This is a genomic window from Citrobacter sp. MGH 55, assembly GCF_016906145.1.
Classification (GTDB): domain Bacteria; phylum Pseudomonadota; class Gammaproteobacteria; order Enterobacterales; family Enterobacteriaceae; genus Citrobacter_A; species Citrobacter_A amalonaticus.
On sequence record NZ_CP070239.1, the window covers coordinates 1,416,037 to 1,459,763 of the forward strand.

General features: G+C 52.6%; 42 protein-coding genes and 1 pseudogene. 20 read left to right on the forward strand and 23 right to left on the reverse strand.

What is annotated here, in order from left to right:
- From ompL to yihU, 8 genes are all read right to left on the reverse strand, one after another.
- A complete protein-coding gene (ompL, locus tag JTI98_RS05720; protein WP_042998849.1) occupies window positions 1-693 on the reverse strand; it encodes a porin OmpL in 693 nt (230 codons plus the stop codon).
- A gap of 67 nt (window positions 694-760) precedes the next feature.
- Window positions 761-2,182 (reverse strand): MFS transporter, encoded by a 1,422-nt coding sequence (locus tag JTI98_RS05725; RefSeq protein WP_044257152.1) that lies wholly within the window; start codon window positions 2,180-2,182, stop codon window positions 761-763.
- A 44-nt stretch (window positions 2,183-2,226) separates the two neighbouring features.
- Entirely contained in the window at window positions 2,227-3,609 is a 1,383-nt protein-coding gene (locus JTI98_RS05730; RefSeq protein WP_042998851.1) for an MFS transporter, read from the reverse strand.
- Between the two features lie 45 nt (window positions 3,610-3,654).
- On the reverse strand, window positions 3,655-5,691 hold the full coding sequence (locus JTI98_RS05735) for an alpha-glucosidase (RefSeq protein ID WP_216082227.1): 2,037 nt from the start codon (window positions 5,689-5,691) through the stop codon (window positions 3,655-3,657).
- A gap of 49 nt (window positions 5,692-5,740) precedes the next feature.
- Complete coding sequence (locus tag JTI98_RS05740; RefSeq protein ID WP_216082024.1) at window positions 5,741-6,583, reverse strand: aldose-1-epimerase; 843 nt, start codon at window positions 6,581-6,583, stop codon at window positions 5,741-5,743.
- Between the two features lie 18 nt (window positions 6,584-6,601).
- Window positions 6,602-7,843 carry a sulfoquinovose isomerase gene (gene yihS / locus JTI98_RS05745; protein WP_044326763.1) on the reverse strand — a complete coding sequence of 414 codons (1,242 nt, stop codon included), beginning with the start codon at window positions 7,841-7,843 and terminating at the stop codon, window positions 6,602-6,604.
- Between the two features lie 15 nt (window positions 7,844-7,858).
- Window positions 7,859-8,737 carry a sulfofructosephosphate aldolase gene (gene yihT / locus JTI98_RS05750; protein ID WP_216082025.1) on the reverse strand — a complete coding sequence of 293 codons (879 nt, stop codon included), beginning with the start codon at window positions 8,735-8,737 and terminating at the stop codon, window positions 7,859-7,861.
- Between the two features lie 20 nt (window positions 8,738-8,757).
- Window positions 8,758-9,648, reverse strand: a complete 891-nt coding sequence (yihU, locus tag JTI98_RS05755; RefSeq protein WP_044326765.1) for a sulfolactaldehyde 3-reductase — start codon at window positions 9,646-9,648, stop codon at window positions 8,758-8,760.
- A gap of 166 nt (window positions 9,649-9,814) precedes the next feature.
- On the opposite strand from yihU, the gene JTI98_RS05760 reads away from it, so the two are divergent.
- From JTI98_RS05760 to fabY, 7 genes are all read left to right on the forward strand, one after another.
- On the forward strand, window positions 9,815-10,711 hold the full coding sequence (locus JTI98_RS05760) for a sugar kinase (RefSeq protein WP_216082026.1): 897 nt from the start codon (window positions 9,815-9,817) through the stop codon (window positions 10,709-10,711).
- Window positions 10,712-10,743: 32 nt separating this feature from the next.
- On the forward strand, window positions 10,744-11,547 hold the full coding sequence (locus JTI98_RS05765) for a DeoR/GlpR family DNA-binding transcription regulator (protein WP_044257161.1): 804 nt from the start codon (window positions 10,744-10,746) through the stop codon (window positions 11,545-11,547).
- A gap of 433 nt (window positions 11,548-11,980) precedes the next feature.
- Complete coding sequence (locus JTI98_RS05770; RefSeq protein WP_216082027.1) at window positions 11,981-14,602, forward strand: autotransporter outer membrane beta-barrel domain-containing protein; 2,622 nt, start codon at window positions 11,981-11,983, stop codon at window positions 14,600-14,602.
- 143 nt (window positions 14,603-14,745) lie between these two features.
- Window positions 14,746-15,345 (forward strand): glucose-1-phosphatase, encoded by a 600-nt coding sequence (gene yihX / locus JTI98_RS05775; protein ID WP_216082028.1) that lies wholly within the window; start codon window positions 14,746-14,748, stop codon window positions 15,343-15,345.
- Complete coding sequence (locus JTI98_RS05780) at window positions 15,339-16,211, forward strand: virulence factor BrkB family protein (RefSeq protein ID WP_044257165.1); 873 nt, start codon at window positions 15,339-15,341, stop codon at window positions 16,209-16,211. Before yihX ends, JTI98_RS05780 begins: the two co-directional genes overlap by 7 nt.
- Window positions 16,208-16,645, forward strand: coding sequence for a D-aminoacyl-tRNA deacylase (dtd, locus tag JTI98_RS05785; RefSeq protein ID WP_216082029.1), 438 nt, complete (start codon window positions 16,208-16,210; stop codon window positions 16,643-16,645). The genes JTI98_RS05780 and dtd overlap by 4 nt, the downstream gene beginning before the upstream one ends.
- A 44-nt stretch (window positions 16,646-16,689) precedes the next feature.
- Window positions 16,690-17,631, forward strand: coding sequence for a fatty acid biosynthesis protein FabY (fabY, locus tag JTI98_RS05790; RefSeq protein ID WP_042998862.1), 942 nt, complete (start codon window positions 16,690-16,692; stop codon window positions 17,629-17,631).
- A gap of 14 nt (window positions 17,632-17,645) precedes the next feature.
- Here the strand turns inward: fabY and JTI98_RS05795 are convergent, their stop codons facing one another.
- Window positions 17,646-18,572: an alpha/beta hydrolase gene (locus JTI98_RS05795; RefSeq protein ID WP_046401638.1), complete on the reverse strand. Its 927-nt coding sequence runs from the start codon at window positions 18,570-18,572 to the stop codon at window positions 17,646-17,648.
- A 209-nt stretch (window positions 18,573-18,781) separates the two neighbouring features.
- Between JTI98_RS05795 and JTI98_RS05800 the strand changes: the two genes are divergently transcribed.
- Both JTI98_RS05800 and JTI98_RS05805 read left to right on the forward strand, forming a co-directional pair.
- The gene (locus JTI98_RS05800; protein WP_162300700.1) at window positions 18,782-19,021 is read left to right on the forward strand and encodes a CopG family transcriptional regulator; all 240 of its coding nucleotides are present in this window, start codon (window positions 18,782-18,784) and stop codon (window positions 19,019-19,021) included.
- Window positions 19,021-19,407: a type II toxin-antitoxin system VapC family toxin gene (locus JTI98_RS05805; RefSeq protein ID WP_042998865.1), complete on the forward strand. Its 387-nt coding sequence runs from the start codon at window positions 19,021-19,023 to the stop codon at window positions 19,405-19,407. Before JTI98_RS05800 ends, JTI98_RS05805 begins: the two co-directional genes overlap by 1 nt.
- 30 nt (window positions 19,408-19,437) lie before the next feature.
- Here JTI98_RS05805 and fdhE read toward each other — a convergent pair whose 3' ends face one another.
- The 8 genes from fdhE to fdnG form a co-directional block, all read right to left on the reverse strand.
- Window positions 19,438-20,367, reverse strand: a complete 930-nt coding sequence (fdhE, locus tag JTI98_RS05810; protein ID WP_042998866.1) for a formate dehydrogenase accessory protein FdhE — start codon at window positions 20,365-20,367, stop codon at window positions 19,438-19,440.
- Between the two features lie 144 nt (window positions 20,368-20,511).
- Entirely contained in the window at window positions 20,512-21,198 is a 687-nt protein-coding gene (locus JTI98_RS05815) for a response regulator transcription factor (RefSeq protein WP_042998867.1), read from the reverse strand.
- 4 nt (window positions 21,199-21,202) lie between these two features.
- Window positions 21,203-21,787 carry a sensor histidine kinase KdpD gene (locus tag JTI98_RS21135; protein WP_252869624.1) on the reverse strand — a complete coding sequence of 195 codons (585 nt, stop codon included), beginning with the start codon at window positions 21,785-21,787 and terminating at the stop codon, window positions 21,203-21,205.
- Complete coding sequence (locus tag JTI98_RS21140) at window positions 21,765-22,688, reverse strand: hypothetical protein (protein ID WP_252869625.1); 924 nt, start codon at window positions 22,686-22,688, stop codon at window positions 21,765-21,767. The genes JTI98_RS21135 and JTI98_RS21140 overlap by 23 nt, the downstream gene beginning before the upstream one ends.
- Before the next feature lie 17 nt (window positions 22,689-22,705).
- Complete coding sequence (locus JTI98_RS05825) at window positions 22,706-24,043, reverse strand: VWA domain-containing protein (RefSeq protein WP_216082030.1); 1,338 nt, start codon at window positions 24,041-24,043, stop codon at window positions 22,706-22,708.
- A 184-nt stretch (window positions 24,044-24,227) separates the two neighbouring features.
- Window positions 24,228-24,863 carry a formate dehydrogenase cytochrome b556 subunit gene (gene fdoI, locus JTI98_RS05830; protein ID WP_044257180.1) on the reverse strand — a complete coding sequence of 212 codons (636 nt, stop codon included), beginning with the start codon at window positions 24,861-24,863 and terminating at the stop codon, window positions 24,228-24,230.
- Entirely contained in the window at window positions 24,860-25,765 is a 906-nt protein-coding gene (fdoH, locus tag JTI98_RS05835; protein WP_042998870.1) for a formate dehydrogenase O subunit beta, read from the reverse strand. The genes fdoI and fdoH overlap by 4 nt, the downstream gene beginning before the upstream one ends.
- Before the next feature lie 12 nt (window positions 25,766-25,777).
- Complete coding sequence (fdnG, locus tag JTI98_RS05840) at window positions 25,778-28,828, reverse strand: formate dehydrogenase-N subunit alpha (protein WP_080721738.1); 3,051 nt, start codon at window positions 28,826-28,828, stop codon at window positions 25,778-25,780.
- Window positions 28,829-29,020: 192 nt separating this feature from the next.
- Here fdnG and fdhD point away from each other — a divergent pair, with 192 nt between their 5' ends.
- Window positions 29,021-29,857: a formate dehydrogenase accessory sulfurtransferase FdhD gene (gene fdhD / locus JTI98_RS05845; RefSeq protein ID WP_042998872.1), complete on the forward strand. Its 837-nt coding sequence runs from the start codon at window positions 29,021-29,023 to the stop codon at window positions 29,855-29,857.
- 128 nt (window positions 29,858-29,985) lie between these two features.
- Window positions 29,986-30,198 carry a DUF1471 domain-containing protein gene (locus JTI98_RS05850; RefSeq protein ID WP_042998873.1) on the forward strand — a complete coding sequence of 71 codons (213 nt, stop codon included), beginning with the start codon at window positions 29,986-29,988 and terminating at the stop codon, window positions 30,196-30,198.
- Between the two features lie 54 nt (window positions 30,199-30,252).
- Here JTI98_RS05850 and JTI98_RS05855 read toward each other — a convergent pair whose 3' ends face one another.
- The 4 genes from JTI98_RS05855 to JTI98_RS05870 are packed head-to-tail and all read right to left on the reverse strand — an operon-like array spanning window position 30,253 to window position 34,963.
- Window positions 30,253-32,001 (reverse strand): putative frv operon regulatory protein, encoded by a 1,749-nt coding sequence (locus JTI98_RS05855; protein ID WP_216082031.1) that lies wholly within the window; start codon window positions 31,999-32,001, stop codon window positions 30,253-30,255.
- Entirely contained in the window at window positions 32,001-33,071 is a 1,071-nt protein-coding gene (locus JTI98_RS05860) for an aminopeptidase (protein ID WP_216082032.1), read from the reverse strand. Before JTI98_RS05860 ends, JTI98_RS05855 begins: the two co-directional genes overlap by 1 nt.
- Entirely contained in the window at window positions 33,061-34,506 is a 1,446-nt protein-coding gene (locus JTI98_RS05865; protein WP_058587297.1) for a PTS fructose-like transporter subunit IIBC, read from the reverse strand. Before JTI98_RS05865 ends, JTI98_RS05860 begins: the two co-directional genes overlap by 11 nt.
- A gap of 10 nt (window positions 34,507-34,516) precedes the next feature.
- A complete protein-coding gene (locus tag JTI98_RS05870) occupies window positions 34,517-34,963 on the reverse strand; it encodes a PTS fructose transporter subunit IIA (protein ID WP_044257189.1) in 447 nt (148 codons plus the stop codon).
- Window positions 34,964-35,446: 483 nt separating this feature from the next.
- On the opposite strand from JTI98_RS05870, the gene JTI98_RS05875 reads away from it, so the two are divergent.
- The 7 genes from JTI98_RS05875 to JTI98_RS05905 are packed head-to-tail and all read left to right on the forward strand — an operon-like array spanning window position 35,447 to window position 40,298.
- Window positions 35,447-36,427, forward strand: a complete 981-nt coding sequence (locus JTI98_RS05875; protein ID WP_044327149.1) for a 6-phosphofructokinase — start codon at window positions 35,447-35,449, stop codon at window positions 36,425-36,427.
- A gap of 11 nt (window positions 36,428-36,438) precedes the next feature.
- The gene (locus JTI98_RS05880) at window positions 36,439-36,753 is read left to right on the forward strand and encodes a PTS sugar transporter subunit IIB (RefSeq protein WP_042325486.1); all 315 of its coding nucleotides are present in this window, start codon (window positions 36,439-36,441) and stop codon (window positions 36,751-36,753) included.
- Complete coding sequence (locus tag JTI98_RS05885) at window positions 36,746-38,113, forward strand: PTS sugar transporter subunit IIC (protein ID WP_058587296.1); 1,368 nt, start codon at window positions 36,746-36,748, stop codon at window positions 38,111-38,113. The genes JTI98_RS05880 and JTI98_RS05885 overlap by 8 nt, the downstream gene beginning before the upstream one ends.
- Window positions 38,100-38,942, forward strand: a complete 843-nt coding sequence (locus JTI98_RS05890) for a class II fructose-bisphosphate aldolase (protein ID WP_042998880.1) — start codon at window positions 38,100-38,102, stop codon at window positions 38,940-38,942. The genes JTI98_RS05885 and JTI98_RS05890 overlap by 14 nt, the downstream gene beginning before the upstream one ends.
- Before the next feature lie 59 nt (window positions 38,943-39,001).
- Complete coding sequence (locus JTI98_RS05895; RefSeq protein WP_042998881.1) at window positions 39,002-39,271, forward strand: hypothetical protein; 270 nt, start codon at window positions 39,002-39,004, stop codon at window positions 39,269-39,271.
- 32 nt (window positions 39,272-39,303) lie between these two features.
- Complete coding sequence (locus tag JTI98_RS05900; protein WP_044327151.1) at window positions 39,304-39,741, forward strand: PTS sugar transporter subunit IIA; 438 nt, start codon at window positions 39,304-39,306, stop codon at window positions 39,739-39,741.
- Window positions 39,738-40,298 (forward strand): ATPase AAA, encoded by a 561-nt coding sequence (locus JTI98_RS05905; protein ID WP_042998883.1) that lies wholly within the window; start codon window positions 39,738-39,740, stop codon window positions 40,296-40,298. The genes JTI98_RS05900 and JTI98_RS05905 overlap by 4 nt, the downstream gene beginning before the upstream one ends.
- 46 nt (window positions 40,299-40,344) lie before the next feature.
- On the opposite strand, the gene JTI98_RS05910 is transcribed toward JTI98_RS05905, so the two are convergent.
- Both JTI98_RS05910 and JTI98_RS05915 read right to left on the reverse strand, forming a co-directional pair.
- Window positions 40,345-40,668, reverse strand: coding sequence for an AzlD domain-containing protein (locus tag JTI98_RS05910; RefSeq protein ID WP_042998884.1), 324 nt, complete (start codon window positions 40,666-40,668; stop codon window positions 40,345-40,347).
- A complete protein-coding gene (locus JTI98_RS05915) occupies window positions 40,668-41,327 on the reverse strand; it encodes an AzlC family ABC transporter permease (RefSeq protein ID WP_042998885.1) in 660 nt (219 codons plus the stop codon). The genes JTI98_RS05910 and JTI98_RS05915 overlap by 1 nt, the downstream gene beginning before the upstream one ends.
- Before the next feature lie 98 nt (window positions 41,328-41,425).
- Here JTI98_RS05915 and JTI98_RS05920 point away from each other — a divergent pair.
- Window positions 41,426-41,971 (forward strand): annotated as a pseudogene (locus JTI98_RS05920) (helix-turn-helix domain-containing protein); the annotation flags it as partial.
- Window positions 41,972-42,310: 339 nt separating this feature from the next.
- Window positions 42,311-43,702: a carbohydrate porin gene (locus JTI98_RS05925; RefSeq protein ID WP_099433488.1), complete on the forward strand. Its 1,392-nt coding sequence runs from the start codon at window positions 42,311-42,313 to the stop codon at window positions 43,700-43,702.
- Window positions 43,703-43,727: the final 25 nt, after the last annotated feature.

The following is a 43,727-nucleotide window of genomic DNA, read 5'->3' on the forward strand; positions in this document are numbered from 1 at the left end:
TCAGAAGAAATATTTAACCCCAACGCGAATCTGATTTTGTTCGCGGTGATAGGGTTCTACGTTCCGGTCCAGCCAGCGCAGTTCGAAGTAGGGCAGCCAGTTCTGGTTGATCCGATAACGGAAGGTATTCGTAATTTCCCAGTGATGATCCTTGCCATTGCTGCTATTAAAATCATTCACCCGCATAAAATAGTGGGGTTCAAAGGTATACGAGAATTTATCGGTAATAATAAAGTTCCAGTAGTTGCCGATCTCATAGGTATCGTTATTATCCCGATCGCCATTTAAATCGACCGAGCTGTAATTATTATGGTTGTAGCGGTTACGCACCGTCAGATTAAACCACGGTGTAAATTTGTAATTCACGTCCAGATACACCGCGCCGCTGGAGCCAATACTCTTGTCGGTAATCAACCCGCCAGGTTGGATCGTTAATTTATCCGTGGGTTTGAAGAGCGGATACCAGCCCTCGATCTCGTTATAGCCGTGTTTTAACTCGTCTTCACGCTGGAGCGTATAGGTATTAGTGAGCATAATGCCCGCACCCATGTCAAAGTTATAGCCAACGCGCAGCATGATCTCTTGTTGATCGGATGCCAGATTATACGCCTCCCGGTTTTCGACATAAGCGCCAGCAACTACAGAGGTGGATATCACTGAAGATAACAGAATGAGAGTATGTAATGTTTTCATCATAAATCCATTTTTTAAGCGTAGGGAAGCCGCCATCCATCTGGATGGAAATAGCGGCAAGATTTGTTTAAAGATTTACAGTAGCGATGTTTTTATTGTTATTGGTTACGTCAGAACGAGTGTTGTTCTTTTTTCGTTGATTTATTTCCTCGATAATAAAAGCGAAACGCGCTTCGTTAAGCTTATAAAAGAAACCCATGGTCAGTGCAGCAATAATCGCCAGACCACAGGGCCAAAGAAAAATTAACTGGCGTAATCCCAGTAAGGTTGCGTCGCTTTGCGCGATGTTGGGGATATAACCAATCTGGGTCAACATCATTCCGGGCAGGAACCCCGCCAACGCAGCGGAAATCTTGCGCGAAAAGGTATATCCGGTATAGACGGAACCTTCTGCGCGAATCCCCGTTTTCCATTCGCCGTAATCCACGGTATCCGGCACCAACGCCCAGTTCAGGCTGTTCACGAAGGCGGTACCGAAGAAGGCTACACAGGAAAAGGTGACGAATAAAAATGAGGTTCCGCCCCAAAAGAAATTCAGGATATCCCCAACTGCCCAGAGCGTTAGCCCTCCGAGATAAACCTGTTTTTTACCGAAACGCCTTACGGTCATGGGTACTAACAGTACACCTGCCAGAATGCACCCCATGCTGAAGAAGCCCATCCATGAGAGCAAATGGATATCGTTCAGAACGTACTGTGTGTAATAGACCTGGATCGCCAGTTTGATGTTGAACGCTGCCAGCGTACACAGATTGGCAATACACAGCACTAACAGAGGTGGGTTGCGGAAAATCGCGCAGAACGACTTGAGAATGCCAGGCTTATGGTGATCTGGCACGATTTCGATGTAACGTTCCTTAACGCCACGGAAACACCACCACATACTGAACAGTCCGCACACGGAGAAAATCAGCGCGGCAATTAAATAGCCCAGCGACGGCGAACGGGTAAACAACGCCTGAATCGGCATAAAGCCGACGGTACACAGCAGCAGACCAATGGTTGCGCCGCCCTGACGCCAGGCGGCAAGCTGGGCGCGTTCGTGCGGGTTTTTGGTGATAGCAGGCACCATTGCACCATAAGAGCAGTTCATAAGGCTATAAAACAAACCAAACAGCATAAACAGGAGGGTGGCCAGCGTCGTCTTCACCGTTAAGGTAAAGTCCGTGGCAAAGAACTGCGCACTGGCAACCAGCGCCACGGGAAAAGAGGCATAAAGTATGAAGGGGCGGAATTTACCCATTACACCAATATTACGGCGTGAATCCAGCAATACACCGGTTAATATATCGGTAAAGGCAGTAAAGAACTTCGCCACCAGGAAGATTATGCCGCCGTAATACGCAGGCATCCCCAGCACATCGGTATAAAACTTAAGCAGATACAGCGTCCCGATACACAGCATCAGGTTTGAGCCAAAATCACCTATGCCGTAGGCGCACTTCTCACGCAGGCTCAGTTTTAGCGTTAGCGGATCATGGTCAGACATAATCGCCTCTCATAACGCCCCGTAGGGCGTTGGATATTATTGTTTTAAATCGTTTGTTTACGGGCTTCGATTTCGCCAACGATACGGATATACATTTTTTCGTTGAGATTGTAGAAACAGCCCATTGCAATGATGGTGACGACCGCCAGCGCACAGGGATAAATAAAGATCAGCTGCCGTAACCCCTCGACCGTTCCCGCCGATTGCACCACGTTAGGCACATAGCCGATTTGGGTCAGCATCCATCCCGGGAAGAAGCCGGCCAGCGCCTGTGAAACCTTACGGAAGAACGTAAAACCGGTGTAAACCGTCCCTTCAGAACGCACGCCAGTTCGCCATTCGCCGTATTCCACCGTGTCGGAAACCAGCGCCCAGTTCAGGCTGTTCACAAACGCAGAGCCGAAGAATGCCAGGCAGGAGAACGCGACAAAACTGACCGAACCTCCGCCGAAGAGGTAGTTGAGGAGATCGCCTGCAACCCAGATCAGCAGGCCACCGATATAGACCTTTTTCTTGCCAAAGCGACGCACCATCCCCGGCATTAAAAAGACGCCGATGAAGATACAGCCCATGCTGAAAAAGCCCATCCACGACAGCAAAATCGGATCGTTCAGCACGTACTGGGTGTAATAAACCTGGATCGCCAGCTTGACGTTAAATGCGCCGAGCGTGCAGAGATTGGCAATACACAGGATGAAAAGCGGACGGTTACCGGCGATGGCGCGAAAGGACTGCAATAATCCCGGTTTTTGCGCCGCGTCGACAGGTTTCACTTCGACATAGCGCTCTTTCACCCCGGCATAGCAGCACCACATAAAGAACAACCCGAACAACGAGAACAGCGTCGCGGCGAAGATATACCCCAGTTGCGAATTGCCTTCGATCAGGTTCATGACCGGCACAAAACCGACGGTGCACAGCAGCAGGCCAAGCGTCGCGCCACCCTGCCGCCAGGCAGCGAGCGAGGCGCGTTCGTCCGGGTTTTTGGTGATGGCGGGCACCATTGCGCCATAGGAACAGTTCATCATGCTGAAGAACAGTCCGTAGAGCATAAACAGGACGGTCGCCATGACCGTTTTTCCGGTGATTTCAAACGGTGTACCGACAAAGTTAGCGATAGCCAGCAGGGTCACCGGAAACGCAGCGTACATAACAAAAGGACGGAATTTACCTTTTGGACCGATTTTACGTCGTGAATCGAGCATAATACCGGTTCCCATATCGGTAAACGCGGTAAAAAACTTGGCAATAAGAAAAATGATACCGCCATAGGTGCCCGGTAAACCGAGAACATCGGTATAAAACTTCAGTAAATAGAGCGTACCGATATCCAGAAGAATATTGGAACCTAAATCACCCATCCCGTAGGCGAGTTTTTCCTTAAAGGGCAAGCGTAGGGTTGCCGGGTTGGTTATGTTTTGACTCATGATTATCCCTCATTTGCCCATGAGTTTTCCCATGGGCGAGCCTTATTAGATGTGGCGTAAAGATGCAAACAGCGACGCCCACTCACTTTTCGCGCGATAAAAGACTGGCGGTTTACCTAATGGCGCATCCACGGTTACCTCGCCGCCACTTTGCGTTTCACCTGTCCAGAGATTCACCCAATGATCCTCCGGCAGATACAGCGTCCAGTCGCTGCGGCCCTGCTCATGCACCGGAGCGACCAGCAGGTCTTGCCCCAGCAGGTACTGGTATTTCAGGGTGTAGGTACGCGCATCGTTTTCGTAATGCAGGAACAACGGACGCATAACTGGCAAGCCAGTTGCGGCGTTTTGCGCGACGGCTTGCTTAAGGTACGGCTTCAACGTCGTAAACACGGTCGTCATTCTGGCGAAATGGGCGATGGTTTCCTCATCGCTGTCAAACTGCCAGTTATCACCAGGACGGTTACCTTCGTGGGTGCGCATCATGGGCGTGAAAGCATTGAAATCACACCAGCGCAGCAGCAACTCTTTGCTGCGTTTCATCTCAAACAGGGTGGTATAGCCGCCAATATCGCTGTGGTGCAGGCCGTGACCGCTCATAGCCAGCGACAGGGCAGCGGGAATAACGGAGGCGAGTCCATCGTCCAGACTCCAGTCCACGTTCTGGTCACCCGCCCACATCATGGTCGAGTATTTCTGACTGCCGGTATAGCCTGCGCGCATAAAGAACAGGATCTCGCCGAGTTTGCCGGTTTCCTGTAATGCCTCGTAGTTACATTTTGCCCACAGCGCAGGCCAGGCGTTATGCATGATCTCCGCGCTGACGCCGTTATGCAGAACCGTGTCGGTCGGCAGGTATTCGCCAAAGTCCGCCATCCAGCCGCCGCAGCCGAGTGCGATCATGTTTTTCTTGATGACGTCTTTGAACCAGTCGTAGGCCGCCGGGTTGGTCAAATCAACCACGCCGCCGTAAAACTCACCAAATTCAACCAGATAATCATTACCGGAAGTATCTTTTGCCAGATAACCGTGCTTTGCCGCTTCGGCGCACAGGTCTTTATCGCTGGCGACATACGGGTTGATATATGAAAGGAACTGCACGCCTTCGGCGTTCCACTGTTTGATACGGCTGTCCAGTTGTGGATAGTTGTCGCTGTTCCACTTCCAGTTCCACATCACGCGCTTACCGAATGACGTCATGCGGATCCCGGACCAGTCCTGCGCCCAGATGCCGTTTACCTTCACGCCAGCGCGACGCATCGTATCCAGTTTCTTCTGGCACACTTCGGTGCCGCCCTGAATGCCCAGCGTGACGCCATCATAAATCCAGTCCGGTAATTCTGGTTGGCGACCTAACAGCGCGGTCAGTTTTTCCAGCAGCGCGATATAGGTGTCGGCGCATTCAATACGCAGGGTGGTTTTCTCCTCCCACAACGCCAGTTCGTGATAATCCGGCGCGCTGAAGTCAAAATTCATGTAGCAACTGTTATCAACGTGGCAGTAATACTTCTGCGTACTGACAAACGTGGGTTGTGGGAAGAAGGTCCAGTAGTAGTCGCCGCCTGCGTTCTCTTTGCAGTCGGCCTGCCAGGTGACGTAGCTATGCTTATTTCGGCCCACACCCTGTTCGCTGGTCCACAGTGGAAACGGCTTGCCACGCAGGTCGAAGTAAGAGAACTGCTCGCCGCAACCGTAGATATGGTCATCCGGGTTAGCCGCCAGTCTCAGCCAGATACGGTTATGGTCGGGATCGTCATTGTGCAGATCCAGTTGCAAACGACCCGCTTCATCGGTGGAGATATGCAGCGTCGCATTGACGGCATCACCACGACTAAAGCGTACTCGCCAGCCGTCGGCTGATTCACTGACCGTGGCATCGGTCAGGGCAATTTTCTCGTTAAGTTTGTCTTTAATGCTGAAGTTGCCACGAAACATGTCGATATCGGCGACGCCAGCACCAACCCACAGACAGGGGGCTGCTTCGCTGTGACGTAAAATTAATCGCTGGTGGTACGTTAGCGTAAATCCATTCTGTAACGTCGTCAGCTCTAAAGGGGTTGACCGTTGTTGTAACGAATTCATCATCGTCTCCGTAATAAATAGGGTAATTCGGTAATTTGTCGGAAATCTTTTATTCACTGCCGATGAGAAAATGCATCTGATGTATTTCTCCTGGCGCGAGATAAATCAGGCCTGTTCCGGAGTTAAAGGCATCGGGTGGGCAGGTCATCGGTTCCACTGCAAGACCACGCCTTGCTAATTTCTCGCCGGTATATACCTGCAGCCAGGGTTGATGGCTGCGTAAAAAAGTCGTTATGTTTTGTGAGGCACAGGTCATCCTGACTTCCCACTCAACCTCAGGTGTCAAGACCCTGAATGTATGATCGATAGAGGTTCCTGCAATGCGTCGCGGCGTTGTGAAATCCCGTTCACTACCTGTTTCTTCACTCGCAGGAAGCGTCAATTCACAACCATCAATGGGGTGCAGATTGCAGGTCAAATAGGGATGGGCTCCGGCACCATACGGTGCGATTTCGTCACTCAGATTCTGCGTACGAATAAAGACATGCAGCCCGTGTGTTTCCTCCAGTCGATAAATCACCTCTGAAACCAGCGCAAAGGGATAACCATAAGAAGGCGGCAGAAAAATCGTCAGTGACGCTTCCGTTTTTGACTGCTGATTAATCTGCCAGTCCCGCCAGGCCAGTAATCCATGAATAGCGCTATGCGTAACCGGATCGTTAATAGCAAGCTGGAAGCGCTTGCCGTTATGTTGATAGCAGCCTTTTGCCACGCGATTTGGCCAGGGTATTAGCACTTTTCCCAAATGCGCCAACGGTATCTCTTCCGGCTTATGGGGAATAACGACGTGACGCCCACGGTGCGTCAGTTCTGCTAATCCGGCGCCAACTGTGACTATTTTCGCGCAGTAGTGCCCGGCCTGAAGATGAAGTGTTTTTCCACCGCTATGCATGGCTGCTATCCTCGTTGCTTACCTGGCGTTGATATCCAGAAGACCGGCAGCAACCGCAGGAGCAAGGCCCGGTGCCAGCGGTAAACGTGGGATAACCAGACAGTGCAACAGGTGATAAATATCCTGTTTACCGTCCCATACCCGGGTTGTGACCTTGTTGTCCGCATCCAGCTCCTGCCACCAGGAACCATTTTCGTAATCCATCAGGTACTTAATGCAGTATTCCCACCATGTCTGATACCAGGTTTCGTACTGGCGATCGCCCGTGACCGTATATAGCGCATAGGCGGTACCCATTGCTTCTACAATCGGCCAGCGCACCCGTTCACGAACAATGGGTTTGCCATCCCAGTCAACGGTGTACACGATGCCGTCAGCGCCGTCGGGTGCCCAGGCATCACGAATGGTGGCGTGGAAAAGACCTTTTGCGTCTTCCAGTAACCAGGCGGGCGGTTGTTCGCTTCTCGCTTCTAACGCGGCGTGGATATGCAGCATCAGACGGCCCCACTCAATCCAGTGGCCTGGCGTGCCGCCATAGGCGCGGAAACGGTGGGCGGGATTGTCTTTGTTGTAGTCGCGGACCGGGTTCCAGTTCACGTCGAAATGCTCATTGACCCGGTATTCCCCTTTGCGGGCGACATCGTGAATGATGACCGAGGCGATGTGGATCGCACGATCCAGCCATTTTTTGTCATGGGTGACGTCGTAAACAATCAGGAAGGCTTCCACGGCGTGCATATTGGCATTGCCGCCGCGATAGTCTTCGGTTTTGCTAAACGCTTCATCCCAGGATTCCAGACACATTTGCTCTTCTTCACTCCAGAAGTATTTCTCAATGACTTCAATGGTGTAATCGAGCAGTTTCCTGGCCTCAGGGTGTCCGGTGGTGACCGCGCTGGCAGCGCCCAGCAGTGCAAAAAAGTGTTGGTATCCCTGTTTGGAGGCATCTACCACGCCTTCATCATTCACGCAGGCGTACCAGCCACCGTATTTTTTATCCCGCAGCGCGCCGTTCATGGCCTTAATACCGTGATCGACCAGGCTGTAAGCGCCCGGTCTGCCCATCGCTGCGGCGACGGAATAGACGTGCAGCATGCGGGCGGTGATCCACAGGTGCGTGCCCATCTCTTCTTTGATCTGTCCTTTATTACCCAGCCAGCCGAATCCGGTTGGCACCGCCGCGTTCTTACCAAAATTGAAGATGCGATCGGTTTCTTGCTCCAGCCAGCGGTTGTGGCTCATGGTGTTAAACCATTTCATGCTTTGATCCTCGTATTAACGGCGGCGGGCCATCATTTCATCGACAATTTCACCTAAGCGTTGCAATTTAGGTGCAGACACATCACGCAGCATCATCTCGCTGTCCGGCAGGCCAATCACCGATGACCAGACCGCACGACCGGCCAGGAAGCCAGAAGCGCCAGCACTCATCGCAACGCTGACCGCGCGTGGAAACAGCTTTTCATCAACGCCGGAAGAGAGAATGACCCACGGCATATTGATGTGTTCGTTCAGGTGTTGAGACGCGCGGAGCAGGGCTTGCTGCGTGCCTTTACCCTGCAGCGGCATTTCGACCTTATAGAGATCGGCGCCGCTGTCGCCCAGCTCTTTGGCGGCGTCGATAATTGCCTGTTCACGATCGAATTGATCGCCGCGACGCGGCGGACGGACCACCGGTTCGATGATGCTCAACAGACCCTGGCTATGGCACAACGTATTAAATTCTTTCACCATTTCAAGACGTTGCTGCGCGTCTTCATCACTGCGCCAGAGCACCAGCAGCTTTAAGGCTTTCGCGCCATCCTGCTTGACGGCTTGCGGATTGATGGTTTTATCAATCACTACGCTGTCGACGGGGATGCCATTACCCGGGATGAAGGCGTCGGCGGCGACAATCATGGCGCAGCTTTTGGCAACGGCGTTCTGCTCTACCGCCTGGCGGTAGCAAAACTGTTGGTCAAGCAGGATCGCGGAGGCATACGGCGAGAGAATTTTTGCAGCATTGACTTTAAAATCAGTAAGATGCTGATCGGTGACCGGCGTTGGCGTGCCTGCGGCGGCAAACATCAGGCGCATTGCTTCACGCTGGTCAACGGCCAGCATGGCGAAACCGCCGGAAGGTCTGGTGATATCTTTCAGGGTGTACGTGGTCATTCTTCAGTCCTTTTTACCTGTCAATGGTGGTTTTTCAGTCCGGCTGTCGTGCGAACCTGTTCAAGAATGGCGGTCCAGTCTTCCCGCCCGCGGCCAGCGGCTCGCGCCTGGTTATAAACTTCCCTGGACGCCGCGCCGAGCGGCATAGGAACGTGCAGCTGGTTGGCGACATCCAGCGCGATGCCGAGATCTTTGTGGGCCAGGTCGATCATAAAGGCCGGGGAAAGATCGCCTTTCAGCACTTTGTTCGGCCACGAGGTGGTGAAGTGACCTTTACCGGCGGGTGTCCCGCTCATGACCTGTAGCGCGACATCGAAGGAGAGACCCAGCGCTTCACACAGCACGGCGGCTTCGGCTGACAGGGCATTCAGCGCAATGCTCATGTAGTTGTTAATCAACTTCACGCGGATCCCCATCCCGGGACCTCCGGCGTTAATCAGTTCATTGCCCATTGCCATCAGTACCGGTGTGGCGCGCTCGACCTGGTCTGGTGTGCCGCCCGCCAGCAACAGCAATGTACCGGCAACGGCGTGATCCGAGGTTCTCCCGACCGGGACATCCATCATGGCGAAGCCTTTAACGCGAAGGTCGGCGATCAGCTTGTCAGTCTGCAAGGGATGGATGGTTGACATATCGATCACCAGCGCTTGTGGGGAGAGGCGTTCGCAAACGCCGTTTTCGCCCAATAAGACGCTGCGTACCAGATCGCCGTTGGGCAGCATCGTGATGACAAACTCAGCGCCTTCTGCGGCCTGTGCTGGAGAGCGGGCGGATTGTGCCCCTTTTTCGACCAGACATTGGACGGCATCGGGGTTAACGTCAAAAACGCTGAGTTGGTGACCCTGTTTGAGTAAGTTGCTCGCCATTGGGGCGCCCATCTGTCCTAATCCGATAAATGCGATGACTGCCATATCGTTCTCCTGAGACGGTGGTGTCATTTTTTGTCAATTATGACCGGTTGTTTCTGTCTGTTTTTGATCGTATTTGTAATTTATGGTCAAAAAATTGACAGCCGTCACTTTTTAAACATTTTGTGGAATTAAAATAATCTCATCCCGAAATGCTTAAGGAACGACCATGATTCGTATTGCTTGTGTAGGTATTACCGTGCTGGATCGCATCTATTACGTAGAAACGTTACCGGCTGTAGGCGGTAAATATGTGGCGCGTCGTTATACCGAGGTGGGCGGTGGACCAGCCGCCACTGCCGCAGTGGCAGCGGCGAAGTTAGGGGCACAGGTAGACTTTATTGGCCGTGTGGGCGATGACGACACCGGAAAACACCTGTTGGCGGAGCTGGAATCTCTGGGGGTCAATACCCGTTACACCCGGCGCTATGCGGGGGCAAAGTCGTCGCAATCGGCAATCATGGTTGATGCTCAAGGGGAGCGGATTATCGTCAATTTCCCGAGCCCCGATTTGCCGGCGGAGGCCGACTGGCTCAATGACATCGACTTTTCCCAGTGGGATATCGTACTGGCGGACGTTCGCTGGCATGAAGGGGCAAAGCAGGCCTTTACGCTGGCGCATCAGGCGGGCGTGAAGACACTGCTGGATGGTGATGTGACGCCGCAGGACATCAGCGAGCTAGTGGCCTTAAGCGATCATGCTGTGTTTTCGGCCCCGGGTCTGGCGCGCCTGACTGGCATCAATGAGACCGCTAATGCGTTGAAACAATCACAAACGCTCACAAATGGACATGTCTACGTCACGCAAGGTAGTGGAGGGTGTGACTGGATAGAAAATGGCACGCTGCAACACCAGGCCGGTTTTGCGGTGGATGTGGTGGATACAACCGGGGCAGGCGATGTTTTCCACGGTGCGCTGGCATTCAGCCTCGCATCAGGAAGCGAACTGAAAGACGCGGTCAGGTTCGCCAGTGGGGTGGCGGCGCTGAAATGTACCCGACCAGGTGGGCGTGCGGGAATTCCTGACTGTGATCAAACCCGATCTTTTCTGTCACTTTTTGTATAAAATGCAGGGCAATGGTTTTTCGAGGAATTTTCATGAGTTTTACCGAACTGACCGGTAACCCACGGCATGATCAATTGCTATCACTCGTTGGTGAGCGTGGGTATATGAACATTGACGAACTGGCGGGTTTACTGGATGTCTCTACGCAGACGGTGCGCCGTGATATCCGTAAATTAAGCGAACAGGGGCTGATTACCCGTCATCACGGTGGCGCAGGCCGTGCATCAAGCGTCGTGAATACCGCCTTTGAGCAACGTGAAGTCTCGTGGACGCAAGAGAAAAAAGCCATCGCGGAAGCGGTGGCGGACTACATTCCAGATGGTTCAACGGTGTTCATCACCATTGGCACTACCGTAGAGCAGGTGGCGCGGGCGTTGTTGAACCACAATCATCTGCGCATCATCACCAACAGCCTTCGGGTTGCGCATATTCTCTATAACAATCCCCGTTTCGAAGTGATGGTCCCCGGTGGAACGCTGCGTCCACATAACAGCGGGATTATTGGCCCTTCTGCGACTGCGTTTGTCGCTGATTTCCGGGCGGACTACCTCGTCACCAGCGTCGGGGCGATTGAAAGCGATGGCGCGATGCTGGAATTTGACGTCAATGAGGCCAGCGTGGTGAAGACGATGATGGCTCACTCCCGCCATATTCTGCTTGCTGCCGATCATACGAAATACCACGCCTCGGCGGCGGTAGAAATTGGCAATGTTTCTGCGGTAACCGCGTTGTTTACTGATGAACTCCCTGGCCCGGCTCTGCATACGCTTCTTCAGTCTCATCAGGTTGAAATCGTTCAGGTGAGCCCAGACCAGGATGATGGCGTTTCTTCGTAACAGACTCCTTTTAAATAAACCGTCTGTTCAGGCGGTTCTTATCACAAAAAATATAAATAGTTAAACGTCCTGGTATTATGTATAAAAATCCTAAAGCTCGCATGAAGTATCAAATTGTGCTTTTAATGCGCATTGATTCGTAAGCTTTTTTTACCCTCGTTACGCACTCTTTTTATTCATTAAAAAGACGCCCAGGAATAATATAAATAAATGGATGTTCTCTTATTATTTTTCCTTTTTCGTCAGTTCAACCTCCGTTGACATAACCTTTGAATAACTGTATTAATCGCGCAAAAGGAAAGATTTATAATTTTAAGGTAAGTGAATCTTTAAGGTTTTAAAGATGAACGGACCCGCTTTGCCTTTTAATTAATTTTTACTGCGTCTTTTATGCTCTTATCCGAAAAAAGAGTAGTACGGAAAAGGTATTCCTATGAAAACACAAAAAATGAAATGCAAACCACCCTCACCGGGGAAATTGGCACTCTGTATCGCCAGTGCGCTGGCGCTCGGAGGATTTAGCGGGCAAGTCGCTGCGGCATGCGGTTACACCACCACTGCTCAACTCTTTTGCGATAACACCACAATCTATCACTACGGCAATCCACTTGGCGGGTCGGCAAGGGATTACACTGGATTTGATGAAGTGCGTATTGATACAACTTCAGAAGGTACTACTGCTGGCCTAACAGGTTGGGGTGTCTATATTGATAATATTGGTTATAAATTCAAAAATCTGGTTATCAATACCACAGGCACTGCAGCAGATGGAATCCATTCTAAAAATGCTGGGGGCAAGCTGATTGCCGATAATATTTACATCACCGCAACAGGAAGTAGCGCTGATGGTATAAATATCGGTCGTGAACTCCAGGCGGATTATTCAATCGTTGAAGTCAATGGCGACGTGACCGTTGATGCTGAAAATGGAATGGGGTTACGTGCTAACGCATCGGCGAATAAAGACAATGCCCAGTCATCCATAATTATTCATGGGAATACGGATATTGTTACTCGTGGTCCCGGAAGCATGAATACAGGTTATGGTATTTATGCAGGTAGAGATCCTGCACAACTGACAGGAACGGCAAGAGGAAATGCGGATATTACGCTCAATGGCGCGACGTCAGTCACGACGTCAGGTCGAAATGCACATGCAGTGTATGTGGGGCGTAAAGGAACCATAAACCTAAATAACGTTGATTTAAAAACCTCTGGTGTCACTGCGCACGGCGTTTATGCGTCTTCATCTACTGAGTCCGCAACGGTGAACCTGGGTGGCGATACGAAAATTCAGGTGACTGACAGTGGCGCTTATGCCATTTACGCATATGGTTCGCAGGGCGTCATTCGTTCATGGGATTACGCTACCGATACGGCTGACTCAGGTGTGTACGACATTGAAGGCAATTTACGTGCTTATTATGGCGGCACCATGGATCTGCGTATGGAAGATGGAAGCCGCTTTGTAGGCAAAGCCGATTCTTCACAAGAGAATAGTAATGCAACCTACCACGGCTCGCTGGATTTGAGTATGAAGGGTGCCAGCAGCGAATGGACGATGACTGGAAATTCCGTGGTCTCTAATCTGACGCTGGATCAGGCGACGCTGCGCTACAGTCCTGACGGCGTGTCTCGCGATGATGCGGGAACCTTCAAGACATTGACTGTGGTCGGAAACTACATCGGGACCAACGCGCTGTTAGTGCTGAACACGGTACTGGAAGGGGACGGTTCATTAACTGACATGCTGATTGTTCAGGGCGATACCTCCGGTAATACCAAAGTGGGCATCAACAACATTGGTGGTGTGGGTGAACTGACCGTCGATGGGATTAAAATTGTTGAGGTTGCCGGAAACTCTGACGGTACCTTTACCAAATCAGGGCGTATCGTCGCCGGTGCGTACGACTATGACGTGGTGAAAAAAGCCAGTGACTGGTATCTGACCAGCGAGCTGTCACCGGTGGATCCGCCGCCAGTGGAGCCGCCTCCGCCACCACCGACTGAGCCGGATCCCGATCCCGCGCAGCCAGACCCAACTGATCCTCCAGGACCGCCAGTATATCCGGGTCCCGTCGAGCACCAGTATCGCCCTGAATTCGGGAGTTATCTGGCGAACAACTATGCGGCCAATACGATGTTTATCACCCGTCTGCATGACCGTCTGGGTGAGACTCAGTATACCGATATGCTGACTGGCGAAGAAAAAGTCACCACCATGTGGATGCGTAATGTAGGTGGCCATAATCGCTTTACTGACGGCAGCGGGCAGTTGAAAACCAACGCTAACCGTTATGTTCTGCAGTTAGGCGGCGACCTGGCACAGTGGAGTAGCGACGGCCTCGATCGCTGGCATCTGGGTGCCATGGCGGGTTATGCCAACCAGAAAAGTAAAACCCGTAACAGTTACACTGGCTATTCGTCTCGTGGACAGGTAGATGGTTACAGCGTCGGTCTGTATGCCACCTGGTATGCCAATGAAGCGGATAAGACCGGGACCTATCTGGATAGCTGGGTACTGTATAACTGGTTTGATAACACCGTTAGTGGCGAACATCTGGCCAGCGAAAACTACAAATCCGACGGTATCACGGCGTCTGTTGAAGGCGGTTATAGCTTCCTGGTCGGGGAAAGTGAAAATAAAACCTACTGGATCCAACCGAAAGCGCAGGTTATCTGGATGGACGTGCAGGCCGATTCACACCGTGAGCACAACGGGACGGTGGTTAAAGACAAAACTGACGGCAACCTGATGACTCGCCTCGGCGTCCGTGCTTACCTGAAAGGTCATGCGGAGAAAGATACCGATAAAGGCCGTGATTTCCAGCCGTTCATTGAAGCGAACTGGATCCACAACACCAATAACCAGACCGTACAGATGGGCTCCATCAAGGATGACATCAGCGGGACACGTAACATTGGTGAGCTGAAAGTGGGTATTGAAGGGCAAATCAACCCGCGTCTGCAGGTGTGGGGTAACGTGGCGCAGCAAATGGGCGACAACAGCTACAGCGATACCTCTGCGATGCTCGGGGTGAAATACAGCTTCTAAGAAACCGAGAAATATCACACCAGAACAAGGCGATGCTCTCAGGGCATCGCCTTTTTTTCCTTCATCTTTCCCTGACGGGTACATAGTCAAAACGCCCCTTTCCCGCTACAGTTATTCATCCACGGCAAGTAAGGAGAAGGGACATGCTCTATATCTTTGATTTAGGTAATGTGATTGTCGATATCGACTTCAACCGCGTATTAGGTACCTGGAGCGATCTGAGCCGTGTGCCGCTGGCGTCGTTAAAGCAGAGCTTTACGATGGGTGAGGCCTTCCATCAGCACGAACGGGGAGAAATCACCGATGAAGCATTTGCCAAGGCCCTTTGTCATGAGATGGATCTGTCGCTGAGCTACGAACAGTTTTCCCATGGCTGGCAGGCCGTTTTTGTCGCGCTACGGCCTGAGGTTATCGATATCATGCAGAAACTGCGTGAGCAGGGGCATCGCGTGGTCGTCCTGTCGAACACCAACCGGCTGCATACGACGTTCTGGCCAGAGGAATATCCAGAAATTCGCCAGGCGGCGGACCATATTTATTTGTCGCAGGATCTGGGGATGCGCAAGCCGGAGACACGGATTTATCAGCATGTGTTACAGCAAGAGGGTTTTTCAGCGAGCGACACGGTCTTTTTTGACGACAACATCGATAATATAGAAGGGGCCAACCAGTTGGGGATAACCAGCATTCTGGTGACCGATAAAACCGTCATTCCTGAGTATTTCGCGAAGTTGTTATGCTAAAAACCGTGCATCAAAAAGCCAGGCATCATACCCGACCGATCTGGGCCTGGCTGAAGCTCCTCTGGAAGCGCATTGATGAGGACAATATGACGACCCTGGCAGGGAATCTTGCCTACGTCTCGTTGCTCTCATTAGTGCCGCTGATCGCCGTTGTATTTGCGCTTTTCGCCGCTTTTCCGATGTTTTCCGATGTCAGCGTCCAGTTGCGACACTTTATTTTTGCCAACTTTATCCCGGCAACGGGCGATGTGATTCAACGTTACATTGAGCAGTTTGTCGCCAACTCCAACAAAATGACGGCGGTGGGGGCTTGCGGGTTAATCGTCACCGCGCTGCTGTTGATGTATGCCATTGATAGCGCGCTGAATACTATCTGGCGCAGCACGCGCACGCGGCCAAAAGTGTACTCCTTTGCCGTGTACTGGATGATTTTGACGCTGGGACCATTACTGGCAGGGGCCAGTCTGGCGATCAGTTCCTATCTTCTCTCATTACGCTGGGCCAGCGATCTCAATACCGTGATTGATGATGTGCTGCGTCTCTTCCCGCTGATCCTCTCCTGGCTCTCATTCTGGCTCCTCTACAGCGTGGTGCCGACCACGCGCGTACCGAATCGGGATGCGATTGTCGGCGCCTTTGTCGCTGCGGTCCTGTTCGAGGCCGGAAAGAAAGGTTTCGCGCTTTATATCACCATGTTCCCGTCATATCAGCTTATTTACGGCGTGTTAGCGGTGGTACCCATTTTGTTTGTCTGGGTGTACTGGACGTGGTGTATCGTCTTGCTTGGTGCGGAAATAACTGTCACTCTCGGGGAATACCGCAAACTCAAACAAGCCGCAGAACAAGAAGAAGCAGACCAACCATGATTGCATTAATTCAGCGCGTAACCCGTGCCAGCGTCACCGTGGAGGACGAAGTGACGGGTGAAATTGGCTCAGGACTTTTAGTGTTGTTGGGTGTCGAAAAGGATGACGACGAGCAGAAAGCGAATCGCCTGTGTGAACGTGTGCTCGGCTACCGTATTTTTAGCGATGCCGAAGGCAAAATGAACCTGAACGTGCAACAGGCGGGCGGGAGTGTGCTGGTGGTTTCACAATTTACGCTGGCGGCGGATACCGAACGCGGCATGCGTCCGGGGTTCTCGAAAGGGGCGACGCCGGAGCGGGCGAAGGCCCTGTACGATTATTTCGTCGAACGCTGCCGCCAGCAGGAAATGAACACGCAGACCGGTCGCTTCGCTGCGGATATGCAGGTTGCGCTGGTGAATGACGGCCCCGTGACGTTCTGGTTACAGGTATGAATCAGCTTCCGGCGTGGCCGCGGGTTACAAGAGAGAGTACCGCTATGTATCACCTTCGAGTACCGCAAACAGAAGAAGAATTAGAGCGTTACTATCAGTTTCGCTGGGAAATGCTGCGCAAGCCGCTGCATCAACCGAAGGGTTCCGAGCGTGATGCCTGGGACGCAATGGCGCACCACCAGATGGTGGTCGATGAAGAGGGCAATCTGGTTGCCGTCGGGCGGTTGTACATCAATGCCGATAATGAGGCTTCCATCCGTTTCATGGCTGTCGATCCCACCGTGCAGGAAAAGGGGCTGGGAACGCTGATGGCAATGACGCTGGAGTCCGTCGCGCGTCAGGAAGGGGTCAAACGAGTGACCTGTAGCGCACGGGAAGACGCTGTCGAATTCTTCGCCAAACTGGGTTTTGTCAATCAGGGCGAAATCACCACGCCGCAAACTACGCCAGTTCGCCACTTTTTGATGATCAAACCGATTGCCTCGCTCGATGACATTTTGCATCGCGGCGACTGGTGCGGACAGCTACAGCAGGCATGGTATGAGCACATCCCGCTGAGCGAGAAGATGGGTGTACGTATTCAGCAGTACACCGGGCAGAAATTTATTACCACCATGCCGGAGACGGGCAATCAAAATCCGCACCACACGCTGTTTGCCGGGAGCCTGTTTTCGCTGGCTACGCTGACCGGCTGGGGGCTTATCTGGCTGATGCTGCGTGAGCGCCATCTTGGGGGCACGATCATTCTCGCTGACGCCCATATCCGCTATAGCAAACCTATCAGCGGCAGACCCGCCGCGGTTGCCGATCTCGGCTCGTTGAGCGGCGATCTTGACCGTCTGGCGCGTGGGAAAAAGGCGCGGGTTCAACTGCAGGTAGAGCTGCTGGGCAATGACACACCGGGCGCTATTTTTGAAGGTATTTACATCGTCCTGCCCGCCAAACCGTTTGGTCCCTATGAAGAAGGCGGAAACGAGGAAGAGTAGGGGAACTCCCTTCTCTATTCTTCGCTAACGGACGGGATAGTCACGCGCCAGGCGATATCCTGCATTGCGCTGCGCGCCGCATGGCTGACGCCAGCTAGCTGGAAAAAACCATGAATCACCCCGAGGTAGCGCTGGCAGGTGCAGTCGACGTGTTGGGTCGTCAGTCGCTCATACAAAAGTTCGCCTTCGTCGCACAGCGGATCAAATTCAGCGGTGATGATGTGCGTAGGCGGTAAGCCGCTGAGATCATCTCGCCAGAGCGGGCTGGCTTCGGGATGCTGGCGATCGGTATGGGGCATATACATCTCATACCCGGTTAGCAACGTGTCACGGGTAATGAGGTAGTCCAGACCGTTTCGGGTATAGCTCTCACATTTTGCGGTCGCGTCGAGCATCGGGTAGATCAGCATCAATTGTGCGGGCAGCCATTGCTTTGCTGCCTTCAGGCGCAATGCTGTCACCAGCGCCAGGTGTCCGCCCGCACTGTCCCCGGCAAGCGTGATGTGCTGGCGTTCAACGCCAAGCTGTTCCGCATATTGCCAGATCAGGTTGGCCCCTTTTTCAGCATCGTCATGCGCCGCAGGAAACGTGTGTTCTGGTGCGAGGCGGTATTGTACGGCAATCACCCGGCAACCGCTGGTATACGCCAGTTGTCGCAACTGATTATCATGCGTGGCAAATCCGCCGCTCACGAAACAGCCGCCGTGGTAGTAAATAACGCAGGGCAGAGCACCCGAAGCATGGCGCGGTGATACGACGCGCAGCGTCATCCCCTCCAGTTCAACATCGCTGACTTCTACGCGCGTTTCGGTCTTTCCGGCCAGCGCGGTACTGGCGATATAGCCTGCTCTCCGGTCATCAATATGTTGCCGACGAACAGAAGGACGTCCCGCCGCGATAAATTCCTCGACCCGTTGTGCAATCCCGTTTTCAAGCGCCATTTTCTTAATCCCTAAAATCTGTATGAATATACAGTGTTATAACCTGGTTTTTCATGAAAGAGAATGGTGGATTTGGGACAGAGTAAAATTCTGGAAAGCGCCTCGCAAAAGGAAAAGTCACTACGGAGATCGCTTTTTTCCTGCTTGCTGACGGTGTATGTTGTTTGAAAATTATTCGCCAATGATATACTGGAGGTATATGTGTGCATATGGCTGGAATGGACATGGGCAGAATATTACTCGACTTATCCGATGAGATGATCAAGCGCCTTGACGATCTCAAGCAGCAGCGCAACCTGCCGCGTGCGGAGTTGTTGCGCGAAGCGGTTGAACAGTACCTTGAAAGGCAGGGACAGGCTGAAACCACGATTTCCAATGCGCTGGGGCTCTGGCAGGGCTGTGAGGAAGACGGCGTTGAGTATCAGAGGACGCTACGCGAGGAATGGTAATGCAAAAGGGTCCCGTGCTGTTCGATACCAATATCCTGATTGATTTATTCAGCGGGCGCCAGGAAGCACAGCAAGTACTGGAAGCGTATCCGCCGCAGAATGCCATCAGCCTGGTTACCTGGATGGAAGTAATGGTGGGGGCAAAAAAATACCATCAGGAATATCGTACACGTGTGGCGTTGAGTGCGTTCAACATCATCGGCGTTTCACAGGAAATTGCTGAGCGAAGCGTGAATCTCAGGCAGGAATATGGGATGAAACTTCCGGACGCGATCATTCTGGCTACCGCGCAGATTCATCGGTTTGCGCTTGTGACGCGCAACACCAGAGATTTCGCGGGGATCCCTGGCGTCATTACGCCTTATCAGTTGCAGGCCGGACGATAAGCACCGTCCGGCATCACCTGTTGAAGGCGTTTACTCCCCTTCTCCCGGGAACAGGAACGGGTTGATGGAACTGCGGGCGAAGCCTTCTTGCTCCATGCGCGCGTCCAGTACCAGCGACGCGAGGTCGTCGGCGACGGCTTCCACTTTCGGGTCTTTTTCCTGATAGAGGATCTTAAGGTAGGTTCCACAGTCACCGCAGCTTTCGGCTTTGATTGCCGCCTGCTCATTGTCCAGTGACCAGTAGTGCAGATCGCGGCTTTGCTCGCAGTTGCTGCATTTAACACGAACCACATGCCACTCGGTTTCACAAAGGTTGCAGTGCAGATAGCGCAGTCCCTGGGTGGTGCCAATTTGCACCATGCTGGAGACCGGCATCGAGCCGCACACCGGGCAGTACTGACGTTGTTCGCCGTATTCCGCGCGGGCTTTACCCGGGATAAGGCTGGCCATTTGCGCCCAGTACAGCGACAGCGCGGCCCAGATGAACGGGGCCTTATCGCTGCTGACCGCGGCGAAATCGGAGGCAAACAGAGCGCTGGCCATCTGTTCCAGTTCCTGTTCGGAGGCTTTTTCCAGATTTTCGATCACCGCCAGCGCCGGGCCGCTCATCTCCGGTTTCAGTTCGGCGATCAGCGAGTGCAGCAGTTTCTGCCAGTGCTTATCGCGTGGCAGAACGTGGATATCCAGCGGCGGCTTACCCTGATCGTTGGCTTCTTTGATGCGTGCAGTGAGATCCATCTGCAACGGATGGTCATACAGCACTACTTCCTGGGCATGGGCGATCAGCGCGGCAAAGCGCAGGTAATCTCCCAGCGGGTTATTCTCAGCCAGTTCGCGCAGACGCTCGGCGCGACGGTTATACAGATTTTTGAGCCGGGGGAATAATAACGGTGGAATCATATCCGTCGCGCGTTTCTCGCTCTTTTCCAGCTCATCTTGCGGGATGATACGAATGCTCATTCAGTCACTTCCTGGTTAGGCAGATTTAGCTAGGTGTAATCCGCTCTGTGAATTGGCGGGCATTTCGCGCCCGCGCTGGTGAATGTCATTAATGATAACCGCAATCGGCCTGCGGGTTATAGCGGTGACATCGCAATGTATGCGTTACGATACCTGATATCGATACCCCAGACCATGCACCGTTCGGATTAGCTGCGGCTGATTGGCATCCTGTTCGATGACTTTGCGGAGCCGGGAAATGTGCTGATCCAGCGTACGGCTATTGGGCAAATAGTCGTACCCCCACGCCGCATCGAACAACATATCACGCGTAACCACCTGATTTTTATGACGCTCAAGACAGCTTAAAATGCGAACTTCCCGCAGCGTCAGCTCCAGCTTTTGCTCGCCGCGCCAGGCGCACAGTTCATTCGGGAACACCGTCAGGTCGCCAAAAGCAAAACTGAGGTTAGGCTGCGTGGCGCTATGGTTTAAACAACGACGGGCGATGGTTTTTATCCGCGCCCGCAGTTCATGAATACCAAACGGTTTGCTGATGTAGTCATCTGCACCCAGTTCCAGCCCCACGACACGGTCGATCTCCTCATCTTTGGCGGAGAGAAACACGATGGGAATATGTTCGTTCTGGCGGCGAATTTCCCGGCAGACCGTATAGCCATCCATTTCGGGCATCATGATGTCTAACAGCACAAAGTCCGGTTTGTCGCGGTGATAACTCTCCAGCGCCGCGCGCCCGTCCGGTGCTGCTATGAGCGAATAACCCTCGCGCGACAGAGCATCCACCAGACCCTGGCGGATGTTTGCATCATCTTCGGCAATCAGTATCTTCATATTCTCATCCCTGCGGCAGCGTAAGGGTAAAGCGGACGCCGGGTTCTTGCGCCGTTACCTGAATCTTGCCGTGCAGGCGTTGCGCCAGTTGGCAAGCGATGGTGAGCCCAATACCAGTACCTGAAACACCCTCGGTAATGGAGGATTTGACCCGATAAAACGGGCGGAAGATCAAGGACATCTCATTTTCCGCAATACCGGGACCATAGTCGCGAACGGCGATCTCCACGTTTTCCGCAATGTGTTCAACGGTCAGATCCACGCGCTGGCCCTGCGAAGCGTATTTTTCGGCATTACTGAGAAAGTTGCTGACAATTTGCGTGATCACGTCGCGATCGCTATGCAATGTCAGATTCTCAGGGCAGGACATGTGAATCGTCATGCCTTTAGCCTGCAACGCAGGCGTAAAGATCTGCGTGATTTCTGTCATCAGACGGCGGAGATTGACTGGTTGAAGATGCAGTTTCGGTGCGCGCGTAAAGGTCAGGATATTCTGGATAAGCCGTGATAACCGCTGGCCTTCCTGAGTGATCACATCCACATAGCGTCGCTCATGCGTTTGTTCATCATCCAGCCCTTCGCGCAGCAAGCGTGATGTTGGTCAGCGGTGTTTTCAGTTCGTGTGACACCTGGCTGACAAAATCGACCTGCTGGCGCGCCTGACGCGCCGCGCGGGTATATTCCCGCCACAGCGAGACGCCCAACAGTGCGACGGCGAGAAGCAGCAGGACGATTAATGCGCCGCCCCACAGCCAGATATGCCAGAGCGGTGCGTTGACGCCGTAAGCGCTGACCTGCCACGTTGTGAGTGGATACGCCAGCGTGCGGGAGTCCAGTAAAGTGAGCCGCCGCAGATCCGCCTGCGCGTTCTGATAAAGCTGACGGCCGTTTTCCGTCACCCTGACAATCTGCTGCGGATCCTCCAGGTTCACCTGTATGCCGTTCGCCATATCCATCATCAGTTGTACCCAGGAGAGGCGAAAGCCGATGATCGCCCCGTCTTTTTGCCGCCAGTAGATCAACAGCGGTTCCGGAGTCTCAAAACTAATAAACCAGCCGGCCTGCGGCGTGTCCTGCTCGCTTTGCGTCATATGGCTGGCAAGTTGGCTGGGATCGTTGACCAGCGGGCTGAGCAGGCGTACCCACTCTTTATCCTTGTTGCTCAACGGCTGACGCTCATCGGGGTAAAGGAGATGATTTTTCCGCAGCATAAAGACGTCGGCAATGTCGCTGTCGTTCTCTTTAAGCGCGCTGAGGGTGGCGACCTCTGCGGGGTCGATAAAATCGCCAATCGCATGCAGGCGGGAGGCTTTTTGCTGCAGAATATTTTCGATCCCCCTGGCGACGCTGGCGGTTTGCGATTTCGCCAGGGTTTGGGTCTGGTACTGACGCAACAAGACTTCATGTTCCAGAGTGCGAACGCCCAGGTAAGCAAGCAGAATAAAAAACATCAATGTAATGACGAGATAAATCGGCTTGCGTCTGAACATCCAGCACTCCTTGTGGATCAGTTCGATTTCGAACTCTGGTTTTTGGTTTTATAACTCTGTTCTTTCAGCGACTTGCGCGACGCTTCTTTGCTTTCGCTTTCCATCCTGTTCAGCAACTTAAGATTTTCCTCTGCGCTCGCCTGTGCCTTCATTCTGGCGGCCGGTGCGCTAAGGGGTAACGCGCTGAGTGTACTGGAGTTTTCGCGCAGGATCGCTTTCGCCTCGTCCATTTTGCCTTCATCGATGAGCTGTAACGCCTGCTCATTCTGAATGGCGGATTTCTGAATGGCGGAATCGACGATCACATCCTCCACCTGCGCTTTCTGAACCTCGTTGGCTGAGGCGGTATAGCTGACGGCCATCTTGTCATCCCAACGCTCTTTCTGCCCGGTGGCGAGGTTGTTATAGCTGACGTTGACCTCAGCGAGCGGCTTGCTTTGTGCGGCCTGGCCTTTCGCCGGCAGCACTTCCAGCATGACATATTTCTCCTGATTGGCGTAAAGCTGGTTCAGTTTGACGGTCACCGTGTTGTCGCGGATTTCACCTTCACGCCCCAGCAGGCGAAGTGGCTTAACGTTGTCGGCGACGTTAATTTGCACCACCACATCCTGAGCGACGACGGACATGACATCGCCAAATTCATGGGCAAATGCCTTCTCCAGGGCATCGGTATTTTGTACAAACACGTGGTTGCCATCGCTGTACTGGGCAATCGCCGCCATCAGATCTTCATTGTAGCCTTCGCCAATACCCATCGTCGTGATGGCAATCCCTTTGCGGGCGGCAATCTTACCCAGTTCTGCCAGCTCGCTGGTGGAGGAAGGGCCGATGTTCGCCTGACCATCAGACAGCAGGATGATGCGGTTAACATGGGCCTTATCGAGGAATTTACTGGTTTCTTTGATACCGCGGCTGACCCCGGCAAACAGTGCAGTACCGCCGCGTGCGGTCAGTCGTTCACGGATTTGGCTGATAAGTTTCGCTTTATTGTCGACTTTGGCCGCCGGCACAATGACATCCACGACGTCATCGTAAATCACCACCGAGAGTGTGTCCTGGGCGCTTAAGGTGTTCACCGCCATTACGGCAGCTTCTGTGGCTTGTTCGATACGCTCGCCGCCCATCGAGCCGGAGCGGTCAATCACCAGCGCGAGGTTGATCGGGCTGCGTTTGGTTGCATTCAGCGGGAAACCCGTCAGTGATACTTTGAGGTAGTTTTTGTCCTGGCTGTTTTCCAGCACCAGAGGGGAAGCCAGTTCGGATTTAATCGTCACTTTCGGCGCGGGCGGTTGCGCCGCCGTTGTTGTCGCAAGCAGTCCCATTGCCAGGGCTGCGAAGAGGTGTTTGAGATTCACGGTACGTCTCCTTGTCTTAAGAATCGACTCCATTCTTATGCGACCGCAACGTCGGTTGGTCTGTAATCTGTATAAAGTTGTCAAAAAGTTGTCAAAACGGCCTGTCAGGCCAAAAATATCCCTTAAAAAAACGCCGGAAACTCAGTCTCCGGCGTTATCTTATCGGTTCACGAACAGCCTTTGCTTACGACTGGGTCTTATCCTGCTTTTCGCGAACTTCACGGTACCAGCGCGGGTGATGCTTCTTCGCCCAGGAGCGGGTTACCCAGCCCTCTACCATCGCGGTAATAGTACCTTTTACCCACAGCGCGGCGTAAATATGTACCATGATAACCACAATCAGCGCGACGGCGGCAAATGAATGCAGCATTAACGCGAAGCGGATCACCGGAATGGAGAACGCTGGCGCAAAGTACGGACGCCAGATGATCACACCGCTTACCAGCAGCAGCACCAGGAAGATAATCGCCGCCCAGAACACGCATTTCTGACCGAAGTTATACCGCCCGGTGTCACCCACCTCTTCGTTGACGACAATCTTGCGAATGTTCTTCGCCCAAAAAATGTCATCCCGGTTAATCAGGTTGTGGTGCCAGTAACGGAAGAACATGATGATGAACGAGGCAAACATGATGACGCCCACAAACGGGTGCAGAATACGCGCCAGTTGCGGTGTGCCCATGATTTGCATCAGCCAGTTGAAGGACGGGAAGAAAAAGCCCAGTCCGCTCACCGCCGCCAGCACGAAGCAGAAGGCGGTGACCCAGTGGTTGATGCGTTCCGGCGCGGTGTAGCGCACGATGGTGTCACGTCTTTTCATTTGCGCACCTCATCGTCTTTCTCTTCATGCAGGTTGTTCTCTTCCTCATCCGCACGGTTTGGACCGACACCGACGTAGTGGAAGATGCTGGCCGCAAAGGTCGCGGCAAAGCCGACCGCTGCAAGAGGCTTCCAGATCCCTTTCCAGAATTTCACGGTGGCGCTGATTTCCGGGTTCTCCGGCAGACCGTGGTACAGATTCGGTTTGTCGGCATGGTGCAACACATACATCACGTGCGTCCCACCTACGCCCGCCGGATCGTACAGGCCAGCATTGTCGTAACCACGGGTTTTCAGTTCTGCCACACGCTCGCCAGCCAACGTTTTCATGTCCTCTTTGGAACCAAAGTGGATAGCACCCGTTGGGCAGGTTTTCACGCAGGCCGGTTCCTGGCCGACGGTCACGCGGTCAACGCACAGCGTACATTTATAGACGCGGTTGTCTTCCGGGTTGAGCCGCGGCACGTCGAACGGGCAACCGGCGATGCAGTAACCACAGCCGATGCACTGCTCGGACTGGAAGTCGACAATCCCGTTGGCATACTGAATGATAGCGCCTTCTGCCGGACACGCCTTCAGGCAGCCCGGATCGGCGCAGTGCATACAGCCATCCTTACGGATCAGCCATTCCAGTTTGTCGTTCTGCTCCACTTCCGAGAAACGCATCACGGTCCAGGATTTAGCGGTTAAATCCGCCGGGTTATCATAGACCCCGACGTTGCTGCCGATCTCATCACGGATGTCGTTCCACTCTGAACAGGCCACCTGACAGGCTTTACAGCCGATGCAGGTGGTGACGTCAATGAGCTTCGCCACTTCTTCCTGGAAGTCCCGCGCCTGAGGCGCGGGGGTGAGACCGTTAGTCGCGGAACGACGGATAATGTCTTGCGATTGATAAGCCATAAGTCGTCTCCGTTACACCTTTTCCACGTTCACCAGGAAGGACTTAAATTCCGGCGTTTGTGAGTTGGCATCGCCCACCGATGGCGTCAGGGTGTTCGCAATAAACCCTTTCTTCGCCACACCTTCATAGCCCCAGTGAATCGGAATACCGATAGTATCGATATCCTTACCGTCTGCCTTCAGCGTGCGAATACGCTTAGTCACCACGGCTTTGGCTTTGATATAGCCGCGGTTAGAGGAGACTTTAACAGTGTCGCCATGGGCGATACCGAGCTTGTTCGCCAGCGTCTCGCCGATCTCCACAAACTGTTCCGGCTGCGCGATAGCGTTAAGCAGCGCATGCTTGGTCCAGTAGTGGAAGTGCTCGGTCAGACGGTAAGTGGTTCCGACGTACGGGAACTTATCGGCTTTACCCAGCGCTTCGGCGTCGCCCTTAAAGATACGGGCGGCAGGGTTGGAGATCACGTTCGGGTGCAGCGGGTTGGTACCCAGCGGCGTTTCAAACGGTTCGTAGTGTTCCGGGAATGGACCTTCTGCCATCTTGTCGAGAGCGAACAGACGTCCCATCCCTTCCGGTTGCATGATGAACGGCCCGACGTCGCTGCCTGGCGCGGCGGCGCTGTAGTCCGGAATGTCCATCCCGCTCCATTTTGCGCCGTCCCATTTCAGGATCTGGCGCTTCGGATCCCACGGATTACCCTGCGGGTCAGCGGATGCACGGTTGTACAGGATGCGGCGGTTCAACGGCCATGCCCATGCCCAGCCCAGCGTATTGCCCAGACCGGACGGATCGGCGTTATCGCGACGCGCCATCTGGTTGCCTTCCGGCGTCCAGCTACCGGCGAAAATCCAGCAGCCGCTGGAGGTGGTGCCGTCGTCACGCAACTGAGCAAACGAGCTGAGCTGTTGGCCTTTCTTGACGATCACTGCGCCCGTTGCCGGGTCGATGAGATCGGCCAGCGCTTTCCCGTTACTCTCCATCGCCACTTCTTCCGATGCCGGTTCATGTGGGGTGGAGTAGTTCCAGGTCATGCTCAGCACCTGTTCCGGGTTGGCACCGCTCTGCTCAGCATACATTTTGCGCAGGCGCAGGAAGATACCGGCCAGGATTTCGCCGTCGGTGACCGCGATCCCCGGGGCGTCCGCGCCTTTCCAGTGCCACTGCAGCCAGCGGCCGGAGTTCACGATCGAGCCGTTCTCTTCGGCGAAGCAGGTGGACGGCAGGCGGAACACTTCAGTCTGGATTTTCGACGGATCCACATCGTTCGACTCACCGTGGTTTTGCCAGAAGGTGGAGGTCTCGGTGTTGAGCGGATCGATTGTCACCAGGAACTTCAGTTTGGACAGAGATGCAATCGTCTTGTTTTTGTTCGGGAATGACGCAACCGGGTTGAAGCCCTGGCAGATATAGCCATTGACCTTACCCTCTTTCATCATCTCGAAGTACTGCAGCACGTCGTACCCTTTGTCCCACTTCGGCAGGAAGTCAAAGCCCCAGCTGTTTTCCGCTGTCGCTTTATCGCCGTAGAAGGCCTTCATCAACGAGACGAAGAATTTCGGGTAATTGCCCCAGTAGTTGACCTGGTCTTTCAACAACGGTTTTGGCGTGTTGGCGGCCAGGTATGTTTGCAGGTCAGGCTGTTTTTCATTGGGCAGCGTCAGGTAGCCCGGCAGGCTTTGTGACAGCAGGCCCAGGTCAGTCAGCCCCTGAATGTTGGAGTGACCGCGCAGGGCGTTAACGCCACCGCCCGCCATCCCCATGTTGCCGAGCAGCAACTGGATCATCGCCATGGTGCGAATGTTCTGCGAACCGATGGAGTGCTGTGTCCAGCCGAGGGCATACAGGAACGATGCGGTTTTGTCTTTCGCACTGGTTTCCGCGATGTACTCACAGACTTTCAGGAAGTCGGCTTTCGGCGTGCCGCAGATATTTTCCACCACGTCCGGCGTGTAGCGGGAAACGTGCTGTTTCAGCAGGTTCCAGACGCAGCGCGGGTGTTGCAGCGTGGTATCGCGTTTGGCAAAGCCCTCTTCGTCCAGCTCATAGTTCCAGCTGGTCTTGTCGTACTTGCGTTGATCCGCGTTATAGCCAGTGAACAGGCCATCTTCGAAGCCGAAATCTTCACGCACGATCAGGCTGGCGTTGGTGTAGGCCTCGGTGTATTCGCGGTTATATTTTTCGTTCGTCAGCAGGTACAGCATCACGCCTGACAGGAAGGCAATGTCAGTACCAGAACGGATTGGGGCATAGAAATCGGCCACCGACGCCGTACGCGTGAAACGCGGATCGATCACAATCAGCTTCGCGCCGTTGTGAATCTTCGCTTCCATCGCCCAGCGGAACCCGACCGGGTGTGCTTCAGCGGCGTTACCGCCCATCACCACGACGAGGTTGGCGTTCTTAATGTCGACCCAGTGGTTGGTCATCGCACCGCGACCAAATGTTGGAGCAAGACTTGCTACCGTTGGTCCGTGTCAGACACGCGCCTGGTTGTCGACCGCGAGCATACCGAGCGCGCGGGTGAATTTTTGCGTTAAAAAGCCGGTTTCGTTACTGGACGCGGAAGCACACAGCATCCCGGTAGACAGCCAGCGGTTAACGGTAACGCCTTCAGCGTTTTGCGCAATGTAGTTAGCATCGCGGTCTTCTTTCATCAGTTTCGCGATGCGGTCAAATGCCTCATCCCAACTGATTTGTTGCCATTTATCCGAGCCTGGCGCGCGGTATTCCGGGAATTTGAGGCGACTTTCGGAGTGGATGAAGTCCACCAGACCGGCCCCTTTCGGACAGAGCGCACCACGGTTGACCGGATGGTCCGGGTCACCTTCGATATGGAAGATTGACGCTTTGGCGTTTTTTGCACCGTCGCCGAGGCTGTACATCAACAGCCCACAACCAACGGAACAGTAAGTGCAGGTATTACGGGTTTCGCGGGTGCGCAGCAGTTTATATTGCCGGGTTTCCGCGAGCGCTACGCCGGGCGCGAAGCCCAGTGCTGCCGCCGTGGTGCCTGCCATACCGCCAGCGCAGATCTTAAAGAACTGCCTTCTGCTGACCTGCATGGTTTGCTCCTTTTTCGACATTGTCACATCCCTTTCACATTCATGTTGGTGAGCGCTCAGGGTGTGGTTGTTATTTTTCTTTGCGGACGGGACCGCAAAGGTCCAGAATTGGGTTAATTCCCCCCATCCAGGAGGGGCTTGCGACAGAATACCACAATGTTGGTACGTGTGTTCTTATACGGTTAAAAGAAAGTGAATAAGATACATCCAAAAGAAGTCGGAAATGTGATTAATGTCACGAGCTCTCGCCAGGTTAATCTTTGGAAGCGTGAGGATTTGCATCACCCTCAGCCGGATGAGGTCGCTGAAGAGGTGCCCGTGGCGCTGGTTTATAACGGCATTTCTCATGTTGTCATGATGGCCTCGCCGAAGGATCTGGAACATTTTGCAGTCGGTTTTTCCTTGTCTGAGGGGATCATTGACAGCCCGCGCGAGATCTATGGCATGGATGTGGTTCCCTCCTGTAATGGACTTGAAGTCCAGATCGAGCTTTCCAGTCGCCGTTTTATGGGGCTGAAAGAACGCCGTCGCGCGTTGGCCGGACGCACCGGCTGTGGCGTGTGCGGGGTTGAGCAGCTCAATGACATCGGTAAACCGGTGCAGCCGCTGCCGTTCACCCAGACTTTTAACCTCGCCAGACTTGATCACGCGTTAAGACATCTGAAAGATTTTCAGCCTGTGGGGCAGCTCACCGGGTGTACGCACGCTGCGGCGTGGGTGATGCCATCGGGTGAACTGGCTGGCGGACATGAAGATGTCGGTCGACATGTTGCGCTGGATAAACTGCTGGGGCGCCGTGCCGCCGAAGGTGAAAGCTGGATGCCGGGAGCGGCGCTGGTTTCCAGTCGCGCAAGCTATGAGATGGTGCAGAAGTCTGCGATGTGCGGCGTTGAGATTCTGTTTGCAGTTTCTGCCGCCACCACGCTGGCGGTGGAAGTCGCTGAGCGCTGCAATCTGACGCTGGTGGGGTTCTGTAAGCCAGGCAGGGCGACCATTTATACTCATCCGCAGCGTTTAATCGCTGAGTGACTTTGATTCAATTAATTTGAATGAGACGGGCAAATCCTTCCGCTTTTAGTTGTCTGAGTAACGGCCTATTATTTATCACATCAAGGCACGGTGCCTTACTTAAACAACTAAGTTAAAGGGTTTATATCATGAAAAGCATCAAAACTTTTGTCGCAGTTATCGCTCTCGCTACCTCTTTCGGTTCTTTTGCTGCCCAGTCTGTGACCGCGACCGGTTCTACTCTGGAAAGTGCTGAAGCAAAAATCGCCGCTCAGGCTGAACAGGCTGGTGCAAGCTCCTATAAAATCACTCAGGCTTACACCGGTAACCGCGTGCACATGACGGCGGAACTGCTGAAATAAGTTCATCTCCATTGTCGAAAGAGCGCCCTTGAGGCGCTTTTTTTGTGTCTGTCATTATTGTTTTAACAACGACATAAACGCGTCATATCCCGTTAGCTCACAAATGGTTTCGGCAGGATGCTGACACAGCACGCTGGCCAGATAGCTGAAGATTTTTAATTCGTGACGTGCGTCAGCGGCAGCGCAAGCAATCAGTACATGGCTGACAAGTTCATTATTGACCTGTACGGGATGCGCCAGAGTAATAAAGAACCCGCGAAAGTGACGCGTCTGTTCGCTCCAGCAGTGGGGGATTGCCAGATGATTGATAATCAGGTTTTCACCTTCGTCTTCGCGGGCGCATATTCGCTGTGCTTCATCACGGGTGATATGTTCCTGCGCCACGAGTCTGTCGCAAATCTGATGGGTAATGTGATGCCAGGTTTCGTCGGCGAGATTTATATAGTGAAAGCTGCCCGGCTCAGAGAAGAAGCGCTCCGGTTGCTGACGAATAAACGCCGTGGCAAGAAAATTTTTGATTTGTTCGGACCCGACTGCGGAAATAATATTTTTAATAGTCAGGACATTTTTTAATGAGTCATCCAATAAGTAGTGGCTGTTGTTGACGATCAACAGGGGATCAACTTCTTGTCTTATCGCGTACACATCACTGGGAGTGCGTGCAATGATCACCCGACAATTCAATACATCACGTTCAATGGCCTGCTGATTTATGGTGGCAATCGCATTTTGATCGGATAATAAAATGATGGGTTGACGCTCATTTTGGTGCCTCTCCAGCGCACAGGCGAAATAGAGCCCGATCAGATCACTGTCAAACAGCGGAATTTCTAACTGTTCCCGCAGTAGCGCAATGAAGCGCAGGCTCATGTCAAATGCAGCGGGCCAGGCCGCTTTCAGGTTATTCATGCTGCTCTGGCGATGTTCCGGTACCCAAACGGGGGCCGAAACGCATCTCAGCAGGTGACCCGTGATATTTTCAACCAGTTGCGTATCGATAAGGTTCAAATTGGCGACGCCAGGTACGCGTTGTAGTAAAGTAATCACGGTATCGGCAGACAGGGTCATGGCCTGTTGTTGCTGTTTATCCAGCAGTCCGTGCAGCGTTTTGAACGCGTTCTCGCCAAGATAGATCCCGCCCTGTTCTACGGCATTTTTTAACACTGTATGCCGACATTCAGGCCATGTGCCCGAGAGTTGATTACGCAGTGCATAGACCGCCAGCACCAGACTGGCGAGGTATTCACCCGACGTCAGTGGGAACTCAGCAAGAAGATGTTCACATGCGCTGGTAAGTCGTTCGACAGTGTCTCGCGTCACGCCGGGGAGAGGAATTAACAGCGGGTCTTTTTTGAGCAGATTCGCCAGCAGGACAATCCGTTTTTCTTCTGGTTCATCAACGAAATGGCCCACACCGGGGCGGCTGGAAAGACAAAATGCACGCTCATAGCGTTGCTTCAGTCGCGACAGACGGTCTGCGACCCAGGTTTCCGGCAAATTAAGCGAAGAAGCCAGTTGTACGCGGGGGGTAAAGGTATTGAGCAGCAGAAGTGCCAGCAAACGATCGTCGTTATCATGGCGTTGTAAAAGCTGAAAAAAGCTGCGCCGGTCGATAATGTCCAGTTGGTAACCCGCACTGCCACCAGGCTGAATGCGCGCTTTCCCGCTGAGGGTGAAATTGATGTAATCAATATCGCGCAGGATTGTTCTACCCGAAACGCCAGTTTGCCGCGCCAGCTCGCTGAGTGAGTTAGGCCGTTGTTCAAGAAGGTCGACAAGCGTTAACTGGCGTTCACTGAGCATCAGATCACCCGGCGAAAGTCGGTGAAAGTTTTGATCTGATCTGCCGTCAATGAAGTCAGCAGCTCACGGACTAACGTAAACAATGCATCATAATCTTTTGCAGAAATCATGCCGCTATTGGCATGCAGATAGCGGGTGGGCAAACAGAGTGCTGCAACGGGGCGCCCGCCACCCATCACATTGTAACGTCCACCGTCTGTTGCTCCGGTTTTCATGGTACAGAACTGTAAAGGGGCGCCACTGTTTTCTGCACTTGTCCTTAATGCCGCGACCAGCTGTTGATTAGGAAAATAACGTTTATCAAACAGCATGAGCCCTGGACCTTCACCCAGTTTCAAGGGGTATTTGGTGTTGTCGATTCCAGGGACATCACCAGCAACAGCAGTATCCAGGACGATAACCACGTCGGGCCTGATGTGTTCTGCTGAGGTTTGCGCGCCGCGCAGCCCCACCTCTTCCTCCACACTGCCCACGCCATAGAGGGTGATATTCGGATTATCGACGGACTGCAAAAGTTCTGCCATCAGGGCGCAGCCGACACGATTATCCAGTGCTTTGCCGACGATTTTGTCGTCGCCCCAGCAGGCAAAGTTCGCCTCTGGGCTAATGAAGTCACCGATCGCAATACCGCGCCTTTCTACCTCTTCGCGGCTGCTCGCGCCAATATCAATGAACATTTCGTCAAATGTCAGTGGTTGCTGTTTCTGTTTTTCGGTGAGGGCATGCGGTGCAACGGAACCGATAATACCAGGGATTTTAAATCGCTTGCGGGTACAAATAGTGACCCGGTGGTTCAGCATCGACTGACTCCACCAACTCCCAATTGTCGTAAAACGCAGAAAACCGCTATCGTCGATATGTGTGACCATAAAGCCGACTTCATCCATATGACCGACGACTGCCACCTTTGGCCCACAATGACCTTTACGAGCAACAAAACTGCCGAGGCCGTCAAACGTCATTTCATCCACGCAGGATTCCAGCTCATTGATGAGAATTGCACGCACTTCTTGTTCATCGCCACTGACCGCGCTGGCTTCGCATAATTGCTGAAGTAACTTAATGTTCATGTGCATGTTCCTGTTGCGCGGTCTTGCGTCTCAGCCACAGCCCTTTCAGGATGATAATCAACGCAATGTTCAGTGCGAGGCCAATAGCCAGCACCAGGTAAAAGGAGCCTACCGGCGACATCAGGCCAATCAGCGGATCAAAAATACCTAATCCCGGCGCGAGGCGTTTGATTCCGAAAGCGATCACCAGCATTCCGGTGATACCACCGGAGAGTGTATTGGCGGTAATCATTGGCAGCGGTGCGGCCAGGGCATAAGGAATTGCGGGTTCGGTGGCGACAGTGGCGCCGACCACAATCGCGCTGCTCGCGGCGGCCTTCTCCTGTGAGGTAAACAGTTTGGGTGTCAGATACGTGGCAATGCCTGCCGCGACGGGAGGCATTAGCGCCACTACGCCGACGATGGCGTACCAGTCATAGATATGTTTTTCCAGCAGTGAGAAGCAGAAAAACCATGCGGTTTTGTTGATGGGCCCACCCATATCAAATGCCAGCATCGCGCCAACGAGGAAGGCGGCGCCCATTTTCATGGACGGGGGGATCGTGTTCAGGAAGTGCAGCAGGCCGCTCATCAGATCCGACATCACCGGACCAATAACGTAATACGTCAGTACGCCAAACACCAACAAAGTGGCGAATGGGATTAGCATCGAGCCAAGCAACGGCTGGAGCGCTTTGCCGAGACGGACTTTGCGAAACCACAGCACGAAATAGCCGATTGCCAGACCCAGTACCACCGCGCCGAGAAAACCAGCGCCAGACTGGGTGCCGAGCAATCCTTTGTCGTTAGCCAGATAGCAGACCAGAAACGCCGGGGCAAACGCGGGTTTGTCGGCAATCGACCACGCGATATACGCCCCCATAATGGGGATCATAAAGGTGAAGCCCAGATAGCCGATGGATTCGATAATCCAGGTAAATGACGGCGCACCCTTCGACATATCGGTATACGGCAAGCCGAACTGCACCAGCATATTCGCGATGGCGACCAGGATACCGCCACCGATCACAAACGGGAGCGCAGCGGAAACCCCCGCCATCAGGTGGCTCATGACACTGCCTTGCTGGACATCTTGTTTACCGAGTTTAACGCTGCTATCTGCGGTAAACATCTGCGAATGAGAAGGCAACTGTGTGAAAATCTGGTCGATATTTTTTAGCGCTTGGGAAATGGCGATCTCATAGACTTTTTTCCCGGCAAATCGCGCCCGATCGTCACCACTTAAGCCACGCCCGGTGGCTAAAATCACATAATCGGCGGCGGCAATGTCATCCTGCGTCAGGCGGTTTTCTACACCACTTGCCCCCTGGGTTTCGATTTTTATCGTATGACCGAGCGAGCGTGCTTTTTGCTCAAGCGCTTCGGCCACCATATAGGTGTGGGCGATGCCGGCAGGACAGTTAGTGATTGCTACTAAACGTAAGGATGACTCCATAGCCGCTTCCTTATGAAGTTAAGGTCTGATTGAGCAAAGTCAGTACCTGAGTGGCGTCACCTTGCTTCAGTTGATTGATGAAATCCTGATGGATAAGTTTGCGACACAGGGTGCCGATGATTTTGACCTGATCGTCTTCGCCGGTTTGCGGTATGCCGAGGCAGATCCAACAGTTAACGGCTTCGCCATCGCTGGACTGCCAGTCCACTCCGTGAGTTTTACGGGCAAACAGTACAAAGGGGTGTTCTACGCAGGTGCTTTTGCCATGGGGCACAGCGATACCTGATCCGAATCCGGTAGAATGCAGTTTTTCCCGCATCAGCAGCGTTTGTAAAAACAACTGGCGATCGGTGATCGCGCCATTCCGAAACGCCATTTCCGCGAGTTGTTTCAGAATGGAATAAGTGCTGTTGCCCTGAATATTCAGGTCAATACAACGTACCGTAAGCTCTGACATAGAGAGACTCCGTTAAAACCTCTTTTCTACGATTTTAACGATGCTTTCGTATTGAGATGAGCGGCAATATGTCTGAGCGGAGTGACATAATGTGGGCTAAGCATCAACAGGCTTTGTGCACAAGGCCACATTTTGCAACGCGACGCAGAAAGAAATAATGCGCTGATAAACCTCCCGGACGCAAAAAAATGCGATATTTCTCACATTTCTTTCTTTTTATAAACTCGATATGACGTACAGAATAGGGTCGCGTAAAAAGGATGAGGGGGGCTTCAATTAACTAAATGATAATTAACGGAATTAAAAAATCACGCTTTGATAAATTTCACTTTTATATGTGATTGGTATCACAAAAATTGACCATGCAATCAGTCTGTCAATATTACTCGCCTCTGAATTTATCAGCATAATGTGATCTTCATTGCAAATAGCAGACTTGAAGTCAGGGAAAAATGTTTCCACGGGTGCTTCGGAGGAAACGCAATGAAAATTGGTATTGTCATTAGTGGGGGCGATGTGTCTGGAATAAATAATTTCATATTCCAGATTGCCCGACTCGCGGATGCAAAAATTACCTTATTCAATGGTGGTATTCCCGGCTTGCTGGAGAAAAATCATCATGACGTGGCATGGCGCGATTTGGTCGATTTTTCTATCGCGGCAATACCTCTCATTACCTCGGGAAGAACGACCCGTAAGTTGCAGCGTAGCGAATATGAAACGATCGCCAGAAAACTCAAGTCGCTGCACATTGATGTGTTAATTATGGCGGGCGGTGACGGCAGTTTACAGTTTCTCAATACCCTGAGCGAATTTGATATTAATTGTTTTGGCGTGGGGATGACTATCGATAATGATGTTTATGGCAGTCATTATACGATTGGTTTTTCGACCGCCTGTGAACAGATTATTAAGGAGGTTTCTCGTTTACGAAATACGGGCAGAGCGCTACCTGGTCGCGTGTTTATGGTGGAATTATTGGGGGGATATTGTGGTGAATTAACGCTGCAATCCGCAATTAAATGCAATGCGGATATCGCCCTGATTCCGGAATGCCAGATATCGCTTGACGCCTTAGCGGAACGGGTAAGGCAAAAACTGACCGTCCAGAATAGCGTGATTATTCTGTGCTCAGAAGGCTACACCAGAGAATATTCTCCCGGTTTTCAGGGGGCGATTGACACCATGATAAAACAGCTCGAACCACGTATTGGCGAGCGCATTCGTAAAACGATTGTTGGTTACGGTTTACGTAATGGCGATCCGACCTGTGAAGAAATTTATCAGGGCACCATCATGGCGAGCGAAGTGGTTCGATGCATCCAGTCAGGGATGAAAAATAAAGCGATTATTATAAATCAAAGCAATAAACCTATTCCGATTGATCTCGTAAGTATGAAAAAACGTCTGGTCGATACAGAAGGACATCATTACAAACTTGCCAAACAACTCAATATTATTTGAGGAGACCTTACATGCTGAAAATTCTTTGCGTATGTGGCTGCGGCCTCGGTTCAAGTTTTGCTATTGAAATGACGGCGAAAGCGGTTTTAAAGAAACTGGAAATTCCTGCGCATATCGAACATACCACGGTATCTGAAGCAGGGGCGTTTAAATCTGACATGATCCTGACGCAAAAAACCTTTGCTGACATCTTAACAGCGGATGCCAGTGAAGAAGAAATTAAACGGGTCGTGGTTCTGAATAAGCTCACGGACAAAGACGAAATTGAGGCCAAAATCGTCGCGTTTTTAAAAGAGCGGAATCTGAAGGTAGCTCATTATGAATAGCTTCGTTGAATTCATCGTTAAAGATTTGCTCGGTCAGGCGTCGATATTAATCGCCTTTATCGCGATGCTCGGACTGATCCTGCAAAAGAAATCACCGGGAAAAACCGCAGAGGGGACGTTTAAAACGCTGCTCGGTTTTTTAATCATGATGGCCGGGATCAATATTATTGTCGCCACACTGACCTTCCTGAACGATATTTTTACTCAGGGATTTGGTATGAAGGGCTACATTACCGATGTGGCTGCCATCGCCGGGTTAGCTAACCGTGAGTTGGGCTCAGAAGTAGCGTTAACCCTGATGGTGATTTTTGCCGTCAATATCATCATCGCGCGTCTGACACCGCTGAAATACATCTTCCTGACCGGACAAGCGTTGTTGTGGATGGCGACCATTGGCGCGGTCATTGGCTATAAATCGGGGCTCACCGGACTGCCGTTGATTCTGACCGGCGGGGTTTTTGGCGGCGTGATGGCGGTGCTGATGCCTGCGCTGGCGCAACCGGTGGTCAAGCGCATCACCGGCTCGGATGATGTGGCGCTGGGGCACTTTTGTACTATTGGCTATCTCGTGCAGGCGGCGGTGGCTAAAGTGGTGGGCAAAGGATCTCGCTCCACGGAAGACCTTGAATTACCCGATAATTTCAAGTTCTTACAGGATACCTATCTCGCCATGGCGGTAGTGATGGTGCCGATGTACCTCATTCCGGCGCTGGCGGCGGGTCCGGAATATATCGCCCAGTTCTCCGGCGGCGTGAACTATCTGATGTATGCCTTCATGCAGTCCATTCAGTTTGTGGCCGGTGTCTTCGTGCTCTACAGCGGCGTGCGCTTACTGCTCAACGAACTGGTTCCGGCATTTCGCGGTATCGCTATGCGTATCGTTCCGGATGCAAAGCCCGCGCTGGATTGCCCGGTTCTGTTCCCTTATGCCCCCAACGCGGTGATTGTTGGGTTCCTGGCGACCACTGTCGGTTCCATCATCGGTATGCTGGTGTTCCCGATGTTTGGTCTGGCGATGATCCTGCCGGGTCTGCTAACTAACTTTTTCGCCGGGGGGACCGCGGGCGTCTTTGGCAACGCGCTGGGCGGCCGTCGTGGCGCGATGATCGGCGGCGTAGTTCACGGGCTGTTCATCACCTTCCTGCCTGCGATTCTGGTGCCGATGCTGGAAACCTACGGTTTCACCGGCGTCACGTTCAGCGATTCTGACGTCATCAGTTCCGGCCTCGTTTTAGGCCACGCCTTCCAGAATAACTGGCTGTTTGTCGCGTTGTTCATTGTTTTTGTTGCCGCACTGGCATGGTTCGTAAACGGTAAATCCGCTAAGCCAAAAGGGGAAAATGTTCATGAGTCTGTATAATTTCAACGAGATCTTAAAAATCGGCCAGGAAAGAAATTTCAAAGCGATTGGATCCTTTAATCTGCACTGTATTGAAATGCTGCCTGCGTTTTTTAAAGCGGCGCAAAAAACGAATAGCCCGTTAATGATTCAGATTTCAACCGGGACGGCAGAATATCTGGGTTATCGCCTGCTGGTTGATGCGGTGCGTTCGCTGGCGGAGAGCGAGAATGTCCCAACCTGTCTGCATCTGGATCACTGCTCTGATATCAGCGCCATTGAGACGGCGATGAATGCCGGATTTTCCTCGGTCATGTATGACGGCTCGCACCTGGAACTGGAAGAGAATATCGGTAATACCCGCATCGTGGTGGAGATGGCCAGACCGCGCAATATTACGGTGGAAGGCGAGCTTGGGGCTATTGGTGGCTCAGAGGATGGCAAAGCAGTGGCGGCAGAGGATATCTGCTTTACGACGGTAGAAGATGCCAAACGCTTCGTTGAGGAAACGCGAGTCGACATGCTGGCGGTGTCGGTGGGTACGGTACACGGCCTGTATACCGGCAAGGCGCAGATTCAACATCAGCGGCTGCAAGAGATCAGCGCCGCGACCGGTGTTCCACTGGTATTACACGGAGGGACGGGGGTGAGTGACGACGATATGCGCCTGGCCGTCACTGAAGGCATTAATAAAGTGAATGTCGGCACGGAAATGAACGTACAGTGGGTCGACCAGTGTAAAAATACCTTTGAGAAAGGCAAAGTGAATGACAGCGTACGTAAGTTTTTAATTCCGGCAAATAATGCCGTCACCCAGGTATTAATGGAAAAGATCGCGTTATTTAAATAACTCCGTTATTAATAAATGATGTTTTGTTGCCCTGTTGTCCATCAGGGCGGGGGATCGCTATGTTTGAATCTTTGAAATCGTTATGGAAAAAAGAAACACGCCCGCCGGAAGATTATGATGAACAATCCCGTGTTCTGGCGGGAGAAATCGCCAGGCTGGAAGGTGAACTGCAGGGCAACCCGGGTAATGGTGAAATACAGAAAGCATTAATGCTGATCTATAACCGGGCGCTGTCGGTCTATGCCAAAAGCCAGACGCACCGGCAGGATATTGATTCGCTTTTTGTGCGTATAGATGAGTTGCGTAATGTTATTCGCCGGAATATTTAGCGTCGGGTTTATTAAGCGCTTAGGGAGTCGTCATGACGATAAAAGAATTACTGATCGAGGCCGATGCCATTCAGGTTGGCGTCGCGGAAAACGACTGGCAGAAGGTGATTCAACTGGCGGCCAGACCGTTGGTCGCAAAAGGGTATATTTCAGCGGAATACGGTCAGGCGGTTATCGACAACACCCTCAGTCATGGGGCGTATTATGTATTTGATGAAGGGGTTGCGATCCCCCATGCCCGTCCAGAATGTGGGGTGAAGCGTAACTGTTTTAGCATGGTGCTGTTGGATAAGCCCATTCAGTTTGCCGACAGTGAAGCCGCCGACATTGTCATTATGTTTGGTGCGCAGGACAGTAATGCGCATATTGAAGAGGGCATCCGCGCCATTGTCGCCTTACTCGATAACGATGAACGCATGGCGAAGTTGCGGGCGGCACGTTCCCGGGAAGAGGTGGTCGCGTTGCTATGAAACGACACCTCTCGCCGGACTGTAAAACAGTGATTCTGATTAACGGGATCCCCGCTTCAGGTAAAAGTACCATTACTCATCAGCTCTCCGGGACCTTCAGTTTGCCACTGCTGACGATTGATGGGATCAAAGAGCCGTTTATGGCACGCTTTACGGATATCGACCGGCCTTTCAACCGGCAGTTGGGCTGTGCGGCCTATGAGGTGATCTGGTCTATTATTGGCCACGCTCCGGCGAACGTTGTCTGGCTGGTTGATGCCTGGTTTGGCTTTCAGCCTCGCGAGAGGTTGCAACAACTCTTGCAGCAGGCGGGTGTTGAGAAGGTGTTGGAAGTGTGGAATCAGATCACGCCTGAGCTGGCAGTGACGCGCTATGCCACCCGCTTACAGGATCGCAAACCGGGTCATCCCGGTGAGGAGTATCTACCCGAACTGGCGCAACTGGCAGAACGCGCCGAACCGATGCGGCTCGGGCCGGTGTTTACGGTAGATCAACAGCAAACGCTGGATATTGAATCCGTTATCGCCTGGATAGACGAACAGATAGACAAAACCTGAACGGTAGAGTGCCGTTACCCCTTCAAGGGCGCCCGCGGGCGCTTTTTTAGTGTATCCCTACCATTCGCAGCAGCGCGGTCACCACGGCGGCGGCGACGATCACCACAATCAATGGCATCTTACGCCAGGCGAGAAAGACCGCGAACGCCACGCCGAGAACGCGTGCCATGCCAGCAAAATGCTCGCCTTCATAAAAGGTGGTGGCAAGGGCGACGGAAAACAGCAGTACCGTGGCGGCATCGGATAACAGTGCCTGAGCGCGTTCAGAGAGCGCCAGGCGACTGCCCAGTCTGGCGCCGCCGAGGCGCATTAAATAGGTGCCTGCCGATAAAATGGCGATACCGACGATAAACAGCGTCATGTTACCCATTACTTTTTCCTCGTCAGTAAGCCCAGCAGGGAGAGCAGAACTGGCAGCCCGACCGGCGCGAAAGGCACGGCGGCGAGCGACACGGCGGCTCCGCTCAGGCCCCGAATCAGAGTGGTACGGTTTTTAAACGCCGGGACGACGAGAGCCAGCAGGATAGCCGGGAACACGGCGTCCAGCCCGATGGTTTCCGGGGCTGGCAGCAATTGACCCACCACGGTGCCCAGCAGGGTCCCCAGCGGCCACAGAATGGCAACGCCGAGGCCACATAGCCAGTAGGCGGCTTTGCGCTGCTCTGGGGTTTTCTGCGACAGGCCGAACACGACGCTTTCATCGTTCATAATATGGCAGCCGAAAAAACTCGCCGCGCGGGTGCCGACCAGATCCCGTACCGTCACGCCAAACGGAACATGGCGGGCGTTAACCAGTAAACCGGCTGCGGCAGCGGCTAACGGATTACCGCCGCTGGCGACAATGCCGATAAACATAAATTCGGACGCTCCTGCCAGCACACAAATAGAGAGTACAAACGGCACCCACACCGGGAAGCCATAAGCCATCGCCAGTGAACCGTAGGACATCCCAACCACGCCTACCGCCAGGCAGACCAGAAAGATTGCTTTTATCGTGTCTGCCTTCAGACAGGAGAAGAAGTGCGCCATGATTTAGCCATATCGAACGAATTTCCATTATAATGAACGCAACATCAGTGTTTGACAAGATGAACGATTCGTTCGATATAAAAAACATGGAGTCGGGTATGACACAACCCATCAGCGTGATCGCCAAAAGTCTGGTTCGCGAGCGTCAGCGGACGGGTCTGTCGCTGGCAGAAATCGCCCGACGGGCGGGGATCGCCAAGTCGACGCTTTCCCAACTGGAGGCGGGGAACGGTAATCCTAGTCTGGAAACCCTCTGGTCGCTTTGTGTGGCGCTGGATATTCCCTTTGCGCGACTGCTGGAGCCGCAGGTGCAAAAAACGCAGGTGATCCGGTGCGGTGAGGGCACGAAAGTAGTGGCCGAACAGGCGCACTATCAGGCGATTTTACTGGCTGCCTGCCCGCCTGGCGCACGGCGTGATATCTATCTGTTGTTGACCCAGCCTGGAGCCGACCGCATTTCTCAGCCGCATCCACCGGGCTCGATTGAGCATATTATTGTTACGAAGGGAAAAGCGCTGGTCGGGCTGACAGAAGCGCCAGAAGTGTTAGGGGAGGGCGACTATATTTGTTATCCCGCCGATCAGGAGCATATCTTCCAGGCGCTGGAAGCGGATACCCAGGCGATTCTGGTGGCCGAGCAGAGTTTAGCGAACCTGGAATTTCATCGCTATGGTATGCAAAAGGCTCCCCCGAATGATTACTTCTAATTATTTTTTCTCTTAATGCATATTTAATTGTTTTTATGATATTTCGTTTATTTTAGCCCTTTTGTTATATTCCTCACGAACTGAATGCTTTCTGCGTTTACACAAAGAAAGCTGCATGTTAGTAATTGCTGGCCTGCGGCGCGGTAACAGTTGATTATTATCGTCAATTGTAGTCGTTATTAAATATAAAAATAACACATGCTATTTTGTTATTCATTTTGCGTATTTCTCAAAGAAATACGCTGTCCATTATTTATTTTCAAGGAGCGCAAATAAATGAGGAAATCGACGCTGGCTTTAGCAATAGGTCTGTTATTAATCGCTAATAATGGTTTTGCTAAAACGCAAAAAATGACGCTGGAACAACGGCTCGAACAACTGGAAGCGCGACTGGAGGCCGCAGAATATCGGGCGGCAAAGGCGGAAAATCAGGTTCAGCAATTACAGACCCAACAGGCAACCGAAATCCGTGAAATTAAGGCGGCACAGGGCAACACGCCAGTTAACGGCCAAACCCCTCCTGAGGAGACGAAAAAGAATGCCGCGACACCGAATCTGCTGCTTTCCGGTTATGGCGATCTGAAAATCTATGGTGATGTTGAATTCAACATGGATGCGGAAAGTAATCATGGCTTGCTGGCAATGACCAATGCCAGTGTTGACCATGACCCGACTAACGAACAGTGGAATATTAATGGCCGGATTTTACTGGGCTTTGATGGTACACGTAAGCTGGGTGAGGGTTATTATGCCGGATTCTCCGCCCAACCGCTGGGGGATATGACCGGTACGGTGAATATCGATGATGCCGTCTTCTTCTTTGGTAAAGAGAATGACTGGAAAGTGAAGGTGGGGCGCTTCGAAGCCTACGATATGTTCCCACTGAATCAGGATACCTTTGTTGAACATTCGGGGAATACCGCCAACAATCTGTATGATGACGGCAGCGGTTACATCTATATGATGAAAGAAGGCCGCGGTCGTTCTGATGCTGGCGGTAACTTCCTCGTCAGCAAGCAGGTGGATAACTGGTACTTCGAGTTAAACACTCTGCTGGAAGAAGGCACTTCACTCTATAACGATGACGAATTCCACGGTCGGAAAATGGATCAACAGAAAAACGTTGCCTATTTGCGTCCGGTTATTTCATGGTCGCAGGATGCGTTCTCGGTAGCTGCCGCGATGGAATCGAACGTCGTCAATAACGCCTATGGCTACACCAACGCAAACGGTAAATTTGTCGATCAGTCGGACCGTACCGGTTACGGTATGACGATGACATGGAATGGATTAAAGACCGATCCGGAGAATGGCATGGTGGTTAACCTGAATACCGCTTATCTTGATGCCAATAATGAAAACGATTTTACCGCCGGGCTGAACGCGCTGTGGAAACGTTTTGAATTAGGTTATATCTACGCGCATAACAAAATTGATGACTTTGAAGGGGTGGTGTGTGATGACGGCTGCTGGATTAATAATAAAGGCACCTATGACATTCATACCATTCACGCGTCGTATCAGTTTGCTAATGTGATGAATATGCAAAACTTCAATATTTACCTTGGCGCATATTACTCAATTCTGGATAGCGAAGGCGATAATGTGAACGGCGACGATTCTGATAATCGTTATGGTGGTCGCGTTCGCTTTAAATATTATTTCTAAACGAAAGGGCCCGGTAGCGCCGAGT

Bases quoted from the DNA above. Each gene is read 5' to 3' on its own strand.
- ompL (WP_042998849.1), bottom strand. From the start codon at position 693: ATGAAAACATTACATACTCTCATTCTGTTATCTTCAGTGATATCCACC.
- JTI98_RS05900 (WP_044327151.1), top strand. From the start codon at position 39,304: ATGACGATAAAAGAATTACTGATCGAGGCCGATGCCATTCAGGTTGGC.
- JTI98_RS05765 (WP_044257161.1), top strand. From the start codon at position 10,744: ATGAGTTTTACCGAACTGACCGGTAACCCACGGCATGATCAATTGCTA.
- JTI98_RS05885 (WP_058587296.1), top strand. From the start codon at position 36,746: ATGAATAGCTTCGTTGAATTCATCGTTAAAGATTTGCTCGGTCAGGCG.
- fdoH (WP_042998870.1), bottom strand. From the start codon at position 25,765: ATGGCTTATCAATCGCAAGACATTATCCGTCGTTCCGCGACTAACGGT.
- JTI98_RS05870 (WP_044257189.1), bottom strand. From the start codon at position 34,963: ATGTCAGAGCTTACGGTACGTTGTATTGACCTGAATATTCAGGGCAAC.
- JTI98_RS05770 (WP_216082027.1), top strand. From the start codon at position 11,981: ATGAAAACACAAAAAATGAAATGCAAACCACCCTCACCGGGGAAATTG.
- JTI98_RS05730 (WP_042998851.1), bottom strand. From the start codon at position 3,609: ATGAGTCAAAACATAACCAACCCGGCAACCCTACGCTTGCCCTTTAAG.
- JTI98_RS05865 (WP_058587297.1), bottom strand. From the start codon at position 34,506: ATGGAGTCATCCTTACGTTTAGTAGCAATCACTAACTGTCCTGCCGGC.
- JTI98_RS05850 (WP_042998873.1), top strand. From the start codon at position 29,986: ATGAAAAGCATCAAAACTTTTGTCGCAGTTATCGCTCTCGCTACCTCT.
- JTI98_RS05915 (WP_042998885.1), bottom strand. From the start codon at position 41,327: ATGGCGCACTTCTTCTCCTGTCTGAAGGCAGACACGATAAAAGCAATC.
- yihS (WP_044326763.1), bottom strand. From the start codon at position 7,843: ATGAAATGGTTTAACACCATGAGCCACAACCGCTGGCTGGAGCAAGAA.
- yihX (WP_216082028.1), top strand. From the start codon at position 14,746: ATGCTCTATATCTTTGATTTAGGTAATGTGATTGTCGATATCGACTTC.
- yihT (WP_216082025.1), bottom strand. From the start codon at position 8,737: ATGACCACGTACACCCTGAAAGATATCACCAGACCTTCCGGCGGTTTC.
- JTI98_RS05855 (WP_216082031.1), bottom strand. From the start codon at position 32,001: ATGCTCAGTGAACGCCAGTTAACGCTTGTCGACCTTCTTGAACAACGG.
- dtd (WP_216082029.1), top strand. From the start codon at position 16,208: ATGATTGCATTAATTCAGCGCGTAACCCGTGCCAGCGTCACCGTGGAG.
- JTI98_RS05740 (WP_216082024.1), bottom strand. From the start codon at position 6,583: ATGCATAGCGGTGGAAAAACACTTCATCTTCAGGCCGGGCACTACTGC.
- JTI98_RS05735 (WP_216082227.1), bottom strand. From the start codon at position 5,691: ATGAATTCGTTACAACAACGGTCAACCCCTTTAGAGCTGACGACGTTA.
- JTI98_RS05875 (WP_044327149.1), top strand. From the start codon at position 35,447: ATGAAAATTGGTATTGTCATTAGTGGGGGCGATGTGTCTGGAATAAAT.
- JTI98_RS05725 (WP_044257152.1), bottom strand. From the start codon at position 2,182: ATGTCTGACCATGATCCGCTAACGCTAAAACTGAGCCTGCGTGAGAAG.
- JTI98_RS05760 (WP_216082026.1), top strand. From the start codon at position 9,815: ATGATTCGTATTGCTTGTGTAGGTATTACCGTGCTGGATCGCATCTAT.
- JTI98_RS05800 (WP_162300700.1), top strand. From the start codon at position 18,782: ATGGCTGGAATGGACATGGGCAGAATATTACTCGACTTATCCGATGAG.
- JTI98_RS05910 (WP_042998884.1), bottom strand. From the start codon at position 40,668: ATGGGTAACATGACGCTGTTTATCGTCGGTATCGCCATTTTATCGGCA.
- fdhE (WP_042998866.1), bottom strand. From the start codon at position 20,367: ATGAGCATTCGTATCATCCCGCAAGATGAGCTGGAAAAGAGCGAGAAA.
- JTI98_RS21140 (WP_252869625.1), bottom strand. From the start codon at position 22,688: ATGTTCAGACGCAAGCCGATTTATCTCGTCATTACATTGATGTTTTTT.
- JTI98_RS05925 (WP_099433488.1), top strand. From the start codon at position 42,311: ATGAGGAAATCGACGCTGGCTTTAGCAATAGGTCTGTTATTAATCGCT.
- JTI98_RS05805 (WP_042998865.1), top strand. From the start codon at position 19,021: ATGCAAAAGGGTCCCGTGCTGTTCGATACCAATATCCTGATTGATTTA.
- JTI98_RS05905 (WP_042998883.1), top strand. From the start codon at position 39,738: ATGAAACGACACCTCTCGCCGGACTGTAAAACAGTGATTCTGATTAAC.
- fabY (WP_042998862.1), top strand. From the start codon at position 16,690: ATGTATCACCTTCGAGTACCGCAAACAGAAGAAGAATTAGAGCGTTAC.
- fdoI (WP_044257180.1), bottom strand. From the start codon at position 24,863: ATGAAAAGACGTGACACCATCGTGCGCTACACCGCGCCGGAACGCATC.
- yihU (WP_044326765.1), bottom strand. From the start codon at position 9,648: ATGGCAGTCATCGCATTTATCGGATTAGGACAGATGGGCGCCCCAATG.
- JTI98_RS05890 (WP_042998880.1), top strand. From the start codon at position 38,100: ATGAGTCTGTATAATTTCAACGAGATCTTAAAAATCGGCCAGGAAAGA.
- JTI98_RS05895 (WP_042998881.1), top strand. From the start codon at position 39,002: ATGTTTGAATCTTTGAAATCGTTATGGAAAAAAGAAACACGCCCGCCG.
- JTI98_RS05780 (WP_044257165.1), top strand. From the start codon at position 15,339: ATGCTAAAAACCGTGCATCAAAAAGCCAGGCATCATACCCGACCGATC.
- JTI98_RS05815 (WP_042998867.1), bottom strand. From the start codon at position 21,198: ATGAAGATACTGATTGCCGAAGATGATGCAAACATCCGCCAGGGTCTG.
- JTI98_RS05860 (WP_216082032.1), bottom strand. From the start codon at position 33,071: ATGAACATTAAGTTACTTCAGCAATTATGCGAAGCCAGCGCGGTCAGT.
- JTI98_RS05880 (WP_042325486.1), top strand. From the start codon at position 36,439: ATGCTGAAAATTCTTTGCGTATGTGGCTGCGGCCTCGGTTCAAGTTTT.
- JTI98_RS05795 (WP_046401638.1), bottom strand. From the start codon at position 18,572: ATGGCGCTTGAAAACGGGATTGCACAACGGGTCGAGGAATTTATCGCG.